48 protein-coding genes and 1 pseudogene are annotated in these 46,723 nt (G+C 66.9%); 33 read left to right on the forward strand and 16 right to left on the reverse strand.

Annotation, left to right across the window (positions count from 1 at the left end; translation table 11 throughout):
• Window positions 1-524: EamA family transporter (locus tag A8G08_RS24825; protein ID WP_157108788.1), on the forward strand; the 524-nt coding region annotated here is incomplete at its 5' end.
• On the opposite strand, the gene A8G08_RS24830 is transcribed toward A8G08_RS24825, so the two are convergent.
• Together A8G08_RS24830 and A8G08_RS24835 are read right to left on the reverse strand one after the other, a co-directional pair.
• The gene (locus A8G08_RS24830; RefSeq protein ID WP_068280268.1) at window positions 469-1,164 is read right to left on the reverse strand and encodes a copper chaperone; all 696 of its coding nucleotides are present in this window, start codon (window positions 1,162-1,164) and stop codon (window positions 469-471) included. The genes A8G08_RS24825 and A8G08_RS24830 overlap by 56 nt on opposite strands.
• Window positions 1,165-1,169: 5 nt before the next feature.
• Window positions 1,170-2,531 (reverse strand): tyrosinase family protein, encoded by a 1,362-nt coding sequence (locus A8G08_RS24835; protein ID WP_157108789.1) that lies wholly within the window; start codon window positions 2,529-2,531, stop codon window positions 1,170-1,172.
• 135 nt (window positions 2,532-2,666) lie between these two features.
• Between A8G08_RS24835 and A8G08_RS24840 the strand changes: the two genes are divergently transcribed.
• From A8G08_RS24840 to A8G08_RS24855, 4 genes are all read left to right on the forward strand, one after another.
• Window positions 2,667-3,224, forward strand: coding sequence for a MarR family winged helix-turn-helix transcriptional regulator (locus A8G08_RS24840; RefSeq protein ID WP_245672992.1), 558 nt, complete (start codon window positions 2,667-2,669; stop codon window positions 3,222-3,224).
• Between the two features lie 176 nt (window positions 3,225-3,400).
• Window positions 3,401-5,002: an MDR family MFS transporter gene (locus A8G08_RS24845; RefSeq protein WP_245672996.1), complete on the forward strand. Its 1,602-nt coding sequence runs from the start codon at window positions 3,401-3,403 to the stop codon at window positions 5,000-5,002.
• 118 nt (window positions 5,003-5,120) lie between these two features.
• Window positions 5,121-5,627 (forward strand): hypothetical protein, encoded by a 507-nt coding sequence (locus A8G08_RS24850; RefSeq protein ID WP_157108790.1) that lies wholly within the window; start codon window positions 5,121-5,123, stop codon window positions 5,625-5,627.
• Between the two features lie 227 nt (window positions 5,628-5,854).
• Window positions 5,855-6,256: a hypothetical protein gene (locus A8G08_RS24855; RefSeq protein ID WP_157108791.1), complete on the forward strand. Its 402-nt coding sequence runs from the start codon at window positions 5,855-5,857 to the stop codon at window positions 6,254-6,256.
• Window positions 6,257-6,364: 108 nt separating this feature from the next.
• On the opposite strand, the gene A8G08_RS24860 is transcribed toward A8G08_RS24855, so the two are convergent.
• Window positions 6,365-6,853, reverse strand: coding sequence for an inorganic diphosphatase (locus A8G08_RS24860; protein ID WP_068280280.1), 489 nt, complete (start codon window positions 6,851-6,853; stop codon window positions 6,365-6,367).
• Between the two features lie 165 nt (window positions 6,854-7,018).
• Between A8G08_RS24860 and dacB the strand changes: the two genes are divergently transcribed.
• From dacB to hpt, 4 genes are read left to right on the forward strand one after another with little or no spacing between them, the layout of a single operon-like run.
• A complete protein-coding gene (gene dacB / locus A8G08_RS24865) occupies window positions 7,019-8,419 on the forward strand; it encodes a D-alanyl-D-alanine carboxypeptidase/D-alanyl-D-alanine endopeptidase (protein WP_068280283.1) in 1,401 nt (466 codons plus the stop codon).
• A complete protein-coding gene (locus tag A8G08_RS24870) occupies window positions 8,416-9,534 on the forward strand; it encodes a zinc-dependent metalloprotease (RefSeq protein ID WP_068280386.1) in 1,119 nt (372 codons plus the stop codon). The genes dacB and A8G08_RS24870 overlap by 4 nt, the downstream gene beginning before the upstream one ends.
• Window positions 9,510-10,532 (forward strand): tRNA lysidine(34) synthetase TilS, encoded by a 1,023-nt coding sequence (gene tilS, locus A8G08_RS24875; protein ID WP_068280286.1) that lies wholly within the window; start codon window positions 9,510-9,512, stop codon window positions 10,530-10,532. The genes A8G08_RS24870 and tilS overlap by 25 nt, the downstream gene beginning before the upstream one ends.
• Before the next feature lie 54 nt (window positions 10,533-10,586).
• A complete protein-coding gene (hpt, locus tag A8G08_RS24880) occupies window positions 10,587-11,141 on the forward strand; it encodes a hypoxanthine phosphoribosyltransferase (protein WP_068280289.1) in 555 nt (184 codons plus the stop codon).
• A 12-nt stretch (window positions 11,142-11,153) separates the two neighbouring features.
• Here the strand turns inward: hpt and A8G08_RS24885 are convergent, their stop codons facing one another.
• Genes A8G08_RS24885 through A8G08_RS24895 form a run of 3 tightly spaced genes read right to left on the reverse strand, consistent with a single transcriptional unit; the run spans window position 11,154 to window position 14,579 of the window.
• A complete protein-coding gene (locus A8G08_RS24885; RefSeq protein ID WP_068280291.1) occupies window positions 11,154-11,393 on the reverse strand; it encodes a hypothetical protein in 240 nt (79 codons plus the stop codon).
• Window positions 11,394-11,419: 26 nt separating this feature from the next.
• Window positions 11,420-12,139: a cyclase family protein gene (locus A8G08_RS24890; RefSeq protein ID WP_068280294.1), complete on the reverse strand. Its 720-nt coding sequence runs from the start codon at window positions 12,137-12,139 to the stop codon at window positions 11,420-11,422.
• Between the two features lies 1 nt (window position 12,140).
• On the reverse strand, window positions 12,141-14,579 hold the full coding sequence (locus tag A8G08_RS24895; protein WP_068280297.1) for a serine/threonine-protein kinase: 2,439 nt from the start codon (window positions 14,577-14,579) through the stop codon (window positions 12,141-12,143).
• Between the two features lie 223 nt (window positions 14,580-14,802).
• Here A8G08_RS24895 and A8G08_RS24900 point away from each other — a divergent pair, with 223 nt between their 5' ends.
• From A8G08_RS24900 to A8G08_RS24910, 3 genes are all read left to right on the forward strand, one after another.
• Complete coding sequence (locus tag A8G08_RS24900; RefSeq protein WP_245672993.1) at window positions 14,803-16,188, forward strand: amidase; 1,386 nt, start codon at window positions 14,803-14,805, stop codon at window positions 16,186-16,188.
• Between the two features lie 70 nt (window positions 16,189-16,258).
• Window positions 16,259-17,140, forward strand: a complete 882-nt coding sequence (locus tag A8G08_RS24905; RefSeq protein WP_068280300.1) for a LysR family transcriptional regulator — start codon at window positions 16,259-16,261, stop codon at window positions 17,138-17,140.
• A 192-nt stretch (window positions 17,141-17,332) separates the two neighbouring features.
• Window positions 17,333-17,803, forward strand: a complete 471-nt coding sequence (locus A8G08_RS24910) for a hypothetical protein (protein WP_157108792.1) — start codon at window positions 17,333-17,335, stop codon at window positions 17,801-17,803.
• A gap of 72 nt (window positions 17,804-17,875) precedes the next feature.
• Here A8G08_RS24910 and A8G08_RS24915 read toward each other — a convergent pair whose 3' ends face one another.
• From A8G08_RS24915 to A8G08_RS24930, 4 genes are all read right to left on the reverse strand, one after another.
• On the reverse strand, window positions 17,876-18,748 hold the full coding sequence (locus tag A8G08_RS24915) for an SDR family oxidoreductase (RefSeq protein WP_245672994.1): 873 nt from the start codon (window positions 18,746-18,748) through the stop codon (window positions 17,876-17,878).
• Window positions 18,745-20,292 (reverse strand): aldehyde dehydrogenase family protein, encoded by a 1,548-nt coding sequence (locus tag A8G08_RS24920; protein WP_068280305.1) that lies wholly within the window; start codon window positions 20,290-20,292, stop codon window positions 18,745-18,747. The genes A8G08_RS24915 and A8G08_RS24920 overlap by 4 nt, the downstream gene beginning before the upstream one ends.
• Window positions 20,293-20,408: 116 nt before the next feature.
• Window positions 20,409-20,732, reverse strand: a complete 324-nt coding sequence (locus tag A8G08_RS24925) for a DUF2277 domain-containing protein (RefSeq protein ID WP_068280308.1) — start codon at window positions 20,730-20,732, stop codon at window positions 20,409-20,411.
• A 28-nt stretch (window positions 20,733-20,760) separates the two neighbouring features.
• Window positions 20,761-22,659, reverse strand: a complete 1,899-nt coding sequence (locus A8G08_RS24930; RefSeq protein WP_157108793.1) for a serine/threonine-protein kinase — start codon at window positions 22,657-22,659, stop codon at window positions 20,761-20,763.
• Window positions 22,660-22,934: 275 nt separating this feature from the next.
• Between A8G08_RS24930 and ftsH the strand changes: the two genes are divergently transcribed.
• The 17 genes from ftsH to A8G08_RS25015 all read left to right on the forward strand — a co-directional run bounded on the left by ftsH (window position 22,935) and on the right by A8G08_RS25015 (window position 37,655).
• Complete coding sequence (gene ftsH, locus A8G08_RS24935; protein ID WP_068280311.1) at window positions 22,935-25,391, forward strand: ATP-dependent zinc metalloprotease FtsH; 2,457 nt, start codon at window positions 22,935-22,937, stop codon at window positions 25,389-25,391.
• Window positions 25,392-25,492: 101 nt separating this feature from the next.
• Window positions 25,493-26,191, forward strand: a complete 699-nt coding sequence (gene folE, locus A8G08_RS24940; RefSeq protein ID WP_084436859.1) for a GTP cyclohydrolase I FolE — start codon at window positions 25,493-25,495, stop codon at window positions 26,189-26,191.
• A gap of 41 nt (window positions 26,192-26,232) precedes the next feature.
• Complete coding sequence (gene folP, locus A8G08_RS24945) at window positions 26,233-27,078, forward strand: dihydropteroate synthase (protein WP_068280314.1); 846 nt, start codon at window positions 26,233-26,235, stop codon at window positions 27,076-27,078.
• Window positions 27,075-27,467: a dihydroneopterin aldolase gene (gene folB, locus A8G08_RS24950; RefSeq protein WP_068280317.1), complete on the forward strand. Its 393-nt coding sequence runs from the start codon at window positions 27,075-27,077 to the stop codon at window positions 27,465-27,467. Before folP ends, folB begins: the two co-directional genes overlap by 4 nt.
• A complete protein-coding gene (gene folK / locus A8G08_RS24955) occupies window positions 27,464-27,967 on the forward strand; it encodes a 2-amino-4-hydroxy-6-hydroxymethyldihydropteridine diphosphokinase (RefSeq protein ID WP_068280320.1) in 504 nt (167 codons plus the stop codon). The genes folB and folK overlap by 4 nt, the downstream gene beginning before the upstream one ends.
• A gap of 8 nt (window positions 27,968-27,975) precedes the next feature.
• Window positions 27,976-28,443 (forward strand): DUF3180 domain-containing protein, encoded by a 468-nt coding sequence (locus tag A8G08_RS24960; protein WP_084436860.1) that lies wholly within the window; start codon window positions 27,976-27,978, stop codon window positions 28,441-28,443.
• A 120-nt stretch (window positions 28,444-28,563) separates the two neighbouring features.
• Window positions 28,564-29,406, forward strand: a complete 843-nt coding sequence (locus A8G08_RS24965) for a DUF6779 domain-containing protein (protein ID WP_068280327.1) — start codon at window positions 28,564-28,566, stop codon at window positions 29,404-29,406.
• Window positions 29,407-29,595: 189 nt separating this feature from the next.
• The gene (locus tag A8G08_RS24970; RefSeq protein WP_068280330.1) at window positions 29,596-30,519 is read left to right on the forward strand and encodes a Rossmann-like and DUF2520 domain-containing protein; all 924 of its coding nucleotides are present in this window, start codon (window positions 29,596-29,598) and stop codon (window positions 30,517-30,519) included.
• Complete coding sequence (gene panC, locus A8G08_RS24975) at window positions 30,516-31,487, forward strand: pantoate--beta-alanine ligase (protein ID WP_068280333.1); 972 nt, start codon at window positions 30,516-30,518, stop codon at window positions 31,485-31,487. Before A8G08_RS24970 ends, panC begins: the two co-directional genes overlap by 4 nt.
• 17 nt (window positions 31,488-31,504) lie before the next feature.
• Window positions 31,505-31,924, forward strand: a complete 420-nt coding sequence (gene panD / locus A8G08_RS24980; RefSeq protein WP_068280336.1) for an aspartate 1-decarboxylase — start codon at window positions 31,505-31,507, stop codon at window positions 31,922-31,924.
• 23 nt (window positions 31,925-31,947) lie between these two features.
• Complete coding sequence (locus A8G08_RS24985) at window positions 31,948-32,754, forward strand: type III pantothenate kinase (RefSeq protein ID WP_068280339.1); 807 nt, start codon at window positions 31,948-31,950, stop codon at window positions 32,752-32,754.
• A 138-nt stretch (window positions 32,755-32,892) separates the two neighbouring features.
• Entirely contained in the window at window positions 32,893-33,486 is a 594-nt protein-coding gene (locus A8G08_RS24990; protein ID WP_084436855.1) for a cysteine dioxygenase, read from the forward strand.
• Window positions 33,483-33,950: a rhodanese-like domain-containing protein gene (locus A8G08_RS24995; protein WP_068280341.1), complete on the forward strand. Its 468-nt coding sequence runs from the start codon at window positions 33,483-33,485 to the stop codon at window positions 33,948-33,950. Before A8G08_RS24990 ends, A8G08_RS24995 begins: the two co-directional genes overlap by 4 nt.
• Before the next feature lie 269 nt (window positions 33,951-34,219).
• Window positions 34,220-35,743 (forward strand): lysine--tRNA ligase, encoded by a 1,524-nt coding sequence (gene lysS, locus A8G08_RS25000; protein ID WP_068280344.1) that lies wholly within the window; start codon window positions 34,220-34,222, stop codon window positions 35,741-35,743.
• Between the two features lie 302 nt (window positions 35,744-36,045).
• Entirely contained in the window at window positions 36,046-36,399 is a 354-nt protein-coding gene (locus tag A8G08_RS25005) for a histone-like nucleoid-structuring protein Lsr2 (RefSeq protein WP_068280346.1), read from the forward strand.
• Between the two features lie 207 nt (window positions 36,400-36,606).
• A complete protein-coding gene (locus tag A8G08_RS25010; protein WP_245672995.1) occupies window positions 36,607-36,912 on the forward strand; it encodes a chorismate mutase in 306 nt (101 codons plus the stop codon).
• Between the two features lie 143 nt (window positions 36,913-37,055).
• Entirely contained in the window at window positions 37,056-37,655 is a 600-nt protein-coding gene (locus tag A8G08_RS25015) for an FHA domain-containing protein (protein WP_245672997.1), read from the forward strand.
• A 76-nt stretch (window positions 37,656-37,731) separates the two neighbouring features.
• Here A8G08_RS25015 and A8G08_RS25020 read toward each other — a convergent pair whose 3' ends face one another.
• A complete protein-coding gene (locus A8G08_RS25020) occupies window positions 37,732-38,688 on the reverse strand; it encodes an alpha/beta fold hydrolase (RefSeq protein WP_068280355.1) in 957 nt (318 codons plus the stop codon).
• Between the two features lie 203 nt (window positions 38,689-38,891).
• Between A8G08_RS25020 and A8G08_RS25025 the strand changes: the two are divergent.
• Window positions 38,892-39,811: pseudogene (locus A8G08_RS25025) on the forward strand (esterase/lipase family protein).
• A gap of 17 nt (window positions 39,812-39,828) precedes the next feature.
• Here the strand turns inward: A8G08_RS25025 and A8G08_RS25030 are convergent.
• On the reverse strand, window positions 39,829-40,452 hold the full coding sequence (locus A8G08_RS25030) for a hypothetical protein (protein WP_068280358.1): 624 nt from the start codon (window positions 40,450-40,452) through the stop codon (window positions 39,829-39,831).
• A 238-nt stretch (window positions 40,453-40,690) separates the two neighbouring features.
• On the opposite strand from A8G08_RS25030, the gene A8G08_RS25035 reads away from it, so the two are divergent.
• Together A8G08_RS25035 and A8G08_RS25040 are read left to right on the forward strand one after the other, a co-directional pair.
• The gene (locus A8G08_RS25035) at window positions 40,691-43,213 is read left to right on the forward strand and encodes an ATP-dependent Clp protease ATP-binding subunit (protein ID WP_068280361.1); all 2,523 of its coding nucleotides are present in this window, start codon (window positions 40,691-40,693) and stop codon (window positions 43,211-43,213) included.
• 170 nt (window positions 43,214-43,383) lie between these two features.
• Window positions 43,384-43,821, forward strand: coding sequence for an OsmC family protein (locus A8G08_RS25040; RefSeq protein WP_068280364.1), 438 nt, complete (start codon window positions 43,384-43,386; stop codon window positions 43,819-43,821).
• A gap of 71 nt (window positions 43,822-43,892) precedes the next feature.
• Here A8G08_RS25040 and A8G08_RS25045 read toward each other — a convergent pair whose 3' ends face one another.
• The 4 genes from A8G08_RS25045 to mhuD all read right to left on the reverse strand — a co-directional run bounded on the left by A8G08_RS25045 (window position 43,893) and on the right by mhuD (window position 45,952).
• Window positions 43,893-44,732 carry a CbtA family protein gene (locus tag A8G08_RS25045; RefSeq protein ID WP_068280367.1) on the reverse strand — a complete coding sequence of 280 codons (840 nt, stop codon included), beginning with the start codon at window positions 44,730-44,732 and terminating at the stop codon, window positions 43,893-43,895.
• Window positions 44,723-44,917 carry a CbtB domain-containing protein gene (locus A8G08_RS25050; protein ID WP_068280370.1) on the reverse strand — a complete coding sequence of 65 codons (195 nt, stop codon included), beginning with the start codon at window positions 44,915-44,917 and terminating at the stop codon, window positions 44,723-44,725. Before A8G08_RS25050 ends, A8G08_RS25045 begins: the two co-directional genes overlap by 10 nt.
• Window positions 44,918-45,163: 246 nt before the next feature.
• The gene (locus A8G08_RS25055) at window positions 45,164-45,565 is read right to left on the reverse strand and encodes a hypothetical protein (RefSeq protein ID WP_068280372.1); all 402 of its coding nucleotides are present in this window, start codon (window positions 45,563-45,565) and stop codon (window positions 45,164-45,166) included.
• Window positions 45,566-45,637: 72 nt separating this feature from the next.
• Window positions 45,638-45,952: a mycobilin-forming heme oxygenase MhuD gene (mhuD, locus tag A8G08_RS25060; protein ID WP_068280374.1), complete on the reverse strand. Its 315-nt coding sequence runs from the start codon at window positions 45,950-45,952 to the stop codon at window positions 45,638-45,640.
• 54 nt (window positions 45,953-46,006) lie between these two features.
• Here mhuD and A8G08_RS25065 point away from each other — a divergent pair.
• On the forward strand, window positions 46,007-46,723 hold a 717-nt coding region (locus tag A8G08_RS25065; protein WP_068280377.1), incomplete at its 3' end, for an alpha/beta fold hydrolase.

Genomic DNA, 46,723 nt, shown 5'->3' on the forward strand with positions numbered 1-46,723 from the left:
GGACCGGCAGCACCAGCCTCGTCGGCGTGGGATTCGCGCTGGGCGCTGCGGCCTGCTGGGCCGCCTACATCCTGCTCACCCAACGTGTCGGCGATGCGGTGTCGGGCTTCGGCGGGCTCGCGATCTCGATGCCGGTGGCGGCCATCGTCGGTGGCCTGATCGCCGGTCCGGTGACCGTGCCGCAGCTGACCTGGCAGCTTGTCCTGGCCGGTCTTGCGCTGGCGATCCTGCTCCCGATTGTTCCGTTCGCCCTCGAAATGCTGTCGCTGCGCCGGCTGCCCGCGGCCACGTTCGGCACGCTGATGAGCCTGGAGCCGGCGATCGCGATGGTGATCGGACTGGTTGTGCTGCATCAGGTTCCATGGTTCGGCGCGGTGCTCGGCATGGGCCTGGTAGTGGCGGCTGGCATCGGTTCCGCACGCGGAAGCGTGGGGGTTGGGTCCGCGCGCGGAAGTCAGGGCGATCCGGTCAGCGAAGCTCCGTCAGTACCGCCGCCACCGCAAGCAGTGCCGCAGCCGGTCTGAGCCACCGCGCTCCGTCGGTGCGCAGCTGTTCGGCCCAGATGATTGCGGCGATAGGCACCACGAGCCACCACGCGTGCGCCGCGGCGTACATCGGCAGCATCAGCAGTCCACACTCTCCGACGCAACGCGATCCGCTGGTCAGCCCGGCCCGCACGCAACCACGGTCCGCGGCAAACCCGCGCGGCGGGATCGCGGGCACCCGGTGGCAGTCGCGCAGGAACTCGCGCTTGCCGGGCGTCAGCTGCCACACTGCGGCCGCGGCCAGCGCGACCGGAACCAGGTCGGCACTCGGGGGCAGCTGCTCGAACACGCCGATTGCCATGGCGCCGAACATGATCCACACGAACAGGTACGCGACGAGGAACAGTGCGGGTCCGCGCATCCGCCGCGTCCACATCCCGTCCAGTGCCACGCGCCGGGCGCTAGGCAAGGCAGTGGGCAGCATCATCGCCACAGTCATCGCCGATGCGGCGACGAGTGTGGCCGCGGCCGACGAATGCGACCAGCCGTCGGCATGCGACACCGCCACGACCGCCCATGCGAGCCCGGAGACCGCGAAGAACGGCAATTCCGGGTGCGCCGCCAGGAAGCCTTCCCGCAGGTCGGCGACCCGCGATCGAGAACCAGCCAGCGTCGCCATCGCGTTCAGTCCATGACAATCCCGACGCGGCCGAGCCGGACCGCGCCGGGTTGCTGGTCCAGCCGGCCGCTGAATTCCCCGGCGACTGCGGGCGAATCGCCCTCCGCGGCGATCCAGTTCGGTACGAACGTCACCGAGACCCGGTCGTTCCACCGCTCGTCGCGGCGCAGCCGGGCGTAGAGATCGGTGACGTCGAAGGCCAGTCGCAGGCTCGCGCCCGCGCGGTCGGCGCCGAAGAATGACGCGGTGCCCACATAGAAATCGTCGATGGTCGCGGGATCGTCGTCGGGCACGGTGAGATACACCCGGTAGGTCATTGCGGGTAGCTCGCTCGCCGTCGCATCGTCCACGGTGAGGAAGACGCGACCTTGTGCGCGGCGGGTCGGCGGTGAAACGTCGAACTGCGCCGATTCTGCGGCGCCGCTCAGCGCCACACTTCCCTCGCTCGCGCCGATCAGCTCGGTCGGCCGCTGCGCTCGCGGCACATCCTCTCCCGGGGTTGCGGGTGGACCGGAGATGTCCTCGTACCGGTAGTGCAATTGTGTCAGCGTCGAGGTCACGTCCGCGGGTTGTTGCCGCTGCTCGTTGCCCGACCCGTCACGGAATTTGAAGGTCTGTCCGGTCAGCCACGCAGGATCGCTCGGGTTCGAGTTGCCCAGCGTGACCGCCCAGACTTCCCAGAGTCGATCGATATTCGAGTGATGCAGCCAGAACAGCGGGTCGAGGCCGGCTGTCTCGAACTGGCCGAGCAGCCCGCCCACCGTCGAGTGCACGGTGTTGTGCGGCGTCATCTCGCATGTGCCCGGCCGGGCATCGGGATCCTCGGCGAAGTGGTTGCGCCCGGTTCGGGCGCCACCGAAACCGCCGATGCCGGCAAACCGGTCGGTGGCCAGCGCGGCGACACTGTCCGCGTCCGTGGCCGGCAGGAGGTCTCCGACATCGAGCTGGCGCGGCACCCGCAGCGGGTTCGGTGAACCGTCGGGCAGCGTCGCTGCCAGGAACGACGGCGGAATCGCGCGGGTGGACTCGTCACCGCCGTAATTCCAGTAGGGCAGCGCCCAGTCGGTTCGGGTCTGCTCATCGACTCCGTCGAGGCCGGTGACGATCCCGCGGACGATGTCCTCGAACCAGTACAGGTACATCCGGTGCCATGGCAGGAAGTACCAGCTCTGGTGCTGGCACTGGTCGAGAAACTCGTCGCCGGTCGCGTTGCCGTGCACGGCGGCCTGATAGATCAGGCTGCGTGGGTCGGAATCGGGCAATTGGGTCATAACGCCGATCGCGCGGGCGTAGGCGAGGAGCACTGGATGCCACGGTCCCTGCGCTTCGAGCGTCCAGACGTCGGGTCGCACCAAATCTGTTGCCACAGTGCCGATTCTCTCCGTCGCCGCACCGATTGTCTGCACGAAGCGCGCTGCGCCGAAGAATCTTCTTGCCGGGTGGCACGTGGTCCGATACTTTCGCCATACAACAAGTTGCAGAACGCAAGCATTGGTGGTGTGGTGACCGACCCGAAGAATGTGGGAGACCAGGGCTTTTCCCTAGGCGACCCGCTGTTCGATACCGATCCGTCGGACGAGCCGCTCGCGCGTGAACTCGCCGTGGCCCTCGCGATGCTGCAGCGCGTGCGTGAGCGAACCTTCGCGCAGGTGACCGACCTCGCAGCGGATCAGCTCGATATCTCGGTCTTCCACTGCTTGCTGCGACTCGAGACCGATGGCCCGATGCGGGCCGGTGTCCTGGCCGAGGCGATGTATTCCGATCCATCCTCGGTCAGCCGGCAGGTGGCCCAGTTGGTCAAGCGCGGTCTCGTGCAGCGGTTGCCCGATCCGGAGGACGGCCGGGCCTGCGTCCTACGCGTCACCGACGAGGGCCAAGCGATGGTCGAGGACATGCGGCGCAGGCGCACGGCGAGTGTCGCCCGGATCGTCACCGACTGGTCGAACGACGACCGCGCCGAATTCGTCCGGCTGCTCGAAAAGTTCGTCGTCGACTACGAAAAGTTCCGGCCCGAACTGCTTGCGGCGCTGCGGCGCCGATTGGATGCCGCGGCGGTCTAGTGCCGCGGGTTATGAAAAAGGGAACGCAACACTCCATGACAGACAGAGCGGTGGGCGCCGACACGGACGCCACCGATACGAACGACGTCGACACCAGCCCGGCCAACGCGGGCGTCGACGGCAGCGGTGACGTAACCACTGCCACCGCGCCGGTGGAGTTCACCCACCGGCAGATCATGATCATCCTGAGCGGCCTCATCCTCGGCATGCTTCTCGCGGCCCTCGATCAGACGATCGTGTCCACCGCGATCCGCACCATCTCCGACGACCTGAACGGCTACGCGCTGCAGGTTTGGGCGACGACGGCGTACCTGATCACCGCCACCCTTGCCACACCGCTGTACGGCAAGTTGTCGGATATGTACGGCCGCAAGCCGTTCTACATTCTCGCGATCTCGATCTTCCTTGTCGGTTCGCTGCTGTGCACCACCGCGCAGACGATGTACGAACTGGCCGCCTTCCGTGCGGTACAGGGCCTCGGCGCGGGCGGGTTGATGTCCCTCGCACTCGCGATCATGGGCGACATCGTCAGCCCCCGCGATCGCGCCCGCTACCAGGGCTACTTCCTGGCCTCGTTCGGTCTTGCCAGCGTGATCGGGCCGGTGCTCGGCGGGATGTTCGCGGGCCAGGACGAAATCCTCGGGATCAGCGGCTGGCGTTGGGTGTTCCTGGTGAACCTGCCGGTCGGGTTGGTTGCGCTCGCCGTGGTCACCAAGGTGCTGCACCTGCCGCCGCGGCGGGCCGCCTCACTGCGCATCGACTGGTGGGGCACCGCGCTGCTGGCGGTTGGCATCGTGCCGGTCCTGGTCGTCGCCGAACAGGGCCGGGAATGGGGCTGGACCGAGCCGCGGTCGCTGGCCTGCTACGTCATCGGCGCGGTAGGGATCGCGGCATTCATCGCGGTGGAGAGATGGATGGGCGACGACGCCCTGATTCCGTTGCGGGTCTTCAGGAACGCCACCTTCGCGCTCGGCATCGTCATCTCGGTTGCGGTGGGCGCGGGCATGTTCGGCGGCATCGCGCTGATCCCGCAGTACCTGCAGGTGGCGCGCGGCTCGAGTCCGACGCTGGCCGGTATGCAGATGCTGCCCTCGGTGCTCGGCATGATGATCGGCTCGATCGGGTCGGGTCTGGTGATCGCCCGAACCGGCCGCTACCGCATCTTCCCGCTTGCCGGACTGGCGCTGGCCGCGCTCGGCATGTTCCTGCTGCACTTCGTCGATGTCGACACCGACATGTGGATCGTTATGGCGTTCATGCTGGTGCTCGGCCTCGGGCTCGGCAACGTCATGTCGCCGATGATGCTGGCGATGCAGAACGCGCTGCCCCCGCGCGATATGGGCGTGTCCACGTCGACCGCCACGTTCTTCCGGCAGATCGGCGGCACGCTCGGTATCGCGGCGTTCCTGTCGGTCCTGTTCGCGCAGTTGGCGCCGAACATCGAGGACGAGTTGCGCGCATCGGCGCAGAATCCGGACTTCCGGCAGGCGATCGTTGCCGGTGCGCACAGCACAAACGAGGCCGATCAGGCGCTTGCCAGCGGCCTGATGAATCACGATATGTCCGCCGCGAGCGGGGTGCTCGAGGACAGTTCGATCGTTCAGCAGCTCAGCGCCACGTTGGCCCGCCCGTTCCAGGTCGGGTTCGCCGACGCGATCTCGACGGTGTTCCTCGTCGTGGCGATCGTGCTCGCCATCGGGGCCGCGCTGGTCTTGTTCTGGAAGGAAATCCCGTTGCGCACCGGGTCCGGGCTCGCCGAGGCGGAACTCGCTGGGTGAGGCGTTCACAAGGGCAGCGCGGACAACTGCTCAATATGCTCGTCAGTCGACCCGTGAGCTTCGGCTATTCGTTTCGGGCGTAGTGGCAATCTGTGCGCAGCACTGCGAGTCTTGCGCTATGACGTGGCATATGGGTGTGTTACCGCCAAGGCGATCGAATGAGCTGGCCGCGGTGGCGCATGGGCCTGCGATCTTGGCGCGAACGACGGGGATTGTGGTGGGATTGCGCTCCATTTTCGCGTATTCATCGGGCCTTGAGATCGCGCTCGTTGTTGCCGCAACCGGGAGCGCCGCCCAGCTTGTCGCACGCCAGTACACCGCGAGCGCCGAGATCGACCCGATCACCGGAAACCGGCATCCAGCAAACGATCTGGGCGTGGGACTCCGGTTCGGTGCTCTCGACGATTCAACTGCCCAACCCTTTCAGAGAAAAAGTACCGAGGGTTTCGGCCGCGACCCTGAAAGATACGAACGCGAATTCCTCTTTTACACGAAGGAGTTTGCGAAGTCCTCCCGGGTCCATTACCGCATCGCCTGGCCCGAGGTCGGACTTCCTACGACCGATGTCATTCTCACACTTCCCGATGCCCAGGTATTGCGCGACAACATCGTTATCCTGTCCTGAACGCGGCTCGGCCTGGAGGGGATATGGGTATCCGGATATCGTCGGGACCCCCGCAAGACGATCGAGGGAACACGTTGATGCCTGTGCGCGACAGAATCGACGAAGATCTCGGAACCCACCCGGCAGTCAGGCTCGCGAGCGAAGAAGTGCCGTTGATGCATCGCGCTACGGCGGGGCAGCGATTCGGTCCTGTGCGACTCGTCGAGCGTGACTCCGATGTCGCCGTCGTGTTCGCCGCCGATACGACGCGCTGGGCGGTTCTTGTTCAACAAAGCGGAGATTCACCGGAGGCATCGCTCATCCTCGGCGTACCGAATCCCCGCGTTGGATTCAGCCGCTCGTTCCGCGCCTCGTACTTGGACCGATTGACTGTCCATCAAGTCGGTGATCCGTCCGTCGGAAAGGAACCGCCGGAGTTCGGATGGATGTCGCTGAGTGGAATCGCCGCCGAAGGCGTCAAGCGATTCGAAGTGAGGTCGTCGATCGACACAGACACGGGAGGCGTCGGCGACGACGGAGTAGTTCTGGCGGTGCTCCGCGCACGGTGGCGAGAGAAACTGAACGCCGCCGTCACACTCGCCAGCGGCGAGGCCGTCGCCATCCATCACCCCAGCGTGCATAGGCACTAGAGCTGGCACAGCACATGCGCAGAGAACCTTCTCAAAACGAAAAGTGCTCGTGGAGGCGAATTCTCACCTCCACGAGCACATTCGTGAATCAACCCTAGTGGGTGTCGCTCAGTGGCCCTGTTCCTTCAGGCGCGCGATGGACCGCTCGACCTCGGCCTCGGCCTCGGCGCGACCAACCCACTCCGAGCCCTTGACGTACTTGCCCGGCTCGAGGTCCTTGTAGCGCTCGAAGAAGTGCTTGATCGGGTCGAGCTCCCAGGACGGCACGTCGCCGATGTCCTGGATGTGATCCCAGCGCGGGTCGCCCGCGGGCACGGCGAGCACCTTGTCGTCGCCGCCGGCCTCGTCGACCATCTTGTACATGCCGACGGGGCGGACGGCGACGAGCACGCCCGGCACGACGGCCTCGGGCAGCAGCACCAGCACGTCGAGCGGGTCGCCGTCCTCACCGAGGGTGTCCTCGATGTAGCCGTAGTTGGCCGGGTAGACCATCGACGTGTAGAGGTACCGATCGAGCCTGAGACGGCCCGACTCATGATCGACCTCGTACTTGTTCCGCGATCCCTTCGGAATCTCGATGGTTGCGTCGAACTCCACGCTGCACTCCTCTTTGGCGGATTTCCCCCGGCATTTCGTCGGTGGAAGGGTATCGCGTCGAGGATATTCTGGGCTGTGAGGTCCACTCTCAGGGACGGAGACTAGTTGGCGGGGCAGCCGATCAAGACATCACCGCAGCCTGCCACGATGCAGCGCAGGAAGGTCATGGGCTCGGTCGCGACAATGCGCCGCCGGCGGCGAAATCAAATCATTCTCTCGATGATCGCGGTTGCGGTCCTGCTGGTCGGGGTCGTCGTGGTGACCGCGACATCGCCGTGGGACGGATCCGGCAGCGAGGCACTCACTACAGCGCCCGCACCGCCTCCCGTGTTGCCCGCGCCGCAGGTCATGGCGGTTCCACAGGGTGCGCCCATGCCGGTGCCCGCGGTGCTCGGCGCCGCGCTGGCCCCGGTCATCGCGAATCCGGCGCTGGGCCGGTTCGCCGGTGTCGTGACCGATGCAGCGACGGGCACCGTGCTGTGGGGCGTCGATCCGGACACGCCGCTCACCCCGGCCTCCACGGCCAAAATCCTCACCTCGGCCGCCGCGCTCCTCGCACTGCCGATCGATCACCGGGTGAGCACCGACGTCGTGCGCGGCGACGCACCCAACGAGCTCGTCCTGGTGGGCCGCGGTGATCCGACGCTGACCGCGCAGCCGATCGGCGCACCGAACTTCTATCCCGGGGCCGCACGCATCGAGGACCTCGCCGAACAGGTGCGCCGCAGCGGCGTCGCGGCGGACACGATCCTCGTGGATACCAGCGCGTACTCGGGGCCGACGATGGCCGAGGGTTGGGTGCCTGCCGACATCGCCGGCGGGTTCATTGCTCCCATCGAACCGGTGATGCTCGACGGTGGACGGATCGTTCCGCTCGAGGACGAGTCGCCGCGTACGCCCACGCCGGCGCTGGATGCGGGACGCGCGCTTGCGATCGCGCTCGGCATCGACCCGGCGAACGTGCGGTTCGGCGCCGCGCCCGCGGGGGCCGCACCGGTCGCGGTCGTGCAGTCGGCGCCGCTGCGGGACCGACTCGGGCAGATGATGTGGCGCTCGGACAACGTGCTCGCGGAAGCGATCGGCAGGGAACTGGCGATCGACCTCGCGGGTGACCGGACCGCGCAGGCCGGATCGTTCGACGGCGCGGTCCGAGCAGTCACCGACACGCTCTCGGGCGCTGGTGTCGATCTCGCCGGGGTACGGCTGTCCGACGTCAGTGGTCTGTCGGTGAACGATCTGGCGCCGGCGCGGGCGCTCGGCCGGATCGTCGCCATGGCCGCCGGCCCGGATGAAACCGAACTGCGGCCGATGTTGGACTACCTACCGGTGGCGGGCGCGACGGGCACGCTCGCCGATCGCTACGCCGCGGGGGATCGGGCCGGGGCCGGCTGGGTCCGGGCCAAAACGGGGACACTCTCGGAGGCAAGTGCATTGGTGGGTTCGGTGATCGACGTCGACCAGCGAGTGCTGACATTCGCGCTCCTGTCCAACGGCACGCCACCTGTGGACAGTCGGCCGGCACTCGACGCGGTGGCAGGAACACTGCGATCCTGTGGGTGCCGATGACGAACATTTCCGCACCGCCGAGCAGTGGCCCGGAGACCGACCACAAGCACACGCTTGCGGGCACTGTCGATTGGGATTTCGCGGCGAGCACCGGCGTGCGGTTGGCGCCGCGCGGTCCGCTGGCCTCCCGATACACCGCTGAGCAGGCCGTCGCGGAACTGAGCGAGGCCTCGGTGCGCGCCGAGGGGCCGGTGCGCGAGGTCACCCGCCTGGCCGACGGGCTGCCGATCCCGGCCGCGCAGATCGTGGACCGGCCGGGCTGGGTGCGGGCCGCCGCGCGCTCGATGGCCGAACTCACCAGCGTTGCGGCCAGGTCCGACGACGAATCCGCCGAATCGGATACCAGTGCGGCGGTTGCGAAGTTGGCGGGCAAACCCGCCGGACTGCAGGCCGGGGCGATGCTGGCGTTCGTCTCGACCGCGATCCTCGGCCAATACGACCCGTTCACCGGTGCCGACGGCACGCTGCTGTTGGTGGCCCCGAACATCGTTGCGGTCGAACGAACCCTGCGGGTGAAGCCGAGCGATTTCCGGCTCTGGGTATGCCTGCACGAGGTCACCCACCGCGTGCAGTTCTCCTCGTCGCCGTGGTTGGTCGATTACATGCAGAAGGCTGTTGGCGACCTGAGCGAAGTGACCGAAGAATCGTTCGGTGTCGTGCTCGGCCGACTCAACGAGGCGCTGCGCGAGCGCCGCCGCAACCCGGACGGTGATCCGGGGCAGGCCGGTCTGGTGGGCCTCCTGCGGGCGACGCAGGCTCCGGCTCAGCGCGACGCGCTCGATCGCCTGCTTGTGCTCGGCACACTGCTCGAAGGGCACGCCGATCACGTCATGGACGCGGTCGGTCCGGCAGTCGTGCCGACGGTCGAGCAGATCCGCCAATCCTTCGATGCGCGCCGCCGCCGCTCGGTGAGTCCGCTGCAGCGGCTGATGCGCGCGTTGCTCGGGATCGACGCGAAGATGGCGCAGTACGTCCGCGGCAAGGCATTTGTGGATGCCGTCGTGGACCGCGTGGGGATGGACGAGTTCAACTCCATCTGGACCGGCCCCGAAACACTGCCGCTGCCCAGCGAAATCGACGAGCCGGACAAATGGGTCGCGCGGGTACTGGGCTAGCCGTGTTACCCGAGACGGCAGCGGTGCTCACCGTGCGCCGTGCGGTGCGGTCCTGGCTGGCCGATACCGGTGTGTCCGCGCCGGTCGCGGTGGCGCTTTCCGGCGGCGCCGACTCGCTCGCGCTCACGGCCGCCGCCACCGTCGAGGCAGCACAGGTGCATGCGCTGATCGTCGACCACGGACTGCAGGCCGACTCGGCCGATGTTGCGGCGCGTGCCGAACGGGCGGCGCTCGGGCTGGGATGTGCGTCCGCTCGGGTGCTTCCGGTCAAGGTCAGTGGCGCAGGGGGACTGGAAGCCGCAGCGCGGGAAGCCCGGTACGCGGCACTACGCGCCGGTGTCGATCCGGGAATCCCGGTGCTGCTCGGCCATACCCTCGATGATCAGGCCGAGACGGTGCTGCTCGGGCTCGCGCGCGGATCGGGTGGCCGCTCGATTCACGGCATGCGCGCCTACGACCCACCCTGGGGACGCCCGCTGCTCGGTGTCCGGCGTGCGGATACGCGACAGATGTGCGCCGATCTGGACCTGCCGGTGTACGAGGATCCGCACAACAGCGCGCCCGATTTTGTCCGAGCCCGGTTGCGCGGGGAGGTGCTGCCGCTGCTCGAACAGGTGCTCGGCGGCGGCGTCGCGGCCGCGCTCGCGCGCACCGGCGATCAACTGCGCGAGGACGATGATGCGCTCGACGCGATCACGGCCGAAGCATCCCGGCGGGCACACGCAGGCACTGATCTCGACACCGCTGTGCTCGCCGATGAACCGGCCGCATTGCGGCGGCGGATCATTCGGGCCTGGTTGCTCGACGGCGGTGCGCGAGCCGTCACCTCCAAGCATCTGCACGCCGTGGACGATCTTGTGATGAAGTGGCGAGGTCAAGGCGGTGTTGCAGTCGGGGGCGGGGCGCCCGGAGTCAGGTTGGTAGCCTCGCGCAGGCGTGGGAGGCTCACGCTCGAACGCCAAACCGAGGGATTCGAGCCTCCGGGGCGCGACACTTAGACGTGAGCACAGTTCCGGAATGGGACAAAGATCGACCGAAGGGATTCCGGGGACGTGTACGAGGGCGACATCGCTTCGGTCTTGCTGACCGAAGAACAGATTCAAACCCGAGTGGCCGAACTCGCCGAGGATGTCGCCAAGCGCTTCCCGGCCGGATCGCCCGAGGGTGACCTGCTGCTCGTCGGCGTCCTGAAGGGCGCGATCTTCTTCATGACCGACTTCGCGAAGGCGCTGCCAGTCCCGACCCAGATGGAATTCATGGCGGTCAGTTCGTACGGGTCGTCCACCTCGTCGTCGGGCGTGGTGCGCATCCTCAAGGACCTCGACAAGGACATTGCGGGCCGCAACGTCGTCATCGTCGAGGACATCATCGACTCCGGCCTCACGCTGTCCTGGCTCAAGCGCAATCTGTCGAGCCGGCAGCCGGCCGCGCTCGAGGTCGTGACGCTGCTGCGCAAGCCCGATGCGGTGAAGGCCGACGTCGAGGTTGCCGCTGTCGGATTCGATATCCCCAACGAGTTCGTGGTCGGCTACGGCCTCGACTACGCCGAGCGTTACCGGGACCTGCCGTACATCGGCACGCTCGAGCCGAAGGTGTACGGCGGCTGAGCGCTCCGCTGATCAGACGTTGGTGATTTCGTCGGTGTTGCGGAACACCAAGCGGCCATCGTCGAGGGCGACGCCCCACTGCCGCTGCGCCGCCCACGTCCGGCCGAGACCGGGGGCGTCGGTCGAGGAACCGAAGTCCTCGACGATCGTGCCCTCGAACTTGTCCGTTCCCGATTCGCCGATGACCACCGTGCTGACCCGATCGCCTACGTGGAATCCCGCCTCCTTGGCGGGCCGTTCGCTGCCGGTCATGTTCAAACCGTAAGCGCGCGGTGAGGTTACCGGCGGGTCTTCGGAGGCATCAATCCGAACACGGTCGCCGGCGAACCCGTCCCACCTGCGGTTATCAAACCGCCTGCGAGCACCCACGCACCTGATTCCGGCAGTGCCGCAAGCCCGCTCAGGCATTCCAGGCTGATCCGGTGCTCGCGGTAGAGCAGCTTCGAGACGGTGTAGTCGGCGTCGATGCCGATGTCCGGACCGAACGTGTCGGTGCCGAGCGCGCCCTGGCGATGCAGCCGGCCGGTGTCGAGCAGCCAGCGGACCGCCTCGATCGAGAAGCCCGGCTGATGCATCGCGCCCGCGTCATCGAGGTTCGCGAACTCGTGCGTGCCCCACCGGGATTCCCAGCCGGTCCAGGCGATCACCGCGGCGCCCGGTGGAATCGGGCCGCGCCGCTCCTCCCAGTCGTGTAGGTCAGCCACGGTCACCGCGTAGTCAGGGTCGGCCGCGGCGGCAGCACGCACGTCGATCTTGACCGCCGGCCGAAGCAGGTCATCGGGGTCCAGCTCATCCGCGCTGCAACCGTGCGGATCGAAATGCGCGGGCGCGCCCCAGTGCGTCCCGCTGTGCTCGCCGATGGTCAGCCGGCGCAGCAGGTAGCCGTGCTCGGCCAGGGTGGCGATCTCGGTCAGCTCGGGTGCCGGGTCGCCGGGGAAAACACTCGTCGTCGCCGGGTCGAGGACGTGCGACAGGCTGATCACCTGCCATGGCGCCATGTCAGCGTCCGCCCGCGACGACGCGTTCGAGCGCGCGCAGATCCTCCTCGAGCATCCGGAACAGTCGGTACGCGCCGACGAAGGCGAGAATGCCCAGCACGCATAGCACCCGAACCGCCACGATCACGGACGGTATGTCGTCGGGCGCGATGAAGGTGACACCGGCAACGCCGAGCAGCGGCACCGACGCGGCGACTGCGAGATAGAAATTGCTGCGCCGGTCGAGCCCACGCAGCTGGAGTGCGTCGGTCTCGGTCGGTTTGCTCTGCTGGAGAAAGATCGGATAGACGCTGCGGACTAAAAAGAATGTGACCAGGAAGAAGGGATAGGCAACCGCGATCGCACCGCACACCACCAGCGAGCCGAAAATATGCAGGTAAGCGCCGGCCGGTACGTCACCGGGCACCAGTTGCAGCGAAATCGGGAACGTCAAGCCTGCAAGGATCCAGGCGCCAAAGGCAATCCACACGATCCGGTCGGTAGCCAACAGTGTGTCGCTCCGCGCCTGAGCAAGTGTTTGCTCGTCGTACACACGACCCTTGCGTAGCCCGCGTGGCACGCTGATCACACGTCTGGCCACGTAGACCATCAGCGCTCCCGCGAGCGGGAATAAGAGCACGTTGACGAATGCGGTGACAGTCTGAAATTCGCTCTGCGCGTCCTCGGAGAGCTTGCTGATGATCAGCGTCTGGTTGTGATAGATGTTGTAAACGCTCGCGAGCGCGTTCGGGACGCCAATCGCTAGCGCAACGATCGGGAATACGTACGGCCGCAACTTCAGCCGCCAACTGCCCGGCGGCGGATCCACGAGGTCGCGCGCCCGCGCATCGAGGCATAGCTCGAACTGCTGGGCGAGTTCAGCGGCGCTGGCCCAGCGGTCGTCGGGATTGGGCGCGAGCGCCGTTGTCAGCACCCGGGACAACGCGGCGGGGCAGTCTTCGGGCAGCTGGGAGAGCGCCGCGGGGCCGATCCCGTCCGCGCGGTTGGCCAGCATCGCGTCTATCACCGTGTCATCGCTGCCCGCAGCCCCGTCGTCGCCGAACGGCTTGTTGCCGGTGAGCAGCTCCCACAGCACCACCCCGAGCGCGAAGATGTCGCTGCGCGTATCGAGGTCGGCCGGGGTGTCGGCGCGGTCGGTGTGGCACGCGGCGAGCTGCTCCGGGGACATGTAGGACAGGGATCCACCGAAGTAGGCGACGGGACTCGTACCGGCGACGGTGCGGCTGTAGCTGATATTGAAGTCGGCGAGCTTCGGCACGCCCTCGGAGGTGAGCAGGATGTTCGCCGGCTTCACATCGCGGTGCAGCACGCCGTGCCGGCCGGCGTATTCGAGCGCCTCGGCGAGCCGGCGGCCCAGCCAGGCGACGGTCTCGGGCCAACTCAGACCCGCGATCTCGGCGCGCACACTCGAATCGCTGGGCCGGATCTCGCCCTTCTCCTCCATCGCGGCATCCACCGCGTCGAGCAGCAGTTGGCCATTGCGCTGCTCGGGCGGCGTCGCGCGGACCCAGCGCAGCGCGCCGAGCAACGTACCGCCCGGCAGGAACTGCATGTAGAGCAAGCGCAGGCGACGCTCGGGCAGCACCCGCTGATCGAAGACCCGCACGATGTAGTCGTGGTCGAGCCGGGCCAGGGTCTGCGGCTCGGTGCCGTGGTCGGCGGATACCTTGACCGCGACCAGTCGCTGCATCGAGCGTTGCCGGGCGAGGAACACGCGCGCGAACGCGCCCGCGCCGAGGACCGTGAGCAGGTCGAAATCGTCAACCGATTGCCCGACGTCGACAGACTCCAGCGGATGCTCGATATCGGGCTCGGACAACACCCCGCCTGCGCGTGTGGCCGTGCGGGTTAGGTCGGCCGAGGGAGCGAGCGTCGGGTTTGCGGCCATGGTGGCGGCGCCGCCCAAGGCTGCCGTGGCGGCGCCGCCCATCGCCCTGGTGACTGTCTGGTCGGTGGCGTCGGCGCCGTCCACTGCCATCGTTGCCGTACCGTCCATCGCCATGTTCATGGTGGCCGTGCCGTCCACGTCTACGCGGCGGGTACTCGGATCGGGTTCCTCGACATTCAGCAGCTTGGCCAACTCGGTCGCCTGCGCCGGGTACTCGCGCAGATAGGCGTCGGGATCGATGCGCTCGCCGCTGTGCCGTCGGATCACGAACTCTTCGTAGACCAGATCGGCGGGCAGCGTGGAGGGTTCCAGATCGGAAAACTCGGCGCAGTAGTCGGCGAGGCGCTTGCGCGTACCCGCCTGCAGCCAGCGGTGCTGCAGGTCGACGCGAATCAGGTCGATGAGCGCCTCGGTAGCGCCCGGGCCAGGCGGCAGGAACTCGTGCAGATCCGGCGGAGTATCGGCATCCGCCCAGGCGCGCGCGAACGAAGCGACGGGGTCGTCGTACGACCGGGTTCGCTTCGATCCGGGGGCAGCGCCGCCTGCGGTCATGTCAATCGGTTGACTCCGGGTGGTTGGGGTTTTTCCGGACTACGGTGCTGGGCCCGGTGCCGGTTCGATTTGCGGACACCTTTGCGCGGCGCTCGTAGAGCCGGGCTAGGACGGACATGGCCGATGATAGTCGCCGCAACCTATCGGCATCGGCTGTCCGATACACGCGGATCGCGAGCGAATCCGCCGGTAGCGGGGGGGTTTCGGGTGGATACTCGTCGGTATGAAGCAGCGCTCGGCACGGGCGCCGTGGCTGGACGATGAGTCCTTCACCGCGGTCGCGATCGCCAACGCGGTGCGTACCGGACGCTGCGCGCCCGGCGATCCCGTCCGCGCTTCGCTTGACGCCATCGGCCGGCTCGACCCGGAAATCGGCGCTTTCGCGTGCGTCCGCTATCACCGGGCACTCGCCGAGGCCGACGCTCTGAGTTCTCGCCCGGACCTGGGCGACCTCCCGCTGGCCGGGGTCCCGATCGCGATCAAGGACAACATCGAGGTTGAAGGCGAGGTTATGCAGGCCGGCACGCGGGCCGGTGCGCCGCCGATCGAGGAGTCCGATCATCCGGTGGTCGCCCGGTTGCGCGCGGCCGGGGCAGTGGTGGTCGGACAGACCACCATGTGCGAACTCGCCGCGTGGCCGTTCACCGACTCGCCCGGACATGTCACACGCAACCCGTGGAATCTCGAGCGGACTGCCGGTGGTTCGTCGGGTGGCGCCGCTGCGGCGGTGGCTGCCGGCATGGTGCCGGTCGCGCACGGCAACGACGGATTCGGCTCGGTGCGGGTGCCGGCGGCGTGCTGCGGACTGTTCGGCATCAAACCCGGCCGGGGCGTGGTGCCCTCGCAGATCGGACTCGACTCGTGGTCGGGCCAGGCGGAGAACGGTGTGCTGAGCACCTCGGTGGCAGATGCTGCGCTCGTGCTCGCGGTGATGGCGGACGAGCCGGATCTGTCGCGGGTGCGCCGGGCGAAGCCCCTGCGAATAGGGCTGTCGACGGCGAGCGTGTCACCGCTGGTGCGAGTCGATCAGGAGTGGGCGCGGGCGGCGCGCACGGCGGCGACGGTGCTGGGCGATGTCGGGCACGATGTGCGGACGGTCGATGTGCCGTACCCGAAAGTGCCGGTCGCGGCAGTCTCGAGGTGGCTTGCCAACGCCGCCAAGGATATTGCCGAGTTGGACCGCAAGCTGGTCCAGCCGCGCAACCGTTGGCATGCGGCGCTCGGGCGTGCCGTGCAGCGGGCCGGGTTGGTGCGGAAGTCCGATGTCGATGACATCGAGCAAGCGATGTTCGCGTTGTTCGCCGATATCGATCTACTGATCACGCCGACACTGGCCAAGCCGCCTTCGGCGGCAGCTGCGTGGAGTGAGCGGTCCTGGTTTTCCAACGTCGTTGCCGGGATCGGCTATGCACCGCTCGCCGGCACCTGGAATCTGCTCGGCTGGCCCGGGGCGAGCGTGCCGGTGGGTATGCATACCGTGTCGCGGACACCGGTAGCGGCACAAATCATCGCCAAGCCCGGCCGCGAGCGCGACATTCTCGCGATCGCCCGGCAGATCGAGAGCCGTCGGCCGTGGCGGTCGAGGGCGCCGCGGATGCTTGTGCCGTGACGCTGTCGCATCAAGATGAACGGTGGGTGCTTGCGTGGCGCATGTAGGCCATCTCTGATAGCACCATTACATGGAGCCCAGCCTGCGCGACCTGCGGTATTTCGTTGCCGTAGCTGATCGGCTGCACTTCACCAGGGCGGCGGCCGACCTCCAGATCGGCCAACCCACGCTGTCGCGCCAGATCAGGCAGCTCGAGAAGCAGCTCGGGACGGTGCTGTTCGACCGCAACCAGCGGTCGGTCGCGCTGACCGTCGCCGGCCGTGAGCTGCTGAAGGGCGCGCGCCAGATTCTCGACCAGTGGGAGAAGACGCGCGCCGCGCTCGTACCCGCGGCCGATGGGATCCGGCTCGGCATGATGTACAACCACGAGTTCGGTCTGCTGGAGGTGATGGAGCAGCGCAGTTCCAGCCCGATTGTCGTGTACTCGTCCACCTACATCGACCCCTCGGTCGGGCTGGACAGCCGCAAGGCCGATGTGTCGATCGTGCTGCTGCCGCTCGCCGACTCGGATGCCTATCGCTGGCGCAAAGTGCGAGTCGAACACCGCTGGGCCCTGCTGCCGCTAGCGCATCCGCTCGCGAGCCGATCCGAGCTGAATTTCGCCGATATCGCCGACGAGGCTTTCGTCGCACTACCCGAACCGGCCGGGGTGCTGCGCGACTACTGGGTCGGCAACGACATGCGGGAAGGCACGCGGGCGAATATCACCGGTGTGGCGTCGACCGCGGATGAGCGGGTCGAGGCGGTGGAACTCGGACTCGGCATCGCTCTGTTGCCGGAATTCGCGATCCCACCGCATCGCTGGCCCGGCACGGTGTTGCGCCGCGTGGTGGATCTGCCGCCCGCCGATCTCGTGCTGGCCTGGCGCGCCGACGACGACCGCCCGTCGATCAAGCAGTTCATCGACGAGGTCTACCGCCACGAGGACGACGCGGAGTTCTTCCCGGCGTAGGGCTTTCGCGCGCAAGGTCCAGCTTCGAGTAGCGCACGGTGGCGTGCCTGCGCCCGGACGGGCGCCGCATGAAACCGCTGCGTGTTGGCGTGCGTCAAATTCCGTGGCGATGTTTCTTGGTTAAGGGGGGCCTGAATATTCCGATGGGAACTGGCGATGACCGATAAGACTGGTCAGCATTCCCTTCCGGATGTGTCCGAGCTGGTGATTGCGAAGAGTCCCCGAGCACACTTCTTCACCGAGTTCGCCGTTTCGGATCCTCGCGACGCCCTGCTCGGCTACGCGCAGTTGTCCGGCAACATGGTGCTGCTGATTCTGAATGCATTCACGAACAGCTGGCTTTTTCCCTGCAGGCCAATGAAAGTGCGGGATCAGGAAGACGAGCCGACCCTGTGGATCGAGTTCAGGGGAATTCTGCGGCGCTTCGTCGTTATCGTTCGTCGGCCCGACGGCAGCGTGCTGGGCAGGCTCGTCGGCCGGACCTGGGCGACGACTCTGCGGAACACCGGCTATTCGATCGAAATCGATGGCGAGCGAGTCGGCGGATGGACATCGTCGACTTACACGCCGCGCCACACGGTGTTGCGAGCCCAGCAATCTCTTGCCGAACCGCTCGCGGCCATTGCATTCGCCACGGCCATCGTCAGACACTCGGGCGGCTGAATCCACCATTCAAACGCAGCGGACCCGCGAGCAAATTGCCCGCGGGTCCAGTTGTCCGACTTACGTTTTCGCCTACTCGGCCTCGATACCGCGCGCCCGATCCTCGTACGCCTTGCGTGCTTTCACGTCGACGCCGTCGAGGAACACCGACTCCATGCCGCTGTTCCGGCCGAGGTACTCGACCATCCGGGACGGCATGAAGTCCATGCTGCGCGCGATCCTGCCCGCGGCCTTGGTGACGGCCGCCCGTCGACGCGGTTTGGTGATCAGCGCCACCACCGCGGCCGCGATCTCCTCGGGCTCCGCGTTGCGGAAACCCTTGGGGCCCACGGTGCCCGAGGTCAGCTCGGTGTTGGTGAAGGTCGGCAGCACGGTCGAGAACTGCACCCCCGAGCCGTGATACTCCGCGCGCAGCGTATCGGTGAATGCCAGCACAGCCGCCTTGCTCGCGCAGTAGGTGGCCAGACCCGGGGTGGGCAACTCGCCGGCCAGCGACGAGATGTTGATAACGTGCCCGCGCTTCCGCGGAACCATGCGCGCCGCGGCGAGCTTGGTACCGAGGATCACGCCGTAGGTGTTGATGTCGAGGATCCGGCGCGTGACCGCATCCGGTTCCTCGATCACCTTGCCGGCGGGCATGATTCCGGCGTTGTTGATCAGCACATCGATCGGCCCGAGCTGGCGTTCGACTCGGTCGAGGAAGGCCTCGAACGAACCGGGATCGGTGACGTCGAGCCGGTCGTACAGGTCGAGCCCGAGATCGGCACCGGCCTCTTTTACCTTGGCTTCATCGATATCGCCGATCGCGACGTTCGCGCCGAGATTGGTCAGCGCGGTCGCGGTCGCGAAGCCGATGCCACGCGCACCGCCGGTGATGACGACAACCTTGCCGCTGATTGCCGCGGCAGCCCCGTTCAACGGGTCACGCCCCCCGGCGGTACTCACTTGCCCCCGCCGAGCCCCAGCTTGTTACGGAGGCCCTTGGCCGAGGCGAGCCGCAGCATGCCGAGACCCATGCGGACGTTGCTCTTCTTGTACGGGAACCAGAGGATCTCCCGCTGCTGCGTCGGAATCCGCGGCGAGGTGATTGCCTGCTGGCGGCAGTACTTGCGGATGCCGCTCGCGCCGCCCCAGCGGGCGCCGACGCCGGAGTCCTTCCAGCCGCCCATCGGGAGGGCGAAGTTGAACAGGTTGGACGCGAAGTCGTTGATGTTGACCGCACCGGCATCGAGCTGGCGGGCGACGCGCTCACCGCGGTCCTTGTCCCCGGTCCAGACCGTCGCGGACAGTCCGTACTCCGAGTCGTTCGCGAGGCGGATGGCCTCGGCCTCGTCGGCGACCTTCATCACCGGCAGGGTAGGACCGAAGGTCTCCTCGGAGATGCACGACATCGAGTGGTTCACATCCACAAGCACGGTGGGCTCGAAGAACGTGCCGACACCGGTCGCCTTGCCACCGGTCGTGGCCCGAGCGCCGGCCGCGATTGCCTCGTCGACGTGCCGCTGCACGATGTCGCGCTGCCCGGGTGTGGCCAACGCACCGACGTCGTACTTGAAGCTGCGGTCGTCCTGGCCCTGACGCAGCGAGCTGACCTGCTTTGTGAGCTTTTCGACGAACTCGTCGTACACCGGCGCCTCGACGTAGACGCGCTCGACAGAGATGCACACCTGGCCGGCATTGAACAGGCCGCCGTAGGCGATGCCGTTCGCGGCGCGGTCGAGGTCGGCATCCGCGAGCACGATCGCCGGGTCCTTACCGCCCAGTTCGAGGCTGTAGGGGACCAGCCGCTCGGCGCACGCCTTGGCGATCGCCTTACCGGTGCGGGTGGACCCGGTGAACTGCACGTAGTCGACGTTGTCCACCACGGCGGCGCCGGTGGCGCCGAGGCCGGTGGCGATCGCGAGCACCGGCGGGGCGCCGATCTCGGACCAGCCGCGGACGAACTCGGCGGCGGAGAGCGGGGTGACCTCGGACGGCTTCAGCAGCACGGCAGCGCCGGCCGCGAGAGCCGGAATCACGTCGAGCGCGGGCATCGCGAGCGGGAAGTTCCACGGCGTGATCACGCCGACGACGGGGTAGGGCCGGAAGACCGTGGTGAGCCGCTTCATCAGGCCGAGCGGGCCGTGCGCCTTCGGCGAATCGTCGGCGAGGAACTTGGCCGCGTTCTTGCCGTAGTAGTCGATCAGGTCGGCAGCCATCGGCGCTTCCAGCGACGCATCGGCGCGCGGCTTGCCGGTCTCGGACTGCAGCACGTCGGCGAGGTGCTCGGCGTTATCGAACAGCCAGTTCTGGAACTTGCGCAGCCACACTTCGCGGCCCTTGGGGCCGATGGCCTCCCATTCGGGCTGAGCGGCGCGTAGCGCGGTCACCTTGGCGGCGACTGCCTCCGCAGTCTCGTTCGGCACCGAGCCGACGACCGTTCCGTCGGCGGGATTACGCACTTCCACCTGGGCAGATTCCTGCTCGGGTCGCGCTTTGGTCGTGGTCACCGGACCTCCCTGGCCTGGCCCTCGACGGCCCGTCCGACGAGGGAATGAGATGTGATTCGTTGCACACTCTAAGTGCAGTCTAGGACGGGTCGGGCGCCGCCCTACCGAACGCTCGATCAGGAGTGTGCGTGCTCGCCGTGCGGGTGCGTATGCGTATGCGTATGGCCGGCACCGTCGTCGTGCGTGTGTCCGTCCTGCCCGTGAATGCGCCGCAGCGGCGGCAGGTTCTTCGGCGGGACGCGTCGCTCCGGCAGGTCCTCGAGGAGTCGCTTGGTCGCGGCAGCGATGTCGGCGACGGCGGCCTCAATGGCCGGTCTGGTCGCGGCCGAGATACTCGAGATACCGCCGACCTTTCGGACGTATTGCAGTGCGGCCGCCTCGATCTCCATTTCGGTGGGTGGTGGCTCGAGCCCGCGTAATGCGGTGATGTTTCGGCACATGAGCCCAGGGTAGGTCGATTCGGGCAGATCAAACACCCGTCGCGACGACCCTTTGCAACGCCCGCAGATCGTCCTCGAGCTTCCGGAACAGCCAGTACGCAATGACGAAGGCGGCGACCGCGAAGATGCACAGCCAGCGCATCGAGCCGACGATCAGCGGCAGCTGACCCGGGTTCAGGAAGCTGACACCGGTCAGTACGGCGATCATCGGCACCGCTGCGGCGATGCCGAGGTAGACGGTGGCGCGCTTGCCGAGTGCCTGCAGGCGCTGCGCGTCCTCGGCCGTGAGATCGCCGCGGCCGTGCCGCAGCAGCGTCGGGTACTGGCAGTGCACGTACCAGTAGGTGGTCAGGAAGAACGGGTACGAGACCGAGATCGCGCCGCACACCACGAGCGTCATCAGCAGGTGCAGCAGCATGGTGGCAGGCAGGTCGCCGACGACCAGCAGTCCGGTGACGAACGAGATGCCCGCGAGCACCCAGCCGGTGAAGCCGACCAGGGCGGCGCGGTCACCCACCGTCAGGGTGTCGGTTCTAGCCCGGGCCAGCGTCTCCGCGTCGTAGCGCTTGCCATGCCGAAGTCCGCGCGGAATCCAAATTGCGCGACGGCATAGATAAAGCAGTAGGGCGAACAAGAGCGGGTAGAACGGCCAGTCGAAGAACAGGCCGAGCTTTTCGAGGCTCGCGTGCTGTTGGGCTGTCAGCGCCGGTTCGACCAGCCGCCCGTTGTGGTTTTTGTTGTACATCACCGCACCGAAGTTGCCGACCAGGCCGGCAATGGTGGTGATCAGCAGCGTCCACGGCGCGAGGCGGTACTGCCAACTGTTCTTTGGCGGGTCGACCAGGTTGCGCGCCCGCTCGTCGAGGCATAGCTCGAATTGCGCGGCCAGCTCGCGACCCCGCTCCGGCCGGTCAGCGGGATCGGGGGCCAGGCAACTGAGCAGCACCCGACGCAGCGCGGCCGGGCAGTCTGCCGGGAGGTCGGCGAGGAAACGTCGCTCGATCGGGCGGCTGCGAATCTCGAGCTGGCGGTCGATTGCCTCGGGCAGTCCGTCGGTGCCCGGATCGAGGTCGGCGTCGGTGGTTTCGAAGGGTCGACGGCCGGTCAGCAGCTCCCACAGCATCACCCCGAGCGCATACAGATCCGAGCGGGTATCGAGATCGGCCGCGCTGGCCAGCCGGTCTGGGTGCGCCGCGGCGAGCTGCTCGGGAGACATATAGGCCAGCGAGCCGCCGAAGTAGCGGAGCGGGTGGGCATCGCGGACGTGCTCGTCGAAGCTGATGTTGAAATCGGCCAGCTTGGGCGAACCCTCGGCGGTCAGGAGCACGTTGGCCGGCTTGATATCGCGGTGCAGCACCCCGCGCCGGGCGGCGTAGTCGAGCGCGTCAGCGAGCCTGCGGCCCAGCCAGGCGATCGCTTCAGGCCAGCTCATCCGGGCAATGTCGGAGCGGATGCGGGAATCGCTCGGCCGGATCGCGCCGCGGTCGGCGAGTTCGGCGTCGATCGCGTCGAGCAGCAGTTGCCCGGACCGCAGTTCCGGCGGCGTTTTGTGCACCTGGCGCAGTACGCCGAGCACCGTCCCGCCCGGGACGTACTGCATGTAGACAAGCTTGAGCCGATCGTCCTCGATGAGCCGCTGGTCGAACACGCGGACGATGTGATCGTGGTCGAGATGGGCCAGGGTCTGCGGCTCGTTGCCATGGTTGTGCGAGATCTTCACGGCCACGAGGCGCTGCATCGATCGCTGGCGTGCCAGGAAAACCCGGGCGAAGGCCCCGCGACCCAGCAGCGTCAACAGATCGAAGTCGTCGATCCGGGTGCCGGCGTCGATGACCCCGAGCGCGGCATCGGCGCCCGTGGCCGCGGCACCGTCGGTGCCGAGCGCAGTCACGGCGAGTGCAGTGCCGGTGTCCGCGAGGGTCTCCATACCGAGGAATGGCGGATCGCGGCCGGTTTATTAACGAAACTGGCAAAAGTTGCCTGGATCACCACCGTGCGGTTTCGGGAACGCAGCTAGCGGGCGGGACGTTGCACATTCGGGCCTGCACCTTCGTGGGTCCACGTTGTTCGCGGTAGCCTGGTGTTTCCTCATCATCGTGAGCCGGACCAGGCGCGCCCGCGAGCTGCCTCGCCGTTTCGTCGCGCACGGCACGGCGGTGGAGACTGGACACTGAAAGGACAGGCCACCGTGGCCGACGCTGTATGAACCGCAAGACTGTCTTCCGCAACCTGGCGATTGTCGCTGGGATCCTGCTGGTCATCTACGCGTTCAGCTATTTCGGCAACAACACGCGCGGATGGCACAGCGTCGATACCTCCGTCGCGCTGTCGCAGCTGGCAGACAAGAACGTCACCGAAGCGCAGATCGACGACCGCGAGCAGCAGGTCCGTCTGACGCTGAAGGAAGCCAACGACGCGACCGGCGGCGAGACCGAGATCATCGCGAAGTACCCGGCTGCCGCCTCCGACGAAATCTTCACTGCGGTCCAGGATTCCGGCGCCGCAAAGTTCAACACCAAGGTCAACCAGGAGAACTGGCTGTCGCAGTTGTTGATCTTCGTGCTGCCGATGGTCATCCTGCTCGGCCTGTTCATCTTCGTCATGGGCCGGATGCAGGGCGGCGGTCGCGGCGGCGTGATGGGCTTCGGTAAGTCGAAGGCCAAGCAGCTCACCAAGGACATGCCCAAGACCACGTTCGCTGATGTGGCAGGCGCCGACGAGGCAGTCGAAGAGCTCTACGAAATCAAGGACTTCCTGCAGAACCCGGCGCGCTACCAGGCGCTCGGCGCGAAGATCCCCAAGGGCGTGCTGCTCTACGGTCCGCCCGGAACGGGTAAGACGCTGCTCGCGCGGGCCGTCGCGGGTGAGGCCGGAGTCCCGTTCTTCACCATCTCCGGTTCGGACTTCGTCGAGATGTTCGTCGGCGTCGGTGCCTCGCGCGTTCGCGACCTGTTCGAGCAGGCCAAGCAGAACAGCCCCTGCATCATTTTCGTCGACGAGATCGACGCGGTCGGCCGTCAGCGCGGCGCCGGCCTCGGCGGCGGTCACGACGAGCGCGAGCAGACGCTCAACCAGTTGCTCGTCGAGATGGACGGTTTCGGTGACCGGACCGGCATCATTCTGATCGCCGCGACCAACCGCCCCGACATTCTCGACCCCGCCCTGCTGCGTCCCGGCCGGTTCGACCGCCAGATCCCGGTCGGCAGCCCCGACCTGGCCGGCCGTCGCGCGATCCTGCGGGTGCATGGCCAGGGCAAGCCGATCTCGCCAGAGGCGGATATGGAGGGCCTGGCCAAGCGGACCGTCGGCATGTCCGGCGCCGATCTGGCCAACGTCATCAACGAGGCCGCGCTCCTGACCGCGCGCGAGAACGGCTCCGTCATCACCGGCGAGGCACTCGAGGAGTCGGTCGACCGCGTCATCGGTGGACCGCGGCGCAAGAGCCGCATCATCAGCGAGCACGAGAAGAAGATCACCGCGTACCACGAGGGCGGGCACACCCTGGCTGCGTGGGCGATGCCGGACATCGAGCCGGTGTACAAGGTGACGATCCTCGCCCGCGGCCGCACGGGCGGCCACGCGATGACGGTTCCCGAGGACGACAAGGGCCTGATGACCCGGTCCGAGATGATCTCGCGACTGGTGATGGCGATGGGTGGTCGCGCGGCCGAAGAACTCGTCTTCCACGAGCCCACCACCGGAGCTTCGTCGGACATCGACCAGGCCACCAAGATCGCGCGTGCGATGGTCACCGAGTACGGCATGAGCGCGAAGCTTGGTGCGGTCCGCTACGGCACCGACCACGGTGATCCGTTCCTCGGTCGCACAATGGGCACCGCGCCCGACTACAGCCACGAGATCGCGCGTGAGATCGACGAGGAGGTGCGCAACCTCATCGAGGCCGCGCACACCGAGGCGTGGGCGATCCTCAACGAGTACCGCGAGGTGCTCGACGAGCTGGCCGTCGCGCTGCTGGAGCGAGAAACGTTGCACCGCAAGGATCTCGAGGCGATCTTCACCGCGGTCGAGAAGCGTCCGCGGATCACCGCCTTCAACGACTTCGGTGACCGAGTGCCGTCGGACAAGCCGCCGGTGAAGACCCCGCGGGAGCTCGCGCTCGAGCGCGGCGAGCCGTGGCCGCCGGTGCAGGCCGTCCAGCCTGCGCCGCCACAGCCGGAATCGCAGCCTGCACCCGCACACGGGTACCCGGCCCCGGCCGGGCAGCCCGCGCATGCGGGCTACCAGACGCACCCCGGGCAGGCGAGCTACCCGGCGCATCCCGGGGCCACGCAGGGGTCTCGCCCGGACTACGGCGCCCCGGCGGGATGGTCCGCGCCCGGTTGGCCCCCGGCCGATTCGGTTGGCGGGTCGCGTGAGCAGCGGCAGTGGGACGAGCCGGCGAACCAGCGCCCCGCATGGGAACCCGAGCAGCGTGCGCAATGGGATCAGCCCGCTCCGCGGGGTGACTGGGATCAGCAAGCGCCGCGCGGCGACTGGGGGCAGCCTGCCGGCGGCCCGCAGTGGGGCCAGCCTCAGCACGGCCAGCGGACCGGTTCCGGCGAGCAGCAGAACGGCCACGCCGATTCCGATGGTGAGAACAACGGGAAGCCTGACTCAGCGGACTCGAGCTGGTGGCGCGGCTCGAACGGCAGGAACTGACGTTCTGACCGGTCGGGGCAGCACACTAAGCTGTGCCCACTAGAACGGACGGTGTCCACAGACAGGGCAATCACCGTCAGGAACACGTGGAGGTGCTCGCAGTGGCGGTCGAACAGGTCAACGGTCACCAGGCCGCTCCGGAATCGGGTCGCTCCGGAGAAGGTCAGTTCGATCCGGACCCGGATTCCGCGACCCCGAAGCCCGAGCACCTCGTAGCACTCGAGACCGGCCGCCCGTTCGATCAGGCACGGGCCGAGGCAGCGGTGCGTGAGCTCCTCCTCGCCGTCGGCGAGGATCCCGACCGGCCCGGCCTGCTCGATACGCCCGCCCGTGTCGCTCGCTCGTACCGCGAGGTCTTCGCCGGTCTGTACACCGAGCCGGACACGGTTCTCAACACGACCTTCGACGAGGGGCATCAGGAGCTCGTCCTGGTTCGCGATATTCCGCTGTACTCCACGTGCGAACACCACCTGGTGTCCTTCCATGGCGTGGCGCACGTCGGCTACATCCCCGGCAAGACCGGGCGGGTCACCGGGCTGTCCAAGCTCGCGCGGCTGGTCGATCTCTATGCCAAGCGCCCGCAGGTGCAGGAGCGGCTGACCAGCCAGATCGCCGATGCGATCGTCCGCAAGCTGGATCCGCGCGGCGCGATCGTCGTCGTCGAGGCCGAGCATCTGTGCATGGCGATGCGCGGCATTCGCAAGCCCGGGGCGAGCACCACAACCTCGGCGGTGCGTGGTCTGTTCCAGTCGAGCGCCGTCTCCCGTGCCGAGGCGCTGGATCTGATTCTGCGCAGGTGAGCTCACTCCCGGTGCCCGGAGGTGGGCGCTCCTGCGTGGTGATGGGCGTTCTGAACGTCACCGCCGACTCGTTCTCCGACGGAGGCCGGTACCTACAGCACAACGCGGCGGTCGAGCATGGCCTCGCGCTGCATGCCATGGGCGCAGACATCATCGACGTGGGCGGTGAGTCCACTCGTCCGGGCGCGACCCGGGTGGATCCCGAGATCGAGGCGGGCCGGATCGCGCCGGTCATCGCCGATCTCGCCGCTGCCGGGATCAAGGTCAGCGTGGACACCATGCGCGCGTCCGTTGCGGCAGCCGCGATCGACGCAGGTGCCGCGATCGTGAACGATGTCTCCGGAGGCCGGGCCGATCCCGATATGGCCAAGGTTGTCGCCGACGCACGCGTGCCGTGGATCCTGATGCACTGGCGCTCCGCCGCCGATTTCGCGCACCGAAGCGACGCGGCCCAATACGACGATGTCGTGGCCGATGTACGCACCGAGCTGCTCGCCTGCGTCGACGCCGCCGTCGCGGCAGGCGTCGATCACTCTCTCCTCGCGATCGATCCCGGTCTTGGCTTCGCGAAGACGGCCGAACACAACTGGGCGCTTCTGCAGGCGCTACCGGAGCTGGTCGGCCTGGGTCTCCCGGTGCTGGTGGGCGCGTCACGCAAGCGGTTCCTCGGCACCCTGCTCGCCGACCCGGACGGACCGCGCCCGCCCGATGGCCGCGAGGTCGCCACGGCCGCGGTGTCCGCACTCGCCGCGGCGCAGGGCGCGTGGGGCGTGCGCGTACACGATGTGCGCTCGTCGCTCGACGCGGTCGCCGTCGCCAGCGCGTGGCGGCGCGGAAGTGCCGCAGTAACCACGGAGAATGTCGCAAAGGAGGGACGGGCCGAGTGAGCGATCGGATCGAACTGCGCGGCCTGCGGGTACGCGGTCGGCACGGCGTCTTCGAGCACGAGCGCCGCGATGGGCAGGATTTCCTGGTCGATATCACGCTGTGGCTCGACCTCGCCCGTGCTGCGCGCTCGGACGACCTGGCCGACACATTCGACTATGGCGCGCTCGCCGACGCCGCGGTCGCCATTGTGGCCGGACCGCCGCGCAACCTCATCGAGACCGTGGCGGCCGAAATCGCCGACGGTGCACTACGCGATGAGCGCGTGAATGCCGTCGAGGTGACCGTGCACAAGCCGTCGGCGCCGATTCCGCACACGTTCGCCGATGTCGCCGTGACCGCGTACCGCACCCGGGACCGCGCGAGTGGTGGTGCGGGGACCGCGCGATGACGCGAGCGGTGCTATCGATCGGATCGAATCTCGGTGACCCACTCGTGCATCTGCAATCGGCGGTCGACGGACTCGGCTCCCGGGTGGTCGCCGTGTCCGGCGTCTACCGCACCGCGCCGTGGGGCGGCGTCGAGCAGCAGGACTTTCTCAACGCGATCGTGATCGCGACGGATCCCGGTCTCGACTGCATGGACTGGCTGCATCTCGGCCAGCGCCTGGAGGCTGCCGCCGACCGGACGCGCGAGGTGCGTTGGGGCCCGCGGACGCTCGATGTGGACGTGATCACCTGTGACACCGAGGTCCGCACCGATGCCACGTTGACGCTGCCGCATCCGCGCGCCCATGAGCGGGCTTTCGTACTGGTGCCGTGGCTCGACGTGGACCCGGACGCGACGCTCGAGGTGGCGGGAACCCGGACGGCGGTGCGCGATCTGCTCGCCGGCCTCGACCCTGCCGAGCGTGACGGGGTGCACCCGACGGACCTGGCGCTGCGCGCGTGACCGGGGAGCTGAAGCCCACTAGGGTGCGCGACCTGTTGGGGCTCTTCGTTATTGCGACGCTGGCGTCGTGGATCCTGGTCCGCGTCTTCTACGGAGAGCTGCCGCCGATCCCGTTCTACGCGGGTGCCTCGTTGTATCCCGTTGCCCTCGTCGAGGTTGTGGCGGCCTTTCTGATCCGGGCCAGGATCTCCGATCATCGGGTCGGCGACGGCCCGCAAGAGCTGCACCCGATCGCGGCCGCGCGGGCGCTGGCACTGGCGAAGGCCTCGGCACTGCTCGGAGCCGCGGCAGCCGGCATCTGGCTGGGCTTCCTGCTGCACGTTCTGCCGCAACGGGCCATTTTGAGCGCGGCGGTGCAGGACACCCCGGGAGCAATCGTCGGAATGATCGGCGGTATAGCGCTCGCAGCTGCCGCGCTCTGGCTCGAGCACTGCTGCCGCGCCCCTCAAGATCCGACAGACCAAGCGCCGCAGTAGCAATCCGCATAAGGCGCGGTAGAACGTGTTCCCGCGCGCTGTGGCAAACCTCGCCGGTAGCCCTGTGATGTGGCTGGTCGTACCCCGTTCACCCGGAGGGCAACAGCTACCCTGGTCGCCATGACTTCCTCGGCTCGTACCGGTAGTGCGCGGCGCAGTCGACGTGGTCGCTCGCAGTTGCTTCCGGGGGCCCTGATTCTGCTTGGTCTGGTCGCCACCGGTTTCCTGGTGTTCAGCGACAGCGTCGAATTGCTTCGGCTTGGTTTGATGGCTGCTGTCTGGGCCGCCGTCATCGCGGTCTTCGCGATGACCCGCTACCGGCGCGAGTCCGCTCTGGACAAATCCAAGGCTGAGGACCTGCAAACGGTCTACCGCCTGCAGCTCGAGCGCGAGGTCTCGGCGCGGCGTGAATACGAGCTCGGCGTGGAGACCAAGCTGCGTCGCGAGGTGAGCGCCGAAGCCGAGGAACTGGCCGCGCTGCGTGAAGAACTCGCTGCGCTGCGCCGCAACCTGGAATTCCTGTTCGACGGTGACCTGCCTGCGGAGCGGGTCGCGCTGCGGGCTGAGCGGATCGCCGAGTTGACGGTGTCGGACTCGCCCACCCGGCATTCAGACGACGCGCCGGCGCCGCAAACCCCGGTATACGGCGTGCATGAGGCCGAAGCGCCCCGGTTCGCGTCGCCCGCGGACGCGCCGGTCACGGCGGAGGTGGCGGCGATCGAGTTCTACGAGGTCGAAGAGGAGCGCGCCTGGTCCGCGTGGAGCGCTGGTTCGAGCACAGACGTTGCGGCCGCTGCGGACGAACACGACGAGCCCACGTTGCCGGAGGTGCCCGTTTCCCGGCGCCGTCGGCGCGCGGTCGACAACGACGATCTCGGAACTGGCACCACGGGGCTGTCCGTCGCGCAGATCATGGCGAATTTGGCCGCTGAGAAGTCTGCCGTCGATCACGACAACGAGTAGCGCCGCACCGCCCGCGGCGGGGCAGCAAAACGGCTCCAGCTGCGGCTCAGGCCACGCAGAACAGGCAGAAGTGAGCGATATATCACTGCCTGGGGCGTAGCCCTTCGGCGGCGCCCACCGATATCCTCGATTGGTACGTCTGGTACCCGCACGCTTTGCGGGACTGGAACGGAATACGAGAGGAAACTGGTGACCTCACCCGGGATCACTGATGACCCCGCGCCCGCACGCTTGACGGTAGGAATCGTTTCGGCGGGACGAGTGGGAACCGCCATCGGGGCAGCTCTGGAACGAGCCGGACACGTCGTGTTCGGTGTTTCCGCCATCTCCGATGCCAGCATTCACCGTGCCCACACGCGGCTGCCCGACGCGCAGATCCTGCCGGTGCACGAGGTCGCGGCTCGCAGTGAACTCTTGATTCTCGCGGTGCCCGATGCGCAGCTCGCAGGCCTGGTCAGCGGCCTGGCCTCCACCGGCGCCGTGCGCCCGGGAACGCTCGTCGCCCACACCTCCGGCGCCAATGGCATCGGCGTGCTCGCGCCGCTCACCGAACACGGCGCCACGCCGCTCGCCATTCACCCCGCGATGACCTTCACCGGTCACGACGAGGACACCCTGCGGCTTTCCAACGCTTGCTTCGGTATCACCGCTGCCGATGAGATCGGCTACGCGATCGCGCAGTCGCTCGTCATCGAGATCGGCGGGGAGCCGGTCCAGGTGCTCGAGGCCAATCGCACGCTCTACCACGCCGCGCTCGCGCACGGCAGCAACCACATGGTCACGCTCGTCGTCGACGCGGTTGCCGCGCTGCGCGAGGCGTTGGCCGGGCAGGAACTGCTGGGTCAGCCGATCGTGGACGAGCAGCCCGGCGGGATCGCCGAACGCGTGATCGCACCGCTGCTGTCTGCGGCGCTGGACAACGCGCTGCGGCGTGGGACGGCCGCGCTGACCGGGCCGGTCGCCCGCGGCGACGCCCCTGCCGTGGCCGCGCACCTGGCAGAACTGGACTCGCTCGATCCCAGCCTTGCGGCCGGCTATCGGGCACTTTCCCTGCGGACCGCGCAGCTCATGGGCGGCCGGTCCGAACTGATTGAATTGTTGGAGCAACGATGACCTCACCGAATCTCGCGCTGCGTGGCAGCTTCACCCCCGGCGAACTGACCGTTCACCACGATCCGGCGGTGGTAACCGCGGTGTCGAACGCGCTGCGGACTGTCGGCCGCAAGGTCACGTTCGTACCGACCATGGGCGCGCTGCACGAGGGTCACCTGAAGCTGGTCCGTGCCGCGAAGCGCTCCAATGCCGTTGTCATCGTCTCGATCTTCGTGAACCCGCTGCAGTTCGGTGCCGGCGAGGATCTCGACGCGTACCCGCGCACCCTGGACGCCGACGTCGAGTTGCTGCGCGGCGAGGGCGTGGAGATCGTGTTCGCCCCGAGCGCGGCCGATATGTACCCCGATGGTCCGCGCACCACCGTGCATCCCGGTCCCGCCGGCGCGGAGCTCGAAGGCGCGAGCCGCCCAACCCATTTCGCCGGCATGCTGACCGTCGTTGCCAAGCTCCTGATGATCGCGCGGGCACGCGAGGCGTACTTCGGCGAAAAGGATTACCAGCAGCTGGTTCTCGTCCGGCAGATGGTGCGGGACCTGAACATCGACACGAAGATCGTCGGCATCCCCACCGTGCGGGAGTCCGACGGGCTGGCCCTGTCCTCGCGTAACCGCTACCTCGACCCCAAGCAGCGCGAAGCGGCGCTGGCGCTGCCCTCGGTGCTCGTTGCCGGTGTGCATGCCGGACCGTTCGGGCGCGACGCGGTACTCGAAGCGGCGAACGAGGTGCTTTCCGCCGCAACGGGAATCGAACTGGACTACCTGGAACTGCGGTCGCCCGATCTGGGCCCCGCACCCGAGCAGGGTGCCGCACGGCTGCTCATCGCGGCTCGTGTCGGCAACACCCGGCTGATAGACAACATGCCGATTGCGATCGGCGGCAATGCTTTCAACGACCATCCAGGTGTGAACGACGCGGCCACCGAGCGGCCGCTGACCCAGGCAGACCCGGCCGCCGCGAACGGCCGATAGGGAAAGGGTGACAGGAAATGTTGCGCACAATGATGAAGTCCAAGATTCACCGGGCCACGGTGACGCACGCCGACCTGCACTACGTCGGCTCGGTCACCGTCGACCGCGACCTCATGGAGGCGGCCGATCTGCTCGAGGGTGAGCAGGTCTGCATCGTCGACATCACCAACGGTGCTCGGCTCGAGACCTACGTCATCACCGGCGAGGCCGGCTCCGGCGTGATCGGAATCAACGGAGCCGCAGCGCATCTCGTCAACCCAGGCGATCTCGTCATCCTTATCTCCTACGGGGTGATGAACGAGGAGGAGATCCGCAAGTACGAGCCGCGCGTCGTCTTCGTCGACGACATGAACCGGCCCGTCGAGCTCGGCTCGGATCCGGCACACGCACCGGAGGGCTCGGGTCTCATTACGCCCCGCCAGCTCTCGGTCGTCTGAGCGATCCAACTCGGGACCACTCAGTGCTGCTCACCATCGACGTCCGCAACACGCACATCGTGCTCGGGCTGTTCTCCGGCAGTGGGGAACACGCCAAGCTGGTGCGTGACTGGCGGATGCACACCGATCCGCGGGTGACCGCCGACGAGTTCGCGTTGCTTTTGCGTGGGCTGCTCGGGTCGCACGTGGACGAGATCACCGGCGTCTCGGCGCTGTCCACGGTGCCCTCGGTGTTGCGCGAGGTCCGGGTGATGCTGAGCCGTTACTGGGGTCATGTCCCGCATGTCGTGGTCGAGCCGGGTGTCCGCACCGGCGTGCCACTCTTGGTCGACAACCCGAAGGAAGTCGGGGCCGACCGCATCATCAATTGCCTTGCCGCACATCACCTGTACGACTCGCCTGCCATCGTCGTCGACTTCGGCACGTCCACGTGTGTGGATGTGGTATCGGCGAAGGGTGAATTCCTTGGCGGCATCATCGGCCCGGGCGTGGAGATCTCGATGGACGCGCTGGCGTCCCAAAGTGCCGCCCTTCGCAAGGTCGAACTGGTCCGGCCACGCTCGGTGGTCGGCAAGAACACCGTCGAATGCATGCAGTCCGGTGCGGTTTTCGGCTTCGCCGCGATGGTCGACGGTCTGGTAGACCGGATTCGCGACGACCTGCCCGCATTCAGCGGCACTGATGTCGCGGTAATTGCCACCGGCGACAGCGCACCACTGATCGTGCCCGAGTCGGAGACGATCGAGCACCACGAGGCCGATCTGACGCTGGAAGGCCTTCGTCTGGTCTACGAGCGCAACCGGGACAAGATCCGTGCCCGCCACCCCTGATCTGCGCATTCTTCGTCGCGTGCGCCTCTCGGAGGCGGCTGCTACACTCGTCCGCGTGTCCATCCGCATGAGCGCCCAGGAGTGTTGTCGAGGCTGACGTCTGCCTCGATCAATCACACATTCCTGGGAGTTTCTCTCATGCTTTCCGCACCTTCTTCTGATATTTCCGTGTTTTCCGGCCGGTCCCGCCGATTGCCGGTGCCGCACCTCGATGCCGCACTGCCGACCCGGCTGCTACCCGCGGACCTGCTCTGGATCACTGACCAGGGCGCCGACGATGTGCTCTCCGGCAAGTTCGATCACCTGCTTCCGCCCGGTGGCATCTGGCCCACGACGAACCGCTGGGGTGCGCGACTGCGTGCCGACGAGGACGTCGATGTCTGGCTGATCAGCTGGGTTCCCGGCAAGTCGACCGAATTGCACGATCACGCCGGTTCGCTCGGCGCGCTCACGGTGCTGAGCGGGGCCCTGTCCGAGTTCCGTTGGGCCGGTGATCAACTCGTGCACCGCACGCTGCACGACGGTGATCAGGCGTCCTTCCCGATCGGCTGGGTGCACGACGTGGCCTGGACTTCCGGCCCGATCGAGCAGGATCCGATAACTCCGACGCTCAGCGTGCACGCCTACTCACCGCCGCTCACCGCGATGTCCTACTACGACGTCACCGACCGCGGGACGCTGCGCCGCACCCGCACCGAACTCACCGACCAGCCGGAAGGCGACCTGAAATGAGCACGACACTCGTGGCGCCGGCGGAGCGGACCGGAGCGCCCAAGACCATCGACGACGTGCTGGAAGAGGCTCGCGCACAGCTGGACCGGATGTACGCATTCGAGCTGCCGGCCGCGATCGAGCGCGGCGCGATTGTGGTCGACATTCGCCCGCAGGCGCAGCGCGACCGCGAAGGCACGCTGCTCGGTGCGCTCGCGATCGAGCGCAATGTCCTGGAATGGCGTTGCGACCCGACCAGTTCGGCGCGGATCGGCCTCGCGGTGGACCACGATGTCGAGTGGGTAATCGTCTGCTCGGAGGGTTACACCTCGAGCCTGGCCGCGGCGGCACTGCAGGAACTCGGCATTCACCGTGCCACCGATCTCGTGGGCGGGTACCAGGCGCTCAAGGCCGCGGGCCTGCTCGGCGCGGCAACCCGCGCGCCGCATTTCATCCGCGAGGCGCGGACGGTCATCACCGCCTGAGCTCGTCGCGCACCCCTTCGGCTCGTCGCGCACGCCCAGGCGTGCGCGGTGGCTGTGAAAGGTGCGCGTTCAGGTGGGGACCCCTTGACTGTGCGTTGGCTGCAAAAGTGCGCGATCCGCTGGGGAACCCTCGCCGCGCACCTTTTCGGCTTGTCGCGCACGCCCAGGCGTGCGCGGTGGCGGTGAAAGGTGCGCGTTTAGTAGCAACAAAGGCGCGTAATGCCGGGCGGCTCCAACCGTTCTGACCTGCGCAGCTAGGCTTGCCTTCCGTGAGTGAAACGGACGCCAAGGCTGCTGCCCATCCCCAAGACGACGACACGCCGGAGCAGATCCGCGTGCGTCGGTCCAAGCGGGAGCGTCTACTCGCCGAGGGTGCCGATCCGTACCCGGTTGTCGTGCCGCGCACGCACACCCTTGCCGAGATCAGGGCCAAATTCCCGGACCTCGAACCGGATACCGCGACCGGTGAACAGGTCGGTGTGGCCGGCCGCGTGATCTTCGCTCGCAATACCGGCAAGCTGTGCTTCGCGACCCTTCAGGAGGGCGACGGCACGCAATTGCAGGTCATGCTGAGCCTTGCTGGTATCGGCGAGGAGTCGCTCGCGGCCTGGAAGTCCGATGCGGACCTCGGGGACTTTGTTTTTGTCCACGGCGAGGTGATTTCCTCGCGCCGAGGCGAGCTGAGCGTCATGGCCGACGCCTGGACTATTGTCTCCAAGTCGCTGCGCCCGCTTCCTGTCGCGCACAAGGAAATGAACGAGGAGTCCCGGGTCCGGCAGCGCTATGTGGACCTGATCGTGCGTCCCGAGGCGCGGGAAATGGCGCGTAAGCGCGTTGCCGTCATGCGCGCGTTGCGCAATGCGCTGGAACGGCGCGGTTTCCTCGAGGTGGAAACTCCGATGCTGCAGACGCTGCACGGTGGCGCGGCCGCCCGCCCGTTCGTCACGCATTCCAATGCGCTCGATATGGATCTCTATCTGCGGATCGCTCCTGAGCTGTTTCTCAAGCGCTGCGTCGTCGGTGGTATCGAGAAGGTCTTCGAAATCAACCGGAACTTCCGCAACGAGGGCGCGGACTCCACGCACTCGCCGGAATTCGCGATGCTGGAAACCTACGAGGCCTACGGCACCTATGACGATTCGGCCCGCATGACCCGTGAGCTCATTCAAGAAGTCGCGCAGGAAGCGCTCGGCACGCAGGTCGTCACGCTTGCCGACGGCACCGAGTACGACTTCAGCGGTGAATGGGCCACCGTCGAGATGTATCCGTCGCTGTCGGAATCAATCGGCGTGGAAGTGACCCCGGACACCACGGTCGCGGAATTGATGGAGCTCGCCGAGCGCGTCGGGCTGGAAATTCCGCAGGGCAAGGGATACGGGCACGGAAAACTCGTCGAAGAACTGTGGGAGCACGTTTACGGCGACAAGCTCGACGTGCCGACCTTCGTGCGTGATTTCCCGATCGAAACCTCGCCGTTGACCCGCCAGCACCGGAGCCGTCCGGGCGTCGCGGAGAAGTGGGATCTCTACGTCCGTGGATTCGAGTTGGCCACAGGCTATTCCGAACTCGTCGATCCGGTGATTCAGCGCGAGCGGTTCGTCGATCAGGCCCGGCTGGCGTCCGCGGGTGACGATGAGGCAATGGTGCTCGACGAGGAGTTTCTCGCCGCGATGGAACACGGAATGCCGCCGACTACCGGTACCGGCATGGGAATCGACCGGTTGTTGATGGCGCTCACCGGGCATGGAATCCGGGAGACGATCCTGTTTCCCATTGTCCGTCCGCAGGGGTAGTAGATTCGGTCCGCCCTCGGGCACTGGATTTTTCGCACTCGAAGCCATAAGGTGCTGTTCCGCCGGGGCTAACGCGTACTGACAGGGATTCACGGCAGGTGAATCAGCGTCGACACAGATTTGCCGTAGGTGAATCATGGCTATCCAGATTCGCCCACGGAAGAATCACCGCGGTCACTGATTCGTCACAACCGAAATGGGCGTTCCGGGTAATTCTGGAATTCGGCGATCAGAAGGTAGTCTCGAGTTGAAGTACTTCCGTCGCGCGTTGATTGCGCTTCATTCGAAGGGAATGTCATCTGATGGCAAAAAAGGTCACTGTCACGTTGATCGACGATGTCGACGGCGAGGCGGTTGCGGATGAGACTGTTGAATTCGGCCTCGATGGTGTTTCATACGAGATCGACCTTGCGGCGGAAAACGCAGAACTTCTTCGCGAACAACTGCAGGCTTGGATCGAGAGCGCGCGCCGCATCAGCGGACGGCGCCGGGTGAAGCCGGCTCCGGCCACCGCGACGACCACCAAGGTCCGCGTTCCGGTTGACCGCGAGCAGAGCGCCGCGATTCGCGATTGGGCACGTCGCAACGGGCACAAGGTTTCTGCCCGCGGCCGCATCTCCGCCGACGTCATCGAGGCCTACAACACCGCGAACTGACATACAGAACGCATCACCCCGCTGATCGTGGGGTGCAGCAACCGCCCGGCCCGTCGTGGGGGCCGGGCGGTCTATTTTTTCGGGCACGATTTCGCACGGCGCGCGGGCGAATTTCTCGACTAGGGGGGTGTTAACACCCCACCTTGGGTGGCTATCGCGATTCGGGCACTGCGACAAAAATTGGACACGCAAAGTCCGGTACGAGCTATGAAAAAGGCAGGGATCGAAATGATGGCAACCGCGCTTCCGACCGCCCTCCGGGACGACCTCGATTCCGAGGATCTGCGCGCCGCGATCGACGATCTCGACTCGGAGATTGTCGAACTGGTCCGTCGACGTACCGAACTCACTCATTCGGCAGGCACAGCCAGGATGCACGCGGGGTTGCCGCGCACCGCCCATCACAGCGAAATGGGCGCTGTGCGCCGCTACGAGGCCGAACTCGGCCGCGAGGGCGTTGGTCTGGCAATCCTGCTTATGCGACTCGGCCGCAGTGGAGTGCCCCAGGCCTGACGGGGCGCTCGGCAAACCCCCGACAGAGCGGGGATAACGCAATACGAAGGGCACCGGCGCGGTGATCTTGCCGCCCGGTGCCCTTCGTTGCACGATTGACCCGTGCCCCAGAGGTCTTTGTGAGTGTCCTAGATGGTCCGTGTCTGCGTTTTGCCGATTCGGACGGCCGGTCGCAGGAGGTAGTCCTAGCGCCCGGTCATCCGCGTGTGACCATCGGCCGGTCGCCGCAAGCAGATATCGCCCTCACCTGGGATGACGAGGTGTCGCGCCTGCATGCCGCGGTCGAGTGGATGAGTACGCACTGGACGATCGTCGACGACGGCCTGTCCCGAAACGGGACGTTCGTCAACGGCGAGCGCATCGCGGGGCGACGTAGCCTGCGCGCCGGTGACCGGATCCGCGTCGGCGGCTCGTTGCTCACCTTTCACGAGTTCGGCGGCGGTATGGACGACGTCACCCGCATCTCGTCGGGCACGATGCCGACCGTGCGTTCGCTGACCGAGACGCAGCGCTCGGTGCTGGTTGCGCTGTGCCGGCCCTACAAACACAACGCCAGCTTCGCCACACCCGCGTCGAATCAGCAGATCGCGGGGGAGTTGTTCCTGAGCGTGGACGCGATCAAGACGCACCTGCGCGCGCTGTTCGCCAAGTTCGGTGTGGAGGATCTGCCGCAGAACCAGAAGCGGGTTCGCTTGGCGGAACTCGCGATTCAGAGCGGGATCATTTCCGAGCGCGACCTGTAGCCAGGCTTCGCACAAAGAAGCGCCGGACGCCCGCAGTCACGGGCGCCCGGCTGGATGGTGGTTCTTGGGTTGCGGCTCAGGCGGCGAGCGCCAGCTTGCGCACGGTGGACGGGCGCGCGGCCCGCACGTCGTCGATCAGCCGGCCGATCGCGGTGGCGACCGAGTCGGGCTGCTCCATGATCACCGCGTGGCCGGCATCGAGGACGCCGACCAGTTCGGCGCCGGGGATGGCCGCAGCCATCGCGATGGAATGCGACGGCGGCGTCATCAGGTCGTCCGAGCCGCACAACACCACGGTCGGGATCGCGCCGAGCGCGGGCAGCGCATCGGACTCGTCGTAGACCATGAACTCGCTCAGGAAGCTGGCCATCGTCTCGATCGGGGTCTCGTTGTGCATGGCATTGGCCAGTGCGACGACGCGCGGGTTGACCGCCCGGCCGAACTCGGCGATCCGGATCACGGGAGCAAAGACTCGGCAGGCCGCGCGCTTCGTGCGGGTGACCAGCCGCGGGGCGCGGCGGGTGGCGGCCTGGAACCAGGAGATGACGGGGTGCTGCAGGAAGCGGCCGAAACCGGAATCCGGAAGCCCGCTCGCGGCCGTGGCGATCAGCGCGACGCCGGCGACGCGGTTGCCAATCTCCTCGGGAAAGTTCCTGGTGTAGGTCAGTGCGGTCATGCCACCCATCGAATGCCCGACGAGGATCGCCTGCGAGGTGCCGACCACCTGGTCGAGCACGGCACGCAGATCGTGGGCGAGCTGGTCGAGGGTGTAGGTCGCGGCATCCGCTTCATCGGAGTCGCCGTGGCCGCGGTGATCGAAGCTCACGATGCGCGGCTGCTGCGGGGCGTTCCCCAGCAGGTCGCGAACGTAGCTCCAGGACTCATCTCGCAGGCAGTGCCCGTGCAGGAGAACCACGGTGACATCGGCATCAGCTGGACCGGAGGTGCGCACGGCGAGCGAAACACCATCGTCGGTGGTGATCCGGAACCGGTCTTCGGTGTCGAACCGGTTCTGCTGCGCTGAGGCGGTCATCGCGGTCTCCGATCGGGCTGTTAATGACACCTTCGACTTTGCTCTGGGGCCGCCGTCGCCGATACGGACCCGAAGGTGCACCAGGGGCCCCGCGGGGTGGAGATTTCACTACCAAGGTGGCGGTTTCCGGGCTAGCCTCTGCCGAGCGCCGTGTTTCGGACACGGTGTCCTACGGGGAGGTTCCAGTGATTTCTGTTCGCCTGATGGTCGGCGCTGCGCTCACCGCACTCGGCCTACTGGCCGCGCCGGCAACCGCGCAGGGCGCACCCCTGCCCGTGGACTACAACTTCTTGTCCGGGATCCCGGCAGAGCTGACCAACCCCGGCGGATCGCTGCCCGGCAGCAACGACTGGAACTGCAAACCGTCAGCGGCACACCCGAATCCGGTGATCCTGGTGCATGGCACAGGCGGCTCACAGCAGACGAACTGGGGCGCGTACGCGCCGCTGCTGGCGAACGAGGGGTACTGCGTCTTCGCGCCCACCTTCGGCAATCTCACGAACCTGCCGTGGCCCGTCACGGCGATCGGCGGGCTCGCCTCGATCGACAAGAGCGCCGCCGACCTCGCGGTGTACGTCGATCGGGTCCTCGCCGCCACTGGTGCGTCCAAGGTGGACATCGTCGGCCACTCGCAGGGCACCCTGATGCCGACGTACTACCTCAAGCACCTCGGCGGTGCGGGCAAGGTGGACAAGTACGTATCGCTTGCCCCGCTGTGGAACGGCACGAACGCCGGCGAGGGCGCGGCGATCTCGGCGTTCACGCGACGCCTCGGCATCACTGTCTTCGACCAGTTGCTCACCCCGCTGTGCGGCGCATGCCTGCAGATGGTGACCGGTTCGCCGTTCATCACCGAGCTGCAGGCCGGTGGCATGGCTGTCCCGGGCGTCACCTACACCAACATCATGACCCGCTACGACGAGCTGGTCGTGCCGTACACCAGCGGCATCCTCAACGCTCCGAACTCCACGAACATCGTGGTGCAGGACGGCTGCGCACAGGATTACTCCGAGCACGCGGGTATCGCGGGAAGCCGGCGAGCGGCGACCTTCGTGCTCAACGCGTTGGACCCGGCGCACCCCGGCCGGTGCCGTGCGAATTCGCGCCGCCGTTCACGGGCTAGTTCGAGCCGCTGCGCCGTCATGTGGTGGCGGCGCGTTCCTCGGCCGGTTTAGGCGGTAGGGCCAGCACTGCCGCAGCCAGGAAGCACAACGCGCCGACAAAGGTGCCTAGATTGGCCGTGCGCGCGTTGTGAAGCTCTCCCGTGGTCGGATCGAGGTACGCGCCCACCGCCGAGATACCGAAGGCGATTGAGCCGATCATGTTCAGCCAGCTGCTCAGCCAGTTCCGGGCGTGCGGATCCCACAGCTTGTCGGTGTCGGTCGTTGCCAGGACCGCCAATGCACTCGACGCCAGGAACGCGATCGAGCCGAACGCATCGGGACGCCACACCCACTGGTTGGCCTGATCGGCGGTGAGGCTGACGATCAGGGTCGCGCCCGTCGAGACGTTGAACAGCAGGGTCCCGATGAACTGCACGGCGGCCGACCAGTAGTCCCAGCGCTCCACCCGATGCGACTCGGCGTTCGGCACCGGGCGCCCGGACAGGCGTAGCTGGATGAAGCCCGCCAAAGTGAAGAAGACCGAGCCGACGAAATACGTGAGGTTGTCGAGCCGTTCGCCGACCGCGCTTGCGTAGGCGGGCCACGCCCCGAGGGCAAACAACACCGATCCGATCGCGAAACCCCAGGACTCGCGGCGCATGACGAGTATTCGATTCACGAAGATCCTTGGGCGTTCGCTGTCGGCGTACAGGTCGGGGAAACGAAATCATCGCTGGTCGCGTTAACTGAAGTAAGCCGATCGGCGTCCGTGGTCTACCCACCACAGAGGCGACGTTCGTGCACCTCGCCAACTACAGTAGAGGCGGGGGAGTGGGATTCTTTGCGGATTCCAGCGCCTACCCGGTGGCGTCAGCGCCGGAGCGAAGTGAGGGAGAACGATGTTCGAGAGGTTTACCGACCGCGCGCGGCGAGTCGTCGTCCTGGCCCAGGAAGAGGCCCGGATGCTCAACCACAACTACATCGGCACTGAGCACATTCTGCTCGGCCTGATTCACGAGGGCGAAGGCGTAGCCGCCAAGTCGCTCGAGTCGTTGGGCATCTCCCTCGAGGGTGTGCGCAGCCAGGTCGAGGAGATCATCGGCCAGGGCCAGCAGGCTCCTTCGGGGCATATCCCGTTCACCCCGCGCGCCAAGAAGGTGCTCGAGCTCAGCCTCCGTGAGGCTTTGCAGCTCGGCCACAACTACATCGGCACCGAGCACATCCTGCTCGGCCTGATCCGCGAGGGCGAAGGTGTCGCCGCGCAGGTGCTCGTCAAGCTCGGCGCCGACCTGAACCGCGTGCGTCAGCAGGTCATTCAGCTGCTGTCCGGCTACCAGGGCAAGGAGCCGGCAGAGGGTGGCAGCAGCCGCGGCGAGGCCGGTACTCCCTCCACCTCGCTCGTGCTCGACCAGTTCGGCCGCAATCTGACGCAGGCCGCGCTCGAAGGCAAACTCGACCCGGTCATCGGACGCTCGAAAGAGATCGAGCGCGTGATGCAGGTGCTGTCGCGCCGCACCAAGAACAACCCGGTCCTGATCGGCGAGCCCGGTGTCGGCAAGACCGCCGTCGTCGAGGGCCTTGCACAGGCCATCGTCAATGGCGAGGTGCCGGAGACGCTGAAGGACAAGCAGCTCTACACCCTTGACCTCGGTTCGCTGGTGGCGGGCAGCCGCTACCGCGGTGACTTCGAAGAGCGCCTGAAGAAGGTCCTCAAGGAGATCAACACCCGCGGCGACATCATCCTGTTCATCGACGAGCTGCACACGCTCGTCGGTGCGGGCGCTGCCGAGGGCGCGATCGACGCCGCGTCGATCCTGAAGCCGAAGCTCGCTCGCGGTGAGCTGCAGACCATCGGTGCCACCACGCTCGACGAGTACCGCAAGTACATCGAGAAGGACGCCGCCCTCGAGCGCCGGTTCCAGCCGGTGCAGGTCGGTGAGCCCACGGTGGACCACACCATCAACATCCTCAAGGGTCTGCGTGATCGGTACGAGGCGCACCACCGCGTCTCGATCACCGACAGCGCACTTGTCGCTGCCGCGACGCTGGCCGACCGCTACATCAACGACCGGTTCCTGCCGGACAAGGCGATCGACCTCATCGACGAGGCGGGCGCGCGCATGCGCATCCGCCGGATGACGGCTCCGCCGGACCTGCGCGAGTTCGACGACAAGATCGCCGATGCGCGCCGGGAGAAGGAGTCCGCGATCGACGCGCAGGACTTCGAGAAGGCCGCGAGCCTGCGCGACAAGGAGAAGCAGCTTGTCGCCAAGCGTGCCGAGCGGGAGAAGCAGTGGCGCAGCGGTGATCTCGACGTGATCGCCGAGGTCGACGACGAGCAGATCGCCGAGGTGCTCGCCAACTGGACCGGTATCCCGGTGTTCAAGCTCACCGAGGAGGAGACCACACGTCTGCTCCGCATGGAGGACGAGCTGCACAAGCGGATCATCGGCCAGGAGGACGCTGTCCGGGCCGTGTCGAAGGCGATCCGTCGCACCCGTGCCGGCCTGAAGGATCCGAAGCGTCCGTCCGGCTCGTTCATCTTCGCCGGCCCGTCCGGTGTCGGTAAGACCGAGCTGTCCAAGGCGCTGGCGAACTTCCTGTTCGGCGACGACGATGCGCTCATCCAGATCGACATGGGCGAGTTCCACGACCGATTCACCGCGTCGCGGCTGTTCGGTGCGCCTCCCGGTTACGTCGGCTACGAGGAAGGCGGCCAGCTCACCGAGAAGGTGCGCCGCAAGCCGTTCTCGGTGGTGCTGTTCGACGAGATCGAGAAGGCACACCAGGAGATCTACAACACGCTCCTGCAGGTGCTCGAGGACGGCCGTCTCACCGACGGTCAGGGCCGCACGGTCGATTTCAAGAACACCGTGCTGATCTTCACCTCGAACCTCGGTACGTCCGACATCTCGAAGGCCGTCGGACTCGGTTTCGCGCAGTCCAACGTCGAGGGCTCGAACTACGAGCGCATGAAGAACAAGGTCAACGACGAGCTCAAGAAGCACTTCCGGCCCGAGTTCCTCAACCGCATCGACGATGTCATCGTCTTCCACCAGCTGACCACGGATCAGATCGTGATGATGGTGGACCTGATGATCGGCCGCGTCGAGAAGCAGCTGAAGAACAAGGACATGGAGATGGAGCTCACCGACCAGGCGAAGTCGCTACTGGCCAAGCGTGGCTTCGATCCGGTGCTCGGTGCCCGGCCGTTGCGCCGGACCATCCAGCGCGAAATCGAGGACCAGCTGTCGGAGAAGATCCTCTTCGGCGAGATCGGCGCCGGCCAGATCGTGCTGGTCGATGTCGAGGGCTGGGACGGCGAGGGCGCGGGCGAGGACGCGAAGTTCACGTTCAAGGGCACGCCGAAGCCGGCCAAGGTGCCCGATTCGCCCGAGGCCGCGCTGGCCAGCGGCGAGTAACAGCTAGACACAGCGGGCCGTCGAGTCTTCGGACTCGGCGGCCCGCTGTGCGTTTGCCACCCGTACCGATTTCAACCGGGCGCGACCCGGTCCGCGGGTCGCTCCGCAGGCTGCGCTCCTGGCAACCGCGGGAGTAGGTTCGACTGCGAACCCGAGGGAAGGAATTGCGCATGCCAACACGCACCGCCCGTACCGAGTGGACCGGTGGACTTCAGGACGGCTCCGGCCGGGTAACCCTGGCGAGTTCCGGGGTCGGCACCTACGACGTGTCGTTCCCCAAGCGGTCGGCCGACGACGCGGACGGCACCACCAGCCCCGAGGAGCTCATCGCAGCGGCGCATTCCGCGTGCTTCTCGATGGCGCTGTCGGCTGAGATCGGCAGGGCAGGCGGAACCCCGCAGTCGCTCGACGTTTCGGCGGACGTCACGCTCGGCCCGGATCCGGCGGGCGGCTTCCGGCTCACCGGCATCCAGATCACCGTGCGCGGCAAGGTGGACGGACTCGACGCGGATGGGTTCGAGAAGGCCGCTCAGACCGCCAAGGCGGGCTGCCCGGTGAGTAAGGCACTGACCGGCGTGGACATCACGCTGGACGCGGCCCTGGCCTGATCCACACATAAACGAAGCGGGGCCCGGACACCATTTGGTGTTCGGGCCCCGACTGCGTTTGGGTACTTCGGCTAGCTGGCCGCGCCCACCGGAGTGGGGGAGTCCGCGGTCGTGCGCGTGGAGCGCTCGGTGAGGAACGCGAATGCGAGTCCCAATGCCGTCCACAGCGTGGCCTGCACGGTGATCGACGAGATGCGGAACTCCCACAGCAGCGTAGCCGGGAAGTCGTCGGGCACCTCGTTGACGCTCGGCATCAGCACGTAACCGAGACCGACGATCACCAGGAAGGTCACCAGCGGCGCCGCAATACGGACCGTGACCAGCTTGCTGTGCAGGTGGGTTGCGACATAGCCCGCCGCGACGACGGCGAACAGTCCGAGCACCACAGCGCCGAGCCACAACAGCGTGCGGTCGTTGATGGTGTCCGGGTCGCCCACTGCGGGCGGGTTGGCCGGGTACTTGAAGAACGGCACTGCCTCGATGGCAACCCACCCAGCGCCCGCGAGGACCATGGACAACGGGATCCCGGCGAGCGGAATGAACCGACGCAGGTAGAAAATCACCGTCGCGAAGATCGCGCCGAGCGCGATCCCGGCGAGCGAGGTCGCGAGGAACAGTCCGAACTTCTGTCCCGTCCGGCTGACGAGTGCATCGTCACCGTGCGAATGGCCCTCGGGTTCGGTCGCCTCGTGCGAATGCGGCGCAGTGGCAGCGCCGTCATGGTGATGCTCTGTAGTCGCGGCGCCCTCATCGTGCTCCGCGGCCGCCGATCCTGCTTCCTCGATCGCGATCGCAGCATCGACGTGCGGCTCACCGAGCAGGAAAGCGACACCACCGGCAAGCAGGCCGGCAATAAGACCCGCAAGCAGGCCGCGCAGAAGGAGTTTGGGCAGTGTGTCCGTCAGTGGCACGGGAGGCCCAGCAGGTGCCGACCGTCATGCATCAACTCGTGCATGTACATGCCGCTGCGCGAGATTGCGCCCTGGTCGAAGCCGACCAGGTACAGCGTGATCAGCGCGAGCAGCACGGTGCCCGCTGCGATGAGCAGCGCGAGCATAGGTTCGGTCGTCTGGCTGGGTGTGTGGACCAGAGCCATGTGTGTGCCTCCTGGGATTTCGCGTCCCGGCAGTAGTTGACCATTGGCACGCCGGGGTCTGACTCACCAGCCGTTTCGTATGGCCGGTTCACAGTGGCGCGACCGCTCCGGAATCTACCGGTATTCCCGCAGTGCCAAGGTGTTTACTCGCGAACTATCCCACCCCCGATTTTGCAGTGTCAATCGGGGGCGGCGTGTGGTGATCGGCACACAGCCGACGCGAAAGCGCCGGTCGCTGGGCCGAACTCAGCTCCAGAACGGATATACGAAGTGGCTCGGGCCGCCCCCGGGCAGCTGCCAACCCGTGATCGACGGGAAGTTGAACGGCAGTTTCGTCAGCTTGTGCGGGTTGCCGGCCCGGTCGGCCTGCCAGCATTCCAGCAGGACGCCGTGGAACGCGGTGCACACGATCCGGGTGCTCGTGCCGTACGGCGAGCTCAACCGGTTCGAGGAAGCCAACGGGTTCCAGTAGTCCAGGTCGGTGGGCGTGAGGAATGCCTTCGTCTCGAACGGGACAAGCGGTGTCGGATAATCCGGAATTGGCGGCCACTCGTCTGCATTCGCCACCGCCGCGCCGCCGAGCATCAAGCCCAGTGAAGCCGTCACGATCGCGGTACTTCGTGCCAGACGTTTGAACGTTGTGCGCACTGCCCACCTCCCGGTCCGGACTCGGTTGTCCTTTGTTTGATCTTGGCCGGGAGGCGGGACGTTACTGGTGAGTTAGCTCGTGGTCGCTGCAGCGACGTCGAGAACTACCTCGAATTCGAGCAGCGAGGCACCGGTGGAGACAGGCTTGGCGCGCTCGCCGGCGTGAGCCTCCCTGGCCGGACCCTCGGCCCACGCCTTGAAGGCCTCTTCCGAGTCCCAGTGCGTGACGACGAAATAGCGGTTCTCGCCCTTCACGGGGCGGAGCAGCTGAAAACCAAGGAAGCCGGGCGAGTTCTCCACGGCGTGCGCGCGATGGGCGAAGCGCTTCTCGAGTTCCGGCCCGGCGCCCTCCGGGACCTCGATCGCGTTGATCTTGACGACTGCCATGTGCGAAACACTACCTGTCGTAGCCGTGCGCGATCTGTCGTAGCCTGAACGGCCATGTTGCACGACGAAGGTGGTACCGGCGCCCCGATCCTGTTGCTGCACGGCCTGATGGGCAGTGCTCGCACCTGGGGCAGGCATGTGGATTGGCTACGCGAGCGCGGGCATGTCTTCTCCTTCGACGCTGCCGGGCACGGTCGTCCCGCACCTGCCGAACTCAGCACCGAGGCGTTCGTCGCCGATCTTGCCGACGCACTCGAGCAGATCGACGAACCGATGATCGTTATCGGCCACTCGATGGGTGGCCTGCACGGCTGGATGTTCGCCGCTCAGTACCCCGGGCGGGTGCGCGCGCTCGTCGTCGAGGACATGGCGCCGGACTTCCGCGGGCGGACCGCCGCCGACTGGGCCGCGATGGTGCACTCCTGGCCGCAGCCGTTCGTCACCGAGCAGGCGATGTACGACTATTTCGGCCCGGTGGCGGGGAAGTACTTCCTGGACTCCTTCGAGCGTCGCGCCGACGGCTGGTACCTGCACGGCGAAGTGGAGACCTTCCGCGATATCTCCGAGGAGTGGGGACGCCGCGACTTCTGGGCGCAGTGGAAAGCGGTGACGGCGCCAACGTTGTTGCTCGAGGCGGAGTACACGATCACCCCCGAGGGGCAGATGCGCGAGATGGCGGCGTCCAATCCCGGAGCGCAGTACCTGCGGATCGCCGATGCCGGCCACCTCGTCCACGACGATCAGCCGCAGCGCTACCGCGACGCCGTCGAA

Source organism: Aldersonia kunmingensis, assembly GCF_001646865.1.
GTDB classification, from domain to species: Bacteria; Actinomycetota; Actinomycetes; order Mycobacteriales; family Mycobacteriaceae; genus Aldersonia; species Aldersonia kunmingensis.

Bases quoted from the DNA above. Each gene is read 5' to 3' on its own strand.
- A8G08_RS24830 (WP_068280268.1), bottom strand. From the start codon at position 1,164: ATGGCGACGCTGGCTGGTTCTCGATCGCGGGTCGCCGACCTGCGGGAA.
- A8G08_RS24845 (WP_245672996.1), top strand. From the start codon at position 3,401: ATGATCATCCTGAGCGGCCTCATCCTCGGCATGCTTCTCGCGGCCCTC.
- A8G08_RS24850 (WP_157108790.1), top strand. From the start codon at position 5,121: ATGACGTGGCATATGGGTGTGTTACCGCCAAGGCGATCGAATGAGCTG.
- dacB (WP_068280283.1), top strand. From the start codon at position 7,019: ATGGGCTCGGTCGCGACAATGCGCCGCCGGCGGCGAAATCAAATCATT.
- A8G08_RS24870 (WP_068280386.1), top strand. From the start codon at position 8,416: ATGACGAACATTTCCGCACCGCCGAGCAGTGGCCCGGAGACCGACCAC.
- tilS (WP_068280286.1), top strand. From the start codon at position 9,510: ATGGGTCGCGCGGGTACTGGGCTAGCCGTGTTACCCGAGACGGCAGCG.
- A8G08_RS24885 (WP_068280291.1), bottom strand. From the start codon at position 11,393: ATGACCGGCAGCGAACGGCCCGCCAAGGAGGCGGGATTCCACGTAGGC.
- A8G08_RS24890 (WP_068280294.1), bottom strand. From the start codon at position 12,139: ATGGCGCCATGGCAGGTGATCAGCCTGTCGCACGTCCTCGACCCGGCG.
- A8G08_RS24895 (WP_068280297.1), bottom strand. From the start codon at position 14,579: ATGACCGCAGGCGGCGCTGCCCCCGGATCGAAGCGAACCCGGTCGTAC.
- A8G08_RS24900 (WP_245672993.1), top strand. From the start codon at position 14,803: ATGAAGCAGCGCTCGGCACGGGCGCCGTGGCTGGACGATGAGTCCTTC.
- A8G08_RS24905 (WP_068280300.1), top strand. From the start codon at position 16,259: ATGGAGCCCAGCCTGCGCGACCTGCGGTATTTCGTTGCCGTAGCTGAT.
- A8G08_RS24925 (WP_068280308.1), bottom strand. From the start codon at position 20,732: ATGTGCCGAAACATCACCGCATTACGCGGGCTCGAGCCACCACCCACC.
- A8G08_RS24930 (WP_157108793.1), bottom strand. From the start codon at position 22,659: ATGGAGACCCTCGCGGACACCGGCACTGCACTCGCCGTGACTGCGCTC.
- ftsH (WP_068280311.1), top strand. From the start codon at position 22,935: ATGAACCGCAAGACTGTCTTCCGCAACCTGGCGATTGTCGCTGGGATC.
- folP (WP_068280314.1), top strand. From the start codon at position 26,233: ATGGGCGTTCTGAACGTCACCGCCGACTCGTTCTCCGACGGAGGCCGG.
- folK (WP_068280320.1), top strand. From the start codon at position 27,464: ATGACGCGAGCGGTGCTATCGATCGGATCGAATCTCGGTGACCCACTC.
- A8G08_RS24965 (WP_068280327.1), top strand. From the start codon at position 28,564: ATGACTTCCTCGGCTCGTACCGGTAGTGCGCGGCGCAGTCGACGTGGT.
- panC (WP_068280333.1), top strand. From the start codon at position 30,516: ATGACCTCACCGAATCTCGCGCTGCGTGGCAGCTTCACCCCCGGCGAA.
- panD (WP_068280336.1), top strand. From the start codon at position 31,505: ATGTTGCGCACAATGATGAAGTCCAAGATTCACCGGGCCACGGTGACG.
- A8G08_RS24990 (WP_084436855.1), top strand. From the start codon at position 32,893: ATGCTTTCCGCACCTTCTTCTGATATTTCCGTGTTTTCCGGCCGGTCC.
- A8G08_RS24995 (WP_068280341.1), top strand. From the start codon at position 33,483: ATGAGCACGACACTCGTGGCGCCGGCGGAGCGGACCGGAGCGCCCAAG.
- A8G08_RS25005 (WP_068280346.1), top strand. From the start codon at position 36,046: ATGGCAAAAAAGGTCACTGTCACGTTGATCGACGATGTCGACGGCGAG.
- A8G08_RS25010 (WP_245672995.1), top strand. From the start codon at position 36,607: ATGAAAAAGGCAGGGATCGAAATGATGGCAACCGCGCTTCCGACCGCC.
- A8G08_RS25020 (WP_068280355.1), bottom strand. From the start codon at position 38,688: ATGACCGCCTCAGCGCAGCAGAACCGGTTCGACACCGAAGACCGGTTC.
- A8G08_RS25030 (WP_068280358.1), bottom strand. From the start codon at position 40,452: ATGCGCCGCGAGTCCTGGGGTTTCGCGATCGGATCGGTGTTGTTTGCC.
- A8G08_RS25035 (WP_068280361.1), top strand. From the start codon at position 40,691: ATGTTCGAGAGGTTTACCGACCGCGCGCGGCGAGTCGTCGTCCTGGCC.
- A8G08_RS25040 (WP_068280364.1), top strand. From the start codon at position 43,384: ATGCCAACACGCACCGCCCGTACCGAGTGGACCGGTGGACTTCAGGAC.
- A8G08_RS25050 (WP_068280370.1), bottom strand. From the start codon at position 44,917: ATGGCTCTGGTCCACACACCCAGCCAGACGACCGAACCTATGCTCGCG.
- mhuD (WP_068280374.1), bottom strand. From the start codon at position 45,952: ATGGCAGTCGTCAAGATCAACGCGATCGAGGTCCCGGAGGGCGCCGGG.